This window comes from Pelagivirga sediminicola (assembly GCF_003072125.1).
In the GTDB taxonomy this organism is placed as follows: domain Bacteria; phylum Pseudomonadota; class Alphaproteobacteria; order Rhodobacterales; family Rhodobacteraceae; genus Roseovarius; species Roseovarius sediminicola.
Genome location: NZ_QCYH01000010.1, coordinates 54041 through 103458 on the forward strand (window position 1 = coordinate 54041; position 49418 = coordinate 103458).

The window sequence follows — 49418 nt, forward strand, 5'->3', positions numbered from 1 at the left end:
TCTACACATATCTGGGGGTGTCGTCCCTGCTGGATGATGACGGCGCGCTCAGCTTTTTCGCCGCCGCCTCTTATTCGATTGCCGTGTCGGTCGGGATTTTCGTCTTTTGGTCGTATCTGATGCGGCTTTTGCCGTCGGTGCGCACGATGGCGTCGCGCATCGGGCTGCTGGTGTCGATGGGTATCGGATCGCTGGCGATCATCGCCATGTCGTCATGGTTGAACGCCGCCGCGTTGGCCGGGTCTGCGGCGGTGGAGCAGCATCTGGCCAAGACGGTGCAGGAGTATCAGGCGTCGCTGGAGCAGGCCAACCTGATCGCCGTGTCGGCGCAGGGGCTGGAGCGGGACGTCGCCCGCGTGCGCCAGTCCTTCGAGGATCTGGGCGCGCAGGAGGCCGATGGCGGGCTGTCGGGCCTTGCGGGCCGGGGCGCGGTGTTTCGCGTGCTCAGCCAGAAATCGGACGAGCTGCGCGGGCTGGAGGCGCAGATCGCGACGCAGCAGCCGCTGGTCGATGCGGCATTTGCCGAGGGCAACGCGACCCTGTCGCGGATGCGCGCGCTGACGGTGGAGCCGGGCCCGGTCGAGCCGCGCTCGGTCCAGTTCTCCGAGGAGGCGGTGCGCCTTGCCGGGCTGATCGCGCAGTTGCGCCAGCTGTCGGTTGCCCCGCTGGTGTCGCGCGCGGCGCAGGATCTCGCTGCGTCGGTGGTGCTGCCGGAGCTGGACGGGCGCTCTGATGCCGCGCGCGGCGATCAGCAAAGCACGATCACGTCGGTGCTGGAGGTGCTGGGCCAGCGCGCCACGACGCTGCGCAGCGCGGCCGAGGCGGTGGTGGCAATGCCGCCGCCGAGCGACACGACCTATACGCCGATCTCGACCGCCGATGCGGTGATCCGCTACGCGGGCAATTTCGCGCCGTCATGGGCGGGGGCGATTGCGATTGACCTGCTGCCTGCCGTGCTGGTCTTCATCCTGATGGTCACGCAGGCCGCCATAAGGTCCGGCCGCGAGGGCGTGGGCATCGAGCAGACGCTGACCCTGTCCGAGCTGCGCGCGGCGATGATGGTGCTGCACGAGATGGACGAGGTCCGCCATCCAGCGGGCGCAGGTGCGGAGGCGCAGGAGCCGCCCAGCTCAGGCCCCGCGGCATGAGTGATGCGCCCAAGGGATGGGACGCGCGCCGCGTGCTCTATGCGGTGCTGGGCCTGCAACTGGTCATGGCGGGGCTGCTGGCGGGCTCGGACGTGCTGGGGGCGCTGCCGCGTCTGGTCTGGCCCTCGAAACTGCCGGGGATGGAGGCGCCCGTCGCGCCGGGCGATCAGACCCGCCGTTACGCGCCGCGCGACACGCCGCTGCCACCCCGTGCGCCGGGCGCGCCCGAGCGGCCCTATCGCAACAGTGGCGACATGCCCGCGCGGCTGGAGTTTCTGCGGACGGGCGACACCCTGCACCTGACGGGCGAGATTGCGCCGGGTGATGACGTGCGCTTTGCCAAGCAGCTGGAGGCCGAGGAGGGCCTTGCGCGGGCGGCGATCAACAGCCCCGGCGGATCCGTGCGCGACGCGCTGACGATCGGGCGCGCGCTGCGCGAGGCGGGATTGCAGACGCAGATCGAGGCGGGGGATATCTGCTTTTCCGCCTGTCCGTATATTCTGGCGGCGGGCGTGACGCGCCGCGTGGGCGAAGGGGCGCAGGTGGGGGTGCATCAGCATTACTTTGGCAAGAACACCGTGCTGCCCGCGTTTCTGGCGGTGTCCGACATTCAGCGCGGTCAGGGCGAGGTGATGGAATATCTGGACGATATGGGCGTCGATCTGCGGCTGATGCGGCCGGCCCTCGCAACGCCGCCCGAGGAAATCTACGTATTGCTGGAAGAAGAAATGCGCGAGTGGGGTCTTGTCACCGAAGAGCCCGGCAGCGAGGGCGGGGACGGCTGAACGCGCCGGAGCCTCCGGCGGGAGTATTTCGCGCCAGGATGAAGGCGCGCGCCGCGCGTCAGCGGGTCAGGCTGCGCATGCCGCGATCGAGGCCGTCCAGCGTCATCGGAACCATGCGGCCCTCGAATATCTGGTGGATCATCTGGGTGGACTGGGTGTAGGGCCACTGCGCTTCGGGCACCGGGTTGATCCACAGGTTCGACGGCCATTTGGCGCGGGCGCGCTGCAGCCATGTCTGGCCCGGCTCCTCGTTCCAGTGCTCGTTCGCGCCGCCGACATAGGCGATCTCGTAGGGGGACATGGCCGCGTCGCCCACGAAGATGCAGCGATAATCGGGCCCGTATGTGTTCAGGATGTCCCAGGTCGGGGTCTTTTCGCTCCACCGGCGGCGGTTGTCGCGCCAGACGCCCTCGTAAAGGCAATTGTGGAAATAGAAGTGCTCAAGATGGCTGAATTCGGCCCGGGCCGCCGAGAAAAGCTCTTCCACCAGCTTGATATGCGGGTCCATCGAGCCGCCGACATCCAGAAACAGCAGCACCTTGGCGGCATTGCGCCGCTCGGCCTGCGTCTGGACGTCAAGATAGCCCTTTTGCGCGGTGGCGCGGATCGTGCCGGGCAGGTCCAGTTCCTCTGCGGCGCCGTCGCGCGCCCATTGGCGCAGGCGGCGCAGCGCCATCTTGATGTTGCGCGTGCCCAGCTCGACATCGCCGGCCAGATTTGCGAAATCGCGGCGATCCCAGACCTTGACCGCGCGGCGGTGGCGCGATTCGTGCTGACCGATGCGGATGCCTTCGGGATTGTAGCCATAGGCGCCGAAGGGCGAGGTGCCGGCCGTGCCGATCCATTTGTTGCCGCCCTGGTGGCGCCCCTTTTGCTCCTCAAGGCGCTTTTTCAGCGTCTCCATCAGCTTGTCGAAGCCGCCGAGCGCCGCGATCTCGGCCCGCTCTTCGGCGCTCAGATGCTTTTCGGCCATCTTGCGCAGCCAGTCTTCGGGCAACTCGACCGCGTTCATCACGTCGGCGTGCGTGATCGCATCGAGCCCGTCGAAGGCGGCGGCAAAGGCGCGGTCGAACCGGTCGATCAGCCGCTCGTCCTTCACCATCGCGGCGCGGGCGAGGAAATAGAAGCCTTCGGTGTCATAGGTGACAAGGTTCGCGCCGACCGCTTCGAGAAATGTCAGGTATTCGCGCAGGGAGACGGGCAGGCCCGCGTCGCGCAGATGCTGAAAGAAGGGCAGGAACATCGCGCCGTCAGAGCGCCGCGCGCGTTATGAAGATCGTGACAAACAGCCCGACCAGCGCGAGGATCAACGCAAAGACGGCGGCATATTGTGCGATGTCGGCGGCGCTGCCCTTGCGGCGGCGTGCGACGAGCGCGCCGGTCAGGGCGCCGATCACGGCCGCGATGATGATGATCATAGACTACCCGTTTCTTCCCTTGAGCGGGCTGAGCGCCGAAACCTCGCGCAGTTTTGCGCGCACGGCCCAATCCGCGCCGTATCCGTATCGCGCCCAGCCGAGGCTGTCCATACGCACGGTGCGCGCTTCGGCGACGCGGCCCGACAGCTCCAGCGCCTCGGCGCGCATCATCAGAAGCTGCGCCAGAAGGGCGGCGTTCTCGTGCCGCTCGGCGACGGGGATCTGCGGGTCAAGCAGGGCCAGCGCCTCGGCGCCGCGCCCCTGGTTGATGGCATAGGCGGCCAGCTGCGCGCTGGAATGGGCGCGGTGCAGCACGGTCGCGGCGCTGCGCCGGTAATAGGCATCGGCGGCGGCGAAATGGGTCTGCGCCAGCGCGGGATCGGTGCTTTGCACGATGCGCCCCATGGCATAGTGGCTGAACGCGCGCCGGTGGTCGGTCCAGCCGATCGTCTTGGCGATCGACAGCGCCTTTTCGGCCGCAAGGCGCCGCTGCGCGTTGCCTGTACCCGGCCCGAGCGCGCTCTGGATCGCGCGGATCCAGGCGCGGGGCGTGTCCGGGACGGGCTGCGGCGCGATCCGCTCGCCCGCGGGGTTGAGGCGCGCAATCAGCGTCGGCAGACGGGCGGCAACGGCGCGGCGCGACATGCCTGAGTGCAATTCGGGGGCGTAGTAGGCGCGCAGGATCAGCATGTCAAAACCGGTCAACACGGTATGCACGTTGTCGTCGTTGAAGACCGAATCGGGCAGGCGATAGAGATCGTTGAGCGGGCCGAGCGCCTGGGCCAGTTCCTCGTGCAGGCAGTCGCGCACCTCTTGCGGGCTGGTGTCGTTGGGGATGAAGACGGCGGCCTTCCTGCGTGTCTGCAGCCCGCTCCATGCGGTGAGGCGGCTGCGCTTGGCACTGCGATATTCGCTGAGCCGCGAGATGTTGGGGACCACGAAGCAGGCGGCCTGCGGTAGCTCGCGGCGGATATCGGCGCGGCTGACGGTCTCGATGGTGATGTTGGCGGGCCCGCTCACCTGCCGGATATCGATGCCGGCCTCGCTGCGCAGGCGATGCAGGAGGCGGCTGAGGTCGGATTGCAGCGTGGGCGGCGGCGCGCCCGTGACCTGAACGGTGATCGGCGTCTCGAACCGGGTCAGGACTGGCAGCTCGCGGCCCGATTCCAGTTTCATCGACAGGTCCATGAAATCGCGGACGATCTCGGCATTGGCGCGCTGCGGCGCGGTGGGCCGGGGGACCGGGAATGTGCGGGCAGCGGGCATCGTGCCCAGTTCCGGCATCGCCGCGCGCGAGGTCACGTCGCCCGGCGATCCGGGCATGCAGGCGCCCAGCATCAGGCAGATGGGCAGGATCAATCGGCGCATGGGGCCCCCGAGGATCGGAACGGACATGACGGGCCGCCAGCGCAAGGGGCGAGCTGTCTATAATCCGTGCCACGGGCGGCAGGGTCAGAGGAAGGATTGCGCCTCATATAGGTCCGTGTAAGGAGCATTTGGGGCCAAACCGGGGCATTTTTTCAGATCCTTTCCCTCCTGCGGGCGTCTGGCGTGATGGCGTTCATCGCCCGCGCCGCGCCATGAAGGCCAGCCGCTCGAACAGATGCACGTCCTGCTCGTTCTTCAGCAAGGCGCCGTGCAGCCGGGGCAGGGCGTTCGCGCCGTCCTGTTTCAGATCCTCCGCCGTCAGATCCTCGGCCAGAAGTAGCTTGAGCCAGTCCAGCACTTCGGATGTGGAGGGCTTTTTCTTCAGGCCCTGTTGATCGCGGATCTCATAGAACTGCGTCAGCGCGGTGGTCAGCAGCGCATCCTTGATGCCGGGATGGTGCACCTCGACGATGCGGCGCATCGTGTCCATGTCGGGAAAGCGGATATAGTGAAAAAAGCAGCGCCGCAGGAACGCGTCGGGCAGCTCTTTTTCGTTGTTGGAGGTGATGATGACGATGGGGCGATGCACCGCGCGGATCGTCTCGCCCGTCTCGTAGACGTGGAATTCCATGCGGTCCAGCTCTTGCAGCAGGTCGTTGGGAAACTCGATGTCGGCCTTGTCGATCTCGTCGATCAGAAGAACAACGCGCTTGTCCGCCGTGAAGGCCTGCCACAGCTTGCCGGGGCGGATGTAGTTGGCGATGTCATGCACGCGCGCATCGCCCAGCTGGCTGTCGCGCAGGCGGCTGACGGCGTCGTATTCATACAGCCCCTGCTGCGCGCGGGTGGTGGATTTCACGCTCCATTCGATCATCGGCACGCCAAGCGCGGCGGCCACCTGGCGCGCCAGTTCGGTCTTGCCCGTGCCGGGCTCGCCCTTGACCAGAAGAGGGCGCTCCAGCGCGACAGCCGCATTTACCGCGACAGTCAGATCGCGCGGCGCGACATAACTGTCGGTGCCTTCGAATTTCATAGGGGTTTCAGTCCTTTTTACGGCAAACTTGATCCATGTTAAAGCGCGGGACACAACACATCAATGGACTGTATTTGTGTAGTGACATTGCCGCAGGCTTGCAGTAAACGCAGCCCGAGAGGGGAGCCAGATGACACAGCATCCTGACGCCTTGGACCTTGATAAAAAAGAGGATCAACGCTTGAAAGCCGAAGTTTTCCTGCCCGACGATTACCAGCCCGTCGAAGATGAACCCTTCATGAATGAACGCCAGCAGGAGTATTTCCGCCGCAAGTTGATGGACTGGCGCGAAGATCTGCTGGCCGGAAGCCGCGACACGATCGAGTCGCTTCAGGACGGCACCCGCGCCATTCCCGACGTCGCCGACCGCGCCAGCGAGGAAACCGACCGCGCGCTGGAGCTGCGCACGCGCGATCGCCAGCGCAAGCTGGTCGCCAAGATCGATCAGGCGCTGCGCCGCCTCAAGGAGGGCGAGTTCGGCTATTGCCAGATGACCGGCGACCCGATCAGCCTGAAACGGCTGGATGCGCGGCCCATCGCCACCATGACGCTGGAGGCGCAGGAGCGTCACGAGCGCCGCGAGAAGGTGCACCGCGACGATTGATCGCGCGCCGATATTTTGATTTTCGCACGCCGGGGCTTTCGCTCCGGCGTTTTTCGTAGGATCACCGCGGATATGGATCTGAGCACGCTCAACATCGCCGTTATCGGCGCCGGTATCGGGGGCCTTGCCGCCGCGCGCGCCTGTGCGCTGCGCGGCGCGCGCGTCACCCTGCACGAGCAGGCGGGCGAGGTGACCGAAGTGGGCGCCGGTCTGCAGATCAGCCCCAATGGCTTTGCCGTTCTGCGGGGCCTCGGCCTTGGGGCGGCGGTGGAAGCCGCGGGGATCAGGGCGGATGTCGTCGCGTTGCACGATTATCGCCGCGGCCCGGTGGTGCGGCTGGATCTGACCCGGCTGGAGAGCCGTGATTACTGGTTCCTGCACCGCGCGGACCTGATTGCGCTTCTGCATGACGGCGCGGTCGCGGCCGGCGCAGAGATTCGCCTGAATGCGCGCATCACCGATCCTGCCGCGCTCGACGCCGATCTGGTGATCGGCGCTGACGGGCTGCATTCGGTGCTGCGCGCGCAGCTGAACGGCACGCTCGCGCCGTTTTTCACCCGCCAGGTGGCGTGGCGCGCCGTGGTGCCGCATGACGGCAGCCGCGCAGCGGAGGCGCGCGTTCACATGGCGCCGCAGCGCCACCTGGTCAGCTATCCCTTGCGCGGCGGCGGTTGGCTGAACCTTGTCGCGGTCGAGGAGCGCGCGAACTGGTCCGAGGAAAGCTGGAGCGCCGAAGGCGATCCGGATGATCTGCGCGCGCGCTTCGCCGATTTCGGCGATGCGGCGCAGAACATGCTGAAACGCGTCACCAAGGTGGGCAAATGGGGGCTGTTCCGGCATCCCGTGGCGCCGGTCTGGGCCGAAGGACGTTTCGCGCTGCTGGGGGATGCGGCCCATCCCACATTGCCCTTCATGGCGCAGGGCGCGTCGCTGGCGCTGGAGGATGCCTGGGTGCTGGCCGATGCACTGGCGGCCGCCCCCGATATGGCCGCCGCGCTGGCCGCTTATCCGGCGCGGCGCGCGGGCCGGGCCGCGCGCGTCGTCGATGCCGCCAGCGCGAACGCGTGGAAATATCACCTTGGGTTCAAGCCCTTGCGCCTTGCCGCGCATACCGCCTTGCGGCTGGGCGGGGCGGTTGCGCCGACGCGGATGATGCGGCAGTTCGACTGGATCTACGGCCATGACGTGACCGGCGGCGAGACGCTCTGATGTTCACTTTTTCTTCAGTGGCTTGCCGTAAAGCTCCATCTTGTGACCTTTCAGACGATAGCCCAAACGCGCCGCGATCTTTTCCTGCAGGCGCTCGATCTCGGGATCGAAAAACTCCATCACCTCGCCGGTGTCGAGGTCGATCAGGTGATCGTGATGATCGCGCTGGGCATCCTCATAACGGGCGCGGCCGTCGCCGAATTCCACCTTGTCCAGAATACCCGATTCCTCGAACAGCTTGACGGTGCGATAGACCGTCGCGATGGAGATCTTCGGATCGCGCGCCGAGGCCCGCGCATAGAGCTCGTCGACATCCGGATGATCGTCGGATTCCTCCAGAACCGAGGCGATCACGCGCCTCTGGCCCGTCATGCGCAACCCGCGCGCCTCGCAGCGGTCGGTGATGGTATCGGTCATCGGTCTGTCCATCGTAGCTATCGCCCGATGAATAGCGCGCCGGGCCGGAAAACTCCACCATCCATGCGCGGGCTATCGCGCTGCGCTGCGAAATGCCTGTTCCAGATCGGCGATCAGGTCATCGGGATGCTCCAGCCCGACCGACAGCCGGATCAGCCCCTCGCTGACGCCCGCAAGCGCGCGTGCCTGCGCAGGCACGCCCGAATGGGTGGTCGAGGCGGGATGGCAGACCAGCGATTCGGTTCCGCCCAGCGACACCGCCAGTTTGAAGATCGAAAGCCCGTTGAGGATGCGGAACGCCAGCGCGCGGTCGTCTTCCACCACGAAACTGAAGGTCGATCCCGGCCCGGTGCTTTGGGCGTCATGGACGGCGCGCGCGGGGCCTGTCGCATGTTCGGGATGCATCACGTGGCAGGCGATGATGTCATTGCCCGCCAGCCATTCGGCCACGGCGCGCCCCGATGCGGCCGCGCGTTCCATCCGCAGGCTCAGCGTCTCCATCGAGCGCGAGATCATCCATGCCGAATGCGGATCCAGCTGAAATCCGAAGGCCGAGCGCGTGGCGCGCACCGGCTTCAGCGCGGCCTTGGATCCGGTGATGCCGCCGGCCACCAGATCGGAATGACCGCCGACATATTTGGTCAGCGAATAGACGCAGATGTCCGTGCCATGCTCCAGCGGGTTCTGGAAAACCGGCCCAAGCATGGTGTTGTCACACACGATAATGGGCCGCTCGGCGCCGTTCGCCCGGGCCCAGTCCTCGGCCGCCTTGCGCACCATGGCCAGATCGATCACGGCATTGGTCGGGTTGGCAGGGGTTTCGATATAGATCATCCGCACCGGGCCCTTGCCGGCCGCGGCGCCGAGCGCTGCGGCCAGATCATCCGCCGACAGCCCGTCGGTAAAGGGGGCAGGGTGCAGATCCCACTCGGCCAGCACCTTGGCAAAAAGCGTTTCGGTCCCGCCGTAAAGCGGCGTGTAATGCACATAGGCATCACCGGGGCGCAGGTAGCTGAGCGCGACGGCGCTGATCGCGGCCATGCCAGAGGCGGTGACCAGCGCCGTCTCGGCCCGGTCATAGAGCGCGAGCCGGTCCTCGACGATTTCGACATTGGGGTTGTTGAAACGGCTGTAGACCAGACCGCCCGCGCCCATGCCCTCGGGGGCGGGCGTGCGGCCTGCGACCACATCGAAGAACTCGGCGCCCTGCTCGGCGGTCTCGAAGGCGAAGGTCGAGGTCAAGAAGACAGGCGGCTTGACCGATCCTTCGCTCAGCGCCGGATCGAAGCCGTAGGCCGTCATCTGGGTGGTGCGGTCCAGCTGGCGGTTTCCCAGATGCGTGCGGCGGAAATTACGTGTGCCCATGGCGGCCTCCGAATGGTGCGGGTTGCGCCCACCTTATCGAAGGACATGGCGAAGGACAGGGATATCTGGGCCGCAAAGCTTGACTTGGGGGCGCGGACCCGCCATATCGGCCTCAACCGACATTTCCTGCCGCGTGAGCAGCCGGGCCGCACAGATGCCGCCCCTTCAGATAACGAAATGTCGCTGAATGATCCCAAAATCACGCGTGGGGCCAGTCGCCGGATCGGCGCATCGGGCAATTCCGTCCATGCGTCAGGGCCTTGGCGAAACCACGAAGCGGGCCCGTTGCGGCCCGCAAGCGGCATGGGGATCACACACACCCCCCCGTGTCCGAAAGGACAAGAATTTGAATTTGTTTGAAGAAATGGGCCTGCCTGCCGTTCTCGTACGCAAGCTGGGCCAGATGGGGATCACCGATCCCACCCCGATCCAGAGCCATGCGATTCCGCATGCGCTGAACGGGCATGACGTGATGGGCCTTGCGCAGACCGGCACCGGCAAGACCGCTGCCTTCGGCCTGCCGCTGATCGCGGAGATGATGGAGGCCGACGACCGGCCCCTGCCCAAAGCCGCGACCAGCCTGATCCTCGCGCCGACGCGCGAGCTGGCAAACCAGATCCGCGACACGCTGCTGCCGCTGGTCAAGGACACGCCGATGAAGATCAACGTCGTCGTCGGCGGCGCCTCGATCGGCCCGCAGATCAAGCGGCTGGAGAAGGGCACGCATATCCTGGTGGCAACGCCGGGCCGCCTGCTGGACCTGATCGACCGGCGCGCGCTGCGCCTCGACGCCACGCGGTTTCTGGTGCTGGACGAGGCCGACCAGATGCTGGACATGGGTTTCATCCATGCGCTGCGCAAGATCGCCGCGCTTCTGGCCAAGGAACGCCAGACGATGCTGTTCTCGGCCACCATGCCCAAACAGATGGAAGAGATCGCCGGCAGCTACCTGGTCAACCCCAAGCGCGTGCAGGTCAGCCCTCCGGGCAAGGCTGCCGACAAGGTCAGCCAGGCGGTGCATTTCATCGCCAAGGCGGAAAAGCCGAACCTTTTGATCGAGCTTCTGGGCGCGCACAAAGGCGAGCTGGCGCTTGTTTTCGGGCGCACCAAACACGGCTCGGACAAGCTGGCGCGCAAGCTGGAAAGCGCCGGGTTCAAGGTGGCCGCGATCCATGGCAACAAGAGCCAGGGCCAGCGCGAGCGCGCGCTCAAGGCGTTCCGCGATGGCGAGGTGAAGGTTCTGGTTGCCACCGACGTGGCAGCGCGCGGCCTCGATATTCCGGATGTGAAGCATGTCTATAACTTCGATCTGCCGAACGTGCCGGAGAACTATATTCACCGCATCGGGCGCACGGCGCGTGCGGGCAAGGATGGCGCGGCCATCGCCTTTTGCGCCCCCGATGAGATGGGCGAGTTGAAGGACATTCAAAAGGTCATGGGCCTGTCGATCCCCATCGCCTCCGGCCGCGCGTGGGAAGAGTTGCCCGACCCCAAGGCCAAGTCGAACGGTGGCGGCGGACGTGGCCGCGGCCGCCCCGGCGGGCCGGGCGGAGGCGCCTCGGCGGGCAAGGGGCCCCGTCGCCGCCGTGGCGGCGGTGGCGGCGCGGGCCGCGGCAAGGCGGCCTGAGGCCGAGCGCAGGCTGAAATGTATCAGGATCGCCGGAGCAATCCGGCGGTCCTTTTTTGACGCGGTGATGAAAGCTACAGCAAATCAGGCTGTTGCGTCACGCGCTTGGCCAATGGCGCCACGGTCAGGCCCTGCACGATGATCGAAAAGACGACGATCATGTAGGTCGACGTCAGGATCACCGGGCTCCATTCGCTTTCCGGCAGGCTCAGCGCGAGCGCGACCGAGATCCCGCCCTTCAGCCCGCCCCAGGTCATGATGCGGATCACGCCGGGATCAAAATTGCGGAACGGTTTCATCAGCGCCACCGGGATCGCGACCGCAGCGAGCCGTCCGACAAGGGCGATGGCGATCGACGCGGCGCCCGCCAGCAGGTAGTCGGCGCTGAAGGCCACCGCGAATACCTCGAACCCGATCATCAGGAACAGCACGGCGTTCAGGATCTCGTCGATCAGCTTCCAGAAGGCATCGACATAGCGGCGCGTCTCGTCGCTCATCCCGTGTTTGGCGCCCACATCGCCGATCAGCAGCCCCGCGCACACCGCCATGATCGGCGCCGAGACATGCAGATAAACCGCCAATTCGTAGCCGCCGAAGGCCAGCCCCAGCGTCAGCAGCACCTCCAGCGAATAGTCGTCGATCAGGCGCATGACGCGGAACACCAGCCAGCCCAGAACCACGCCCAGCACGGCGCCGCCCCCCGCCTCCTGCACGAAGAGAAGGGCGGCATTCAGAACATCATTGCCCTCCTGATGCGCGCCGCCGGGAAAGGCCAGCCCGACCAGCACCAGGAACACCACGTAGCCGACCCCGTCATTGAACAGCGACTCGCCCGCGATCTTCGTCTCCAGAGATTGCGGCAGATCGGCCTGCCGAAGCACGCCCAGCACCGCCACCGGATCGGTCGGTGACACCAACGCGCCGAAGACCAGCGCGATCATCAGCGGCATGCCGGTCAGCCAGCTGAACGCCCCGCCGATGACCAGCGTGCTGAGCGCGACGCCGATGGTGGCCATCAATACCACCGGCAGCCATTCGGCCCGCAGATCCGAGATCTTCACATGCAGCGCGCCGGCAAACAGCAAAAGCCCCAGCATCCCCTCAAGAAGCGCATCGGAAAAATCGATGCCCTTGACGATGCTCCGCGTCTGATCGGCAATGCCCAGTGTCGGCAGCACGACATCCAGCCCCATCAGCGCCAGCGACGCGGCCAGCGCCACCACCATGATCCCGATGGAGGAAGGCAGGCGCAGCACAAGATAGTTGATCGCGCCGAACACCCCCGCCAGCACGATCAGAAGCGATGTGATTTGCAGAAACGTCATGGCCTCTCCTTCGCGACCTGGATGGCGCGGAGGTTCAGCAATGGGCAAGAATCGCCGCGATGGCAACGTTTCAGTCGGTGCGCCGCGCGAAATCGGCCCAGACCGGCAGGTGATCGGACGCGATGCGCGCGGGCCCGTTGGTGGCGCCGCCTCCCGTCGCGATGACCTGCAGATCGGGGCTGTGCAATATCCGGTCCAGTCGCGCCACGGGGCGCGGCGACGGATAGCTGAGCGGGGTTGCGGCCGCCGAAAGCCCGTCGCCGCCCGCATCCAGCGTGCCCCATTCGTTGAAATCCCCCGCCAGCACGGCGGGGATGTCGGGCAGTCGGCCCAGCTCGGCCCGGATATGGGCCAGCTGCGCCTGTCGGTAACGCCGGATCAGTCCAAGATGAACACCGATGACGCGCAAATCGCCGATGGGCGTGATCAGATCGGCGCGAATGGCGCCGCGCGGCTCCAGCCCCGGCAGGTCGATGCGCGCGGTCTGGGCCAGCTCCACGCTGTCGCGCATCAGCATCGCGTTGCCATGCCAGCCCAGCGAGACGTCTGCATCCCCTTCCTCGCCGAAGGGGACGATCCGCCAGCCGGCCGCGCGCACCATATCCGCGGGCAGGGCGGCGGGCCGGGGCGCCAGACGCTTGTCGGCCTCCTGCAGGATGACAAGGTCCGCATCCATCCCGTCGATCACGGCCATGATCCGCTCGGGCTTGCGCCTCAGGTCCAGCCCGACGCATTTCTGCAGGTTATATGTGGCAATTCTAAAGATGGCAGGGCCTCGCTGCGCGGCGGTTCAGGTGCCGCAGAATGTTTCGCGCACCACTTCCTGTGGCTGCGGCGGCAGGGCCAGATCCTGTGCATCCGGCTGATCCTCGAAGGGGCGCGAGAGCACGGCCATGAGGCGGTGGAACGGGGCCAGATCGCCATCGACCGCGGCCTCGATCATCTGCTCGACACGGTGGTTGCGCGGGATGAAGGCGGGATTGGCCGCATCCATGTGCGCGCGCCAATCGGGCTCAGATTCCAGCCGCGCCTGCCACCGGGCCTCCCAGGCATCGAACGCAGCGGTATCCGCAAAGGCGGCGCGCGCCTGCGGACGGGGCAAGGCGCGGAACGTATTGGTGAAATCGGCCTCCGATTGCTGCATCAGCTGCAGCAGGTCGTCGATCAGGGCGCGGTCCTCCTCGCGCGCATCCGCCAGCCCGATCTTGGCGCCGAAGACGCGCAGCCATTCGGCGTCGATCATCGCGGGCATGGCGTGCACGGCCTCGGTGAACTCAGCGATGGCGCGGTCCTCATCCTCGGCCAGGGGCACCAGCGCGCTGGCGAATTGCGCCATGTTCCACACGATGATGCGCGCCTGGTTGTCATAGGCATAGCGTCCCTGCCGGTCGATCGAGCTGAAGACGGTCTGCGGGTGCCACACATCCAGAAAGGCGCAGGGGCCATAGTCGATCGTCTCGCCCGACAGGGCCGTGTTGTCCGTGTTCATCACGCCGTGGATGAAACCCACACCCAGCCATTGCGCGACCAAGCGCGCCTGCCGCCCGATCACCTCGCGCAGCAGATCGCCGGGCGTCTGCGCGCCCGGATAATGCCGCGCGCAGGTATAGTCGAAAAGCTGCCGCAGCGCGTCCGCGTCGCGCCTTGCGGCAAAGAACTGGAACGTGCCGACGCGCAGATGGCTGGCTGCAACACGGGTCAGCACGGCACCCGGCAGCGCGCCCTGCTGGCGGTGCACCGCGTCGCCCGTGACGGCGGCGGCCAGCGCGCGCGTGGTCGGAATGCCCATCGCATGCATCGCCTCGCTCACCACGTATTCGCGCAGCACCGGACCCAGCCACGCGCGCCCGTCGCCGTTTCGGGAAAACGGCGTGGGGCCGGAGCCTTTCAGCTGAATGTCGCGCCGCAGGCCTGCGCTGTCCACGACCTCGCCCAACAGGACGGCGCGCCCGTCGCCCAGTTGCGGAGAAAAACCGCCGAACTGGTGCCCCGCATAGGCCTGCGCGATCGGCTCGGCCCCGTCTGGCAGCACGTTGCCGGCAAAAACCCCGGCCATGTCCGCATCACCTCCCAGCGTGATGCCCAGCTCATCGGCCAGCGGCCGGTTCACCGCGATCAGGGCAGGCGCGCTGACCTTCACGGGTGCCTGCACGGCGGAAAAGTCGGCGCCAAGCCGCGCATAGGAATTGTCGAAAGGAAAATGCATGCTCATGGAATGAATGTAGCCACGCGCGGCGGAAATGCCAGTGCCGCGCCCGGCCAAATGCGCCTTGCGATGACCGTGCCGTCGATCCGCGGCGCGCAGGCTTCATCTTGGGCAAAATACTCCGGGGTCCGGGGCGGCGCCCCGGCGCTCACAGCTTGCGCGACATCAGGATGTAATCCTCACGCGGTTCAAAATGCATCCGCTCGTAAAACGCCCGCAGTGCGGCGTCATCGCGCGACGTCTCCAGATGCAGCGCACGCAGACCTGCCCCGCCCAGCGCGCGGGGCAGGGCCAGCAATATCTCCGATCCGATACCGCGGCGCCGCACGCCGGGACGGATGTAGATCTCGTCAAGGATGCCGTCCAAGCCGCCGAACTCCAGCGACCAGCCAAAGCTGATGGCGGCATAGCCGATCGGCGCGCGCACCGGCCCTGCGATATAGATCGCACCATGGGGCGAGCCCTCCAGCAGCGGCCTGATGGCGGCGCGGCGCGCCGCATCGTCCTGTGCGATGCCGCGCTCGGCGTGAAAGGCGGCGACGAGCGGCAGGATACGGTCGATATCGTCCAGCTTGGCAAGGGTCAGGGCGGTCAATGTGCGGGGAACCTTTCGGAGGATGCGCGGCCGCCAGACCATGCAGCCCCGCGCCCGGCATGTCCATCCGCCCGTCTCAGCGCGCGCCCTTTTCCGCCGCCGCACGGTAATGGCGCAGCACATGCAGCCGGATCGCCGAGGCCAAGCCCAGATCGGTGCCGCGCTCGGCGTCGATCTGCGCGGCAAGCGCGTTGATCGGGGTTCCGGTGCTGCCTGCGATTGCGCGGAAGGCCGCCCAGAATTCAGGCTCCAGCGATACGGAGGTGCGATGCCCGCGCAGCGTGAGCGAGTGTTTGACCGGCCGCGCGCTCATGGCTCGCGCTTGTGATTGTCCAGCTTTTGCGCCGATTTTTGCGCCGTGCTGCGCTCAAGCGTTTTTTGCGCTTTCGTTCTGCCAAAGCGCACGGCGTTTTCATCGGCAAGCGCCTTGCCCTTGGCGCGCGCGCGCGCCTTGCGCGCGCGGTTCAGGTTGATGGGCGCATCGCTCACTTCGGTCCGACCATGTCTTCGGGGCGCACCACCCGGTCGAAGGTTTCCGCGTCGACAAAGCCGAGCGCGATCGCCTCTTCCTTCAGCGTCGTGCCGTTCTTGTGCGCAGTTTTTGCAACCTTGGTGGCGTTGTCATAGCCGATTTCGGGCGCCAGCGCCGTGACCAGCATCAGAGATTCGCGCATCAGCTTGTCGATGCGCGCCTCGTCCGCCTCCAGCCCATCGACCAGATTGTCGGTGAAGGCGCTGGCCGCGTCGCCCAGTAGCTGCATGGATTGCAGCACGTTATAGGCCATCATCGGCTTGTAGACGTTCAGCTCGAAATGGCCTTGCGATCCGGCAAAGCCGACGGCGGCATCGTTGCCCATGACATGCGCACAGACCTGCGTCAGCGCCTCGCATTGCGTCGGGTTCACCTTGCCAGGCATGATCGAGCTGCCCGGCTCGTTCTCGGGCAGGATCAGCTCGCCCAGACCGCAGCGCGGGCCGGAGCCCAGAAACCGGATGTCGTTGGCGATCTTGAAAAGGCTGCCTGCGACAACGCGCAGCGCGCCCGAGATTTCGACCATCGCGTCATGGGCGGCCAGCGCCTCGAACTTGTTGGGGGCGGTGACGAAGGGCAGGCCGGTGATTTCAGCCATGTTGGCCGCAACCATCTCGCCCCAGCCGCGCGGGGTGTTCAGGCCGGTGCCGACGGCGGTGCCCCCCTGCGCCAGCTCATATACCCGCTCCAGCGCATCCTTGATCCGCTCGATCCCCATGGCGACCTGGTGGGTATAGCCGGAAAATTCCTGCCCCAGCGTCAGGGGCGTGGCGTCCTGCGTATGGGTGCGGCCGATCTTGATGATGTGGTCCCACTCTTGCGATTTTTTCTCCAGCGCGTCGTGCAGTTTCTCAAGGCCGGGCAGGGTGACGCCATGGGCGCTCATCGCCGCGGCGATATGCATGGCGGTGGGGAAGGTATCGTTCGAGGATTGGCCCATGTTGACGTGATCGTTGGGATGCACGGGATCCTTGGACCCGATGGTGCCGCCCATGATCTCGATCGCGCGGTTGGCGATGACCTCGTTCGCGTTCATGTTGGACTGCGTGCCCGATCCGGTCTGCCAGACCACCAGCGGGAAATTGTCGTCCAGCTCGCCCGTGATCACCTCGGTCGCGGCCTGGGTGATGGCATCGGCGCGCGCCTCGTCCAGCTTGCCCAGCTCTTGATTGGCCTGCGCGCAGGCTTTCTTGATCACGCCGAGCGCGCGGATGATGGCGATGGGCTGGCGCTCCCAGCCGATGGGAAAGTTGATGATGCTGCGCTGGGTCTGGGCGCCCCAATACTTGTCCGACGGCACCTCAAGGGGGCCAAAGCTGTCGGTTTCGGTGCGGGTGGTGATCTCGGTGCGGCTCATGCGGGGGCTCCTTAATGCGGTTCGAGTTTAAGTTGGATCACAACTTGAATTCGAAACGCGCGCATCATTCAGTTGTCGTGGGCGTTTCGACATATTGTCGTGGTGGGGCAATATGTCGAAACGCTTTGGTCAGGTTCGCGCCTGTCTTACCGGCTCGCGCAGGAAATTCAATGCGGCGCGCGGGCGCGCCCGCTCAGTGTTTGCGAAAACTGTCCAGGCTGACGACATCCGCGTCGGGTTTGGGAAGATCTTCCTCCTCGGTCTCGCCGTCGTCCTCCTGCCCGGAGGTCTGTTTTTCAAAGCGCAGGCCGAATTCCACCGACGGGTCCACGAAGGTCTGGATCGCGTCGTAGGGCACAAACAGGTTTTCCGGCGCGTCGCCGAAATTCAGCGTGATGCCGAAACCCTCGTCGCCGACCTCCAGATTGTCATACCAATGCTGCATCACGACGGTCATCTCGCTGGGATAGCGCTGCTTGAGCCAATCGGCCAGCGCCGCCTCGGGGTGGTTGGTGTCAAAGGTGATGAAGAAGTGATGCGCGCCCGGCAGGCCGTTCATCTGAACGTCCTCCAGCACTTGCTGGATCAGGCCGCGCATGGCCTGGTGCATCAGGTTGCCGTAGTCGATAGTCCGAGCCATTCCGCGCCCTTCATTTTGTCCCCAAATCACAATACGGGATTCGAGGGAAAGTAAAAGACCCCTGGGCGGCGTCCTGCCGTCCATTTGGGCAGGCGCAATCCATGGCGAAATGTGGGGGGAATGTTAAGTGCAGGCTTCTGTTGCCAGGTGCCTGCGGACCCCGCCTTACGCGGCAAAGCGCAAGGACTTAGTTTTCGATTCCTCGAACTGCTTACGCAGCCAGAGCAACCGGAGCACGATTGTCATTTGCAATTGTACTTTTCGGGCCGATACGGTGGCACCCCGCCGAGACAAAGCATAACCCCTTTAGACGTTCGTCGATCCTGTTTCGACCCCGATCCGCCCCCAAATGAAGGGTAATTGGTGGAGTCGCCGGGTACCGCCCCCGGGTCCGATCCGCTTATTACGAGCGCGTTTATGTCCATAGTCCCCGAAGGGACAAGTTGAATATAGGCGGGCGCCGCGCGTTTGCAAAGGGCCTTGGCGGATGATTTTTGCACGCCGCGCGTTTGCCGGATTTTCGCCGGGCCGGGGCAGTCCTGCGGAAATGGCTGGACAGCGCGGCCCGCTGGTCTACGTCCATTGCTCGACCGAAGCAGTGCCAAGGATTGACGCCATGACCCCGACCAAGCCCCACCCGACATCGCCCGTGCGAAACCCCAGCCGCCGCAGCCTCTTGCTCGGGGCGGCCGCTACCGGCATGGCCGCCGGTCTGCCGCTGGGCCTGCCGCGTGCGGCGCATGCCGCGCCCAAGCGGGGCGGCACGTTCCGCGTCGGGGTGCATGACGGCAGCTCGACCGACACGTGGGATCCGGCGACGACCGAGAGCATCCTAATGATCCACGCCAACCACGTCGCGCGGGCCTACCTGACCGAGATCACCAACACCAACGAGTTGGGGCCCGACCTCGCCACGTCGTGGGAGGCAACCAGGGACGACGCGACGGAGTGGCGCTTCGAACTGGCCACCAATGCGCATTTTCATGACGGGCGCAAGGTGACGGCCGCGGACGTGGTCGCCTCGATGAACTATCACCGCGGCGAAAGCTCCCCCTCGGCGGCCAAGTCCTTGATGGAGGGGATGACGGACATCACCGCCGACGGCGATCACGCCGTGATCTTCAGCCTTGATCGCGGCAATGCCGATCTGCCCTACATGATGGCCGACTACCATTTTGCCATCCAGCCTGCCACGCCCGAGGGCGGCATCGAGTGGAAGGACGGCATGGGCTGCGGCCCCTACAAGCCGACGGAATTCCAGCCCGGCATCCGCGTCGATTTCGTGCGCCATGATGGCTGGCACCGCGCCGATAGCGGCGCATGGTTCGACGCCGTGAAAATGACCGTGCTGAACGATCCCAACGCGCGCCAAGCCGCCATCGTCACCGGCGATGTCGACGCGGTCACCGATGTCGATCTGAAAACGGCCGGACGCCTTGCGCAGGCGCCCGGCGTGATCCTCGACGATGTGCCGTCGGGCACGCATATCACCATGCCGATGATGTGCGATGTCGCGCCCTTCGACGACGTCAACGTCCGTCTTGCCTTCAAGCACGCCATCGGGCGGCAGGAGATCGTGGACAAGATCCTCTTTGGATACGGCACGGTGGGCAACGATCAGCCGATCGCGTCGAGCATGCCCTATTTCGCCGATCTGCCCCAGCGCACGCAGGATCTGGACAAGGCGCGCTATCACCTCAAGAAGGCGGGCCATGACAACCTGTCGGTCGAGCTGTCGGTCAATGACGTGATCCTGCCCGGCGCCGTCAACATGTGCAGCCTTTTCGCCGAGCAGGCCCGCCCCGCCGGTCTTGACATCAAGGTCAAGCAGGAGCCGGTCGATGCCTACTGGTCGTCGGTCTGGCTGAAAAAGCCGTTCTGCGTCGTATCCTGGACCGCACGCCCGACGCCCGACATCATGTTCAGCCAGGCCTACAAGGCCGGCGCGGATTGGAACGAGAGCCATTGGGAGAACGAGCGCTTCAACGAGCTGCTGCTCAAGGCCAAGTCCGAAACCAACGACGAGCTGCGCGCCGAGATGTATGCTGAAATGCAGCTGCTCTGCCGCGACGATGGCGGCACGATCGTGCCCTTCTTCCGCAACCGCACTTCGGCGCGGCGCGACAACGTGATGCACGAGGACAGCATCGCCGCGGTGTGGGAGCTGGACGGCGCGCGAGGCTATCATCGCTGGTGGTTTGCCTGATACGGATCCGGCTGGCCGAGGGCTCATCACGGAGGCAGCATGCTGCGCGCAATTCTGAAGACCGGCCTCCTGCGCCGGATCGAGGTGGTGACCCTGGCGGCGGTGCTGAGCGTGGCGGGAGCCCTCTGGGCCTTCGTCGCGCTCGCCTCCGAAGTGATGGAAGGCGATCTGCGCGCGTTTGACGAGGCGGTCTTGCTGGCCTTGCGCACGCCGGGAAATCCGGCGGACCCCATCGGCGGTCCGCAGATCGAGGTCGCGATGCGCGACATCACCGCGCTGGGAGGCGTGACGGTGCTGAGCATCGTGACGTTCGCCGTCATGGTGTTTCTCGTCCTGCAGCGCCGCCGCGCCTCGGCGCTGTTTCTGGCGGTGGCGATCCTTGGCGGGGTCGCGCTGTCGCATCTGGCCAAGGCGGGGTTTTCGCGTCCGCGCCCCGATCTTGTGCCGCATGGCGTGGACGTGGTTACCGCCTCCTTTCCCTCGGGCCATTCGATGATGGCTGCCGTGACCTATCTGACGCTGGCCGTCATGCTGGCGCGGACCGAGGGGACGTTGCGCATGCGCGCCTTTTACCTGGCGTTTGCGGTGCTGCTGACGATGCTGGTCGGCTTCAGCCGCTTGTTTCTGGGCGTTCATTGGCCCAGTGACGTGTTGGCGGGATGGACGCTCGGCGCGGCATGGGCTTTGGGCGTGTGGCTGGTGGCGCGTTATCTGGGCCGTCGCGGCCAGATCGAGCCGGATCGCGCCGACCCGGCCTGACAGGCCTGCGAGCGGTCCTGTGGCATCTGAACGCCCGCGATCTGGCCGAAACCGGGCGCGCGAGGCACAGTTGCTGCGCGATCGGCGCCCGCGCCCTTGCTCAACCTGCGCGATCACGTCACCATGCAAAAAATTGCCGGGGCTGTGCGCCGATGACGGGCAGGCGGCGGGCGAGGATCGGCAGATTTACACGCAGGAAAGACCACTCACGGCATGACGCAGCGCAACCGCCAGATCGAGGGAGCCACGCCCGATGCGCCCGTGCACGGCGCCCGCGTGTCCGGCGGTGTCCTGTCGCTGTCCGGCCGGCTCCTGATCGAGAATATCGCCGGGCTCAGCCGCGAGACGGGCGAGGCGCGCGCCATCGACCTGTCCGAGGTCAGCCATATGGACACCGCGGGCGCATGGTATGTGGTGGACTTGCAAAGGCGCATGGCCGACGGCGATGACGCGGCAGATGTGACGATCCGCGGCGCCGACGAGGCGCAGCAGCAACTGCTGGAGACGGTGCGCCGCAACATGCCCGCAGGCGATGCGGCCACGATCCCGCGCCGCACGCTGGCCGACCGGGTCGAGGCGCTGGGCCGCAAGACCGTGGCGACCGGGCGCGCCGCGGTGGAGTTGACCGAATTTCTGGGGCAGGTGATGGCCGCGCTCGGCCGCGTCGTGATCCATCCAAGCCGCCTGCGCCTGACATCATTGGTGCATCACATGCAGGAGGTCGGCTGGAACGCGATCCCCATCGTGGCGTTGATGTCCTTCCTGATCGGCGTGGTTCTGGCCTTTCAGGGCTCGGTCCAGCTGCGCCAGTTCGGGGCGGAGGTGTTCGTGGTCGATCTGATCGCCATCGCCGTGCTGCGCGAGCTGGGGATCCTTTTGACATCCATCGTCGTCGCGGGGCGGTCGGGGTCGGCCTATACCGCTGCCATCGGATCGATGAAGATGCGCGAGGAAGTGGATGCGATGCGCACGCTTGGCCTTGATCCGATCGACATCCTCGTGGTGCCGCGGGTTCTGGCGCTGATCCTGATGCTGCCGGTGCTGGGGCTGATTTCGGACGTTGCCGGCCTTGTGGGCGGCGCGATGATGTCCTGGATCGAGCTGGGCGTGTCGCCTGCCGTGTTCCAGTCGCGGCTGGTCAGCAACACGGATGTCTGGCACTTTCTGGTCGGGATGATCAAGGCGCCGTTCTTTGCGCTGATCATCGGCATCATCGGCAGCTATGAGGGGCTGAAGGTGGGCGGCAACGCGGAATCGCTGGGCCGGCTGACCTCGACCTCGGTCGTGCTGTCGATCTTCATGGTGATCGTGGCCGACGCGCTGTTTTCGGTCGTCTTTGCGCTGATAGGGATATGATGCAGGATCACGGCCAGGAAAACGACGCGCCGATCATCAAGGTGCGGGGGCTGCGCAAGGCCTTCGGCAGCCATGTGGTGCATGACGGCCTCGATCTGGACGTGCGCCGGGGCGAGATCATCGGCATCGTCGGCGGATCGGGCACGGGCAAATCGGTGCTGCTGCAGCAGATCGTGGGCCTTCTGACACCCGATGCGGGCACGATCGAGGTGTTCGGCGAAAGCGTGCAGGCCAAGACGGCGGACGAATATCGGGCGCTGCGTCGCCGCTGGGGCGTGATGTTTCAGGACGGCGCGCTCTTCTCGTCGCTGACCGTTCGCCAGAATGTCGAGGCGCCGATGCGCGAGCAGCTGGACCTGCCCGACGAGTTGCGCGAGACGCTGGCCGGGATCAAGGTGCGCATGGTCGGGCTGGAGGACGTGGCCCAGACCAAGTTCCCCTCCGAGCTTTCGGGCGGGATGCGCAAGCGTGCCGGTTTTGCCCGCGCCATCGCGCTCGACCCCGAGATCGTCTTTCTGGACGAGCCGACGGCGGGGCTCGATCCGATCGGGGCGGCGGCGTTTGACACGCTCATCCGCCAGTTGCAGGCGGCGCTGGGGCTGACGGTGTTTCTGGTCACGCATGATCTGGATTCGCTCCACGCGATCTGCGACCGTATCGCCGTGCTGGCCGAAAAGAAGGTTCTGGCCGTCGGCACGATGGCCGAGTTGATGAAGGTGGACCATCCGTGGGTCCATGAATATTTCCACGGCCCCCGCGCCCGCGCGGCTTTGGAGACCAAGGATACGGGCAAGGCTGAAAAGGTGGTGTGATGGAAACCCGTGCGAATTATATCCTGATCGGCGCGTTCACGCTGCTTGGCATTTTCGGCAGCCTCGGCTTTGCGGTCTGGCTGTCCAGTGTGCAGCTGGACCGCCAGTATTCCTATTACGGCATCCTTTTCGATGACGTCTCGGGCCTCGATTCCTCCGGGGACGTGGTGTTCAACGGCATCGACGTGGGCCGCGTGATCGAGCTTCACATTCACGAGCCCGACCCCTCCAAGGTCTATGTCGGGATCGAGGTGGACGCGACCACGCCGGTGCGCGAGAACACCGTCGCGCAGCTCAGCTCGTCGGGGGTGACGGGCGTGGCCTATATCTCGCTGTCCAGCAGCGGGGGCGATGCGGCGCCGCTGACCTCTGAGAACGGCGAGCCGCCGATCATCCCCTCGCGCCGCTCGACCGTGCAGCAGTTGGTCGAGGACGCGCCGGACCTGATTGCCGAGGCCACGAACCTGCTCAAGCGGTTTCAGGAGATCGCGGGACCGGAAAATCAGGCCTATGTCGAGAATATCCTCAGCAATCTCAGCACCGCCTCGGGCGGGCTGGAGCAGGCACTGACCGATTTTTCGGACATCACCAGGACGGTATCGGAGGCAACGACGCAGATATCGGGCTTCAGCGAGCGGCTGGAGACGCTGGGCGCGGCCGCCGAAACCACGCTTGGCAATGCGGATGCGGCGCTGAATTCGGCCACGGGGGCGTTCGATACGGCCAATGACACCATTGGCAAATCCAGCGCCGCCATCGACAGTGCCGGCGCCGCCTTTGCCGAGGCCGAGCGGCTGATGCGCGAGCAGGTGCCCGGCATCGTGGCGCAGATCGGCGATATGGTCGACACGCTCAACGCTGCCGTCCGCGACATATCGGACCGCTCGGTCAGCACGCTGGACGGCTTTGACGGCACCGCCGAGCTGGTGAACGCGCGTCTGGCCGAGCTGGAGACGATGCTGGCCGATGCCAGCGAGGCGTTCAGCGCCGTCACCGAGGCATCGACCAGCGTCACCACGCTGGTGGATGGCGACGGCACGCTGATGGTGGCGGACGCGCGCGACGTGCTGGCCAGCGCCAAAAGCGCCATGACCGGGATCGAGCGCATCATCGACGAGGACGTGCCGGCCGTGACCCGCGACATCCGCCGCGCCGTCTCGACCGCGTCGGATGCGGTGGACAAGGCGGCGGGCGATCTGGCCGGGTTCACGGACCGGCTGGACCCGCTGGCAGGCGACACGCGCAAGGCGGTCAATGCGGCGACGGACCTTTTCACGCGCGCCACCGCGACGCTGGACGGCATCGACGGATCGCTGATCGCGGCGGACCGCACGCTGGGCGCGGCCGAGCGGGCCTTCGACAGCGCCGATGACGCGATCTCGACCGATCTGGGGCCGGTGCTGGCGGATATCCGCGCGGCGACGGACCGGATCGGCGGCGCGGCCAGCCAGGTGTCGGACGACCTGCCGCAAGTCACCGCCGATCTGCGGGCGCTGATCGCGCGCGCCGACGGGGTGGTCGCGCAGGCCGGGGGGATCATCGGCGACGCCGCCCCCGGCATCCGCAACTTCACCGGCACCGGCCTGAACGAGCTTGGCCGGCTCAGCGCCGAGGCGCGCACCCTCGTGCAATCGCTGGAACAGCTGGTGCGCCGCATCGGCAAGGATCCGGCGCGTTTCCTTCTGGAAGGGCGCGTGCCCGAATATCGGAGATAACCCATGCAAGATTTTCACCTGACCCGCCGTTTCGCGATGTTTGGCGCCGTGGCCGCCCTTGGCGGGTGCAGCGCGCTGTCATCGCTCAATGAGGCGGCAACGCCCATCGACACCTATGATCTGACGCCTGCACCCGGCACGGGCGGCACGGGCGGCGCGGGCCGCACGCTCTTGGTGGCGCGCCCCACCGCGCCGGCCGGCATCGCCAGCGACCGCATCATGGTCAAGCAGGGCGCCGCCGCCATCAGCTATCTGCCCGATGCGCGCTGGGCCGACGAGCTGCCCGAGGTGGTCCGCTCGCTTTTGGTGCGCAGCATCGCGGGCACCGGGCGGATGGGCTATGTCGGCCCCAGCGAGGGCGGCCCGGTCCCGGATCTTGCGCTTTTGACGCGGATCGACCGGTTCGAGCTGCAGGTCGCGGCCGGGACCGTGACGGCGCGTGTGGATATCAGCCTGTCGCTGCTGCGCGACGCGGATCAGCGCGTGCTGAAAACCCGCGCCTTCGGCAGCTCGGCCATTGCCGCAAGCGATCTGCCGGTCGATGTCGTGGCCGCGTTTCAGGCGATTCTCGACACGCTCCTGCCGGAGATGGCCAGCTGGGCGGCGCGCTGACGACGGGGGAGCGTCACATCACGGGCGGCGTACGGAATTGCCCCCGGTGATGATCTGCCTGATCAGGCTTGCCGCGTCCGTGTGAACCTGCGGGGCCGCGCCGCTTTGCGACATCGCCTCATGCGCGGCGGCCGCATCTTCCAGAATGCCCATGATCTCGATCTCGGGCAGGATCTTTCTGTCGTTCAGGGCCAGCAGCAACGCCTCGCAGATAGAGAGCGCTCCGGCACCCGACACGTCATTCGAATACGGCATGAGGTCCTTTCAGGTCGGCCCTTTGTCGCATGAGGCGGAAACAGGCCGACAACAACTAATTAAGCGATATTGCCACAGATATGTTAAGGTTGGTTAACGCATGTTAGCGCTACATGAGATCGACCCGCTAGGCTTTGAGTTGGTTTTTCGAAGCCCAACACCCGATTGACCGGTGAAGGAATAGCCTGCGCGTGATAGATGTACAAAACCCTTTACTTAGTAAATTAAGCGCTTTTGCAACGCTCACCAATTCGGAACGGGCCAGTCTGGGGCGCTTTGACCGGCCCCGGCGGTGTTTCGAGATCGGCACCGACCTGATGCGTGAGGGCGAGAAAAATTCCACCGCCTACATTCTTCTCGATGGCTGGGTGCTCTCGTACAAATTGCTGCGCAGTGGCGAGCGGCAGATCGTGGATTTTCAGGTTCCCGGCGATTTCCTGGGGCTTCGCAGCCTGCTGCTGCGCACCGCCGATCACAGTATCGAGCCGGTCACGCCAATCATTGCCGTCGAGATAGGCATGACCGATCTGCTTCGCATCTTTCGCGAGTCGCCGCGCCTTGCCGCCGCGATGCTCTGGGCGCTGTCGACCGATGGGGCCGTCGTCGTCGAGCGGCTGGTCAGTCTGGGCCGCCGCGATGCCATCGAACGGGTCGCGCATTTCTTTCTTGAACTCGGTGCGCGCCTCAAGGTTGTCGGACTGGCGACTGGCGACGGGTATGCCTGCCCGCTGTCGCAATATCACCTCGCCGACGCCCTGGGGCTGAGCGCCGTTCACATCAACCGGGTGCTGCGCCAGCTGCGCGAGGAGGAGCTGATGACCTTTCGGGCCGGCAAGGTGACGTTCGACAATTTCGACAAGCTGGTTCAGATCGCCCAGTTCGATACCGCCTACATGGATCATGGCGGCGCGGCGCGGGAATGACCCGCCGCTCGCATGCCGCGCTATCACAGGTTAGGGCGCGATATCGCCGGGCACCGTAATTTCTAGTATAGTTTTTAGTATCCGCTTGCGCGGACCGGCCCCGATGGCCGGTAGGCAAGCCAAGAGCAGCGCGATTTCATCGACCATCTCTGCGCCGAATACAGCGCCAAGTTTCCCACCTCCAAGAGGCGCGCGCAGGAGGGGCGCCGCGCCGATCTTTGACGAGATCGTCACCGGCTTTCGCGTGGCGCCGGGCGGGATGCAGCAGGTCTGGGGGATCAAGACCGATCCGGCCCTGTCCGAGCGCAAGAGCTACCTCGGCTGGTGCGATCCCGCCCCGACGCTGGCCGCCCTCAAGGACGCCGGAATCGATGCAGTGACGCTGGCCAACAACCACATGCTGGATTGCGGCACGGCCGGACTGACCGAAACGCAGACCATGCTGCACGGGGCCGGCATCGCCAGTTTCGGCGCGGGCGAGGACGAAACCGCGGCGGCGCGGCCCTTCATCCACCGCTTTGCCATGAACGGCGCCGAGCGCACGCTTGTCGTCTTTGGCGGGTTCGAGCGGCGCGCGCGGTATGACCACGAATACAACTGGTATGCCGGCCCCCGTATCGCCGGGATCGGCAAGCTGGACGCGGACCGCATTGCCGCCCAGATCGCCAGCCTGCGCGACACGCTGCCCAATCCCACCTTCGTCGTCTTTCCCCATTGGGGCGTCGATTACGCGGGCGTCACCCAGAAACAGCGCGACATGGCCGCCGCGCTGGCGGCTGCCGGGGCGGATCTGATCATCGGGCATGGTGCGCATATCGTGCAAGACGCCGAGATGATCGACGGCTGCGCGGTACTTTACAATATCGGCAATTTCGTGTGGAACACGCCGGGCCGTTTCTCCAGCCGTGCCGTGCCGCCCTACGGGCTTGCCGTGGCGCTGGAATTCACATCCGCCAGCGAGGCGGGCGCAACCTTGCGGCTCTACCCGATCGTGACGGACAACAGCGTGACGGAATTCCGCAACCGCCCGGTCACGTCAGGCGAATTCGAGCACGCGCAGGATCACCTGGAGTTCGGCCCATCCGGCCTGTTTTCCCCGGGCCGCGATGCCGCCGGGTTCCACCTGGAACTGGTCGTGCCCTCCGAGCGCGATGACAGCGCGGCGCATATACCGCATGACCTCGCCGCGGCGCCGGAAGAGCCGCAGACGGCCGAGCTGCGGGAAAGCTGAGGCAATGTCGCGGGCGATGCGGAAGGATGAAAGATAGGCAGACAGTTTTGGGCGCTTGTGCTGCACTCGGTGTCGCGCTCGCCCAATTGCCAAGCCATTGATTTAGAGTTGTATGGCGGAGAGACAGTCCGCCACTTAGTCAGTGAGTAGTTTCAATATATTAATAAAGTCAAATACTTGTAAGTTATCGCTCATTTGAGTGTGTGGCAAGATGTGTGGCGGCTAATTGCCGAGTAGTATAGGCTGCGGCAGTCTGATCTAAACAACTGTGTCATCGGCTTAGCGAAGGTAACATTAAACGGCGACGCGTAAATGGAGTGCGCGTTTTAGCAGTTCTTGACTGCAATACGGACCTAAACCTCTGCGACCTGTCGGTCGAAGTTGCTCCCTGTGAAGCGCTGTCCCAAGAGTGGAATGCAGTGCATTTTCGTTTTGGCACGGCTCCGGCGGTGGTATCGGCTCCCGTTTCGCCAGATCGTCGGTCGAGGTATCTGGATGCCCGCAGGGACTCGTTGATTGCGGTGGCCGCGCTGTGATTGGCTTCCAGAGTTTGGCACTCTTTCGGGGCGGGACGATCGCCCAAGGACCCCGGTCAGAAGCCTGATATCGATCAGGTTGGTACGTCGCACATCGATTTCACCATCGCCATGGACTATACCATGCATAACCATATCGGAGAAATCACCGACGAGGGTGAGTTGATCGGTGAAGTCGCCGAAAGCTGGGAGGCGTCGCCGGATGTCAAGCAGTGGGTCTTCAGGATCCGCGAAGGCATGGAATTCCACGATGGCCGGCCCGTGCGCCCCGAGGACGTCATCGCTTCGATCGACTATCACCGCCGCGCAGGCAGCGCATCGGTTGGCGGGCGCCGATGATCCCGAAGAATTCATGTCGATGGAACATATCCGCCCGACATTGACACGGATATTCCCCGAAGTTGGTGACGATCTGGTCAGCAATCGCCGACGCCCGATCCTTCATTTCCTCGAAGATACGTCGCCCGGCCGTCATGACACGCTGATCGCGGCTTGCGACAGCCACAGATACGCCCTGCTGGGATGTATCGGCTATCACGACAACTGCACCGACAATTTCCACGCCGCCCGCGTCTGATCGGCGTGCGGGCGCCGGTCTGCCCCGGTCCGCTGAACCTTTGGATGAACATTCCGGTCGATCCGCAGGGCAATACGCAATGGGGTGAGCCGCTCAGCAAACCCGGAGACCGGGTGACGTTCCGCGCCTGTCTGGATTGCATTGTCGTGCTGTCCGCCTGCCCGCAGGACATCCTGCCCGTGAACGGCCGGGAATGCGTACCGACCTCGCTGGAATACGTGCTGAACGCGCACTGACGGTTGACGCCCGGGCGTCACACCCGAAACAACCAACCTGCGGTCGTAGGTAGAAAGCGCAATATCAGCAGTTTGACCATTGTCCCGCCGCTAATGCGGATTTACCTTTTCTGCACCACTGCGGTTCGCAAGAAGCCCACTTTTTTATTTTTCTATTTGAGTGGACTGTCGCCCCCATGGTCTATCCGGCTGAGACCAGCACCGGCGGTGCGACAACTCATGCGGCAGTGGCGACCGAATGCGCCGTGATCTACCCCGCGCTCGCCTGTCTGGCCAGTCAGATCGTTGGCCGACCAGATCGGCGATCCTGCGGTGCGCAGGTGGGGCATCATTGGCGGCAGCCTCGCCAACAACGATCCGCGCGCCTGCTACCCCGCTGCCACCATCGTGACCGACCGGCGCGAAATCCAAGAAGATGCGTAGTTCCAAGGCATGTTCATCACGGCGCTGGACGAAGGCGAAATTATCACCGAAGTCCGGCTGCCCGTGCAGGAACGGGCAAGCTACCAGAAATTCGCGCAGCCCGCATCGCGCTTTGCTTTGGTCGGGATTTTCGTTGCGCAGCACACGGCGGGCGTCCGGGTAGCCGTGACGGGCGCGTCGGATAACGACGTATTCCGCTGGACCGAAGCAGAGGAATTGAAAGAGCAGGGCAGGCAGTTCAATCTCTGCCTGCCCTTTTACCACCTTAATCACTTAGGGTGTGATGTGATCAGCTACGAGGGCCTCGTCATTACCTTCACATGCGGCGATTACCGCCCCCACGTCCGGATCGGCAGCTGTCGCGTCGGATGAAGCGGTATCGGCTGCGTCCGAAGAAGCTTCATCGGCCTCGGTCGAAGCATCTGTGTCGGTTTCCGCCGAAAGATCCGTTCCGGTATCTGTATCGGCCGTACCTGCGCCCGTATCTGCCGACAGGTCCGTCTCGGTATCGGCTGTGACCTCTGTGTCAGTCGTTGCGCTTGCGTCCGCGCTGGCCAGACTATCCAGAGCGGCGCGTTGCTCATCCGCGCTCATGGCCACGAAATCGGCACAGGTCAATGTAGCGGCGTCTACGTCGGTCGCGGCGAAAGCTCCCGCTCCCAGTGAGCCGACAAGGCCTGCAATGCTGAGCGTATATGCAAGATGTTTCATGATATCCTCCAGGTTTTTGGTGACACATTTTCGCAGCGGTAAAACGACTTGGCGTACCGAAGGTTCCTTTCCACGTGCGGTCACAGAAGAAGGCGGCGAGTTCTTGCTCAGGAGCCAAATTTAGGCGATTGTATATTTTACAAACCCAACTGAGACTCCTATATTGGAGTCAACAAGTTGGAGGTTTTCACCATGTCCGTTCTTTCCGCCCCCTACATGCACGACGAAGCAGCCGCCTTTGCCCATGTCGAAGCGATGCTTTGGGCTGATGGTCCGGTCTGCCCGCACTGCGGCGTGGTCGATAGTGCCTACAAGCTGGAAGGCGTTCGCACGAAGGCCAGCAAGAAGAACCCCGAAGGCAAGGAGCGCCACGGCCTGTGGAAGTGCCGCGAGTGCCGCAAGCAGTTCACCGTGCGCAAACGCACCATTTTTGAGGAAAGCCACTTGCCGCTGCACCTGTGGCTGCAAGCAATTCATTTGATGGTGTCCAGTAAGAAGGGCATCAGCAGTCACCAGCTACACCGCGTTCTGGGCATCACCTACAAATCTGCGTGGTTCCTGACCCACCGTATCCGCGAATGTATGCGGGACGGTGCGCTAGCTGGCTTCGGTGGCGACGGTGGTGTCGTGGAAGTTGACGAGACTTTCATTGGCAAAGAGCCGGCGTGACCAAGGCAAAGAACGCCCGTGGCGGCTCTCACAAGATGAAGGTGCTTACGCTGGTGGACCGCGACACGAAGCGCGCCAAGAGCATCGTTGTGGACGACATCAAGAAGTCTACGCTTATTCCGATCCTGCAAGAGAACATCGCCCGCGAAGCCTATGTCATGACGGACGAAGCCCGCCAGTATCAGGGCATTGGCGCGGGCAAAGTGTTCGACGCCCACGGCTGGACCAATCACAGCGCAGGCGAATATGTGAACCTTGAGGATCGGGAGATGCACACCAACACCGTCGAGGGCTTCTACAGCATCTTCAAGCGGGGCATGAAGGGCGTGTATCAGCATTGTGGCAAGCAACATCTGCACCGTTACGCGGCTGAGTTTGACTTCCGCTACAACAACCGCGTGGCGAACGGGGTTGATGATGCCGAACGCGGTCAGATCGCTCTGCGCAGCGTTGCTGGCAAACGCCTGACTTACGTGAACTAAACTAAGGCTGATTCACGCGGTTGCGTTTGCGTCAGCAAACGCTTCACCGCAGATGAGAAGTGACTACATTAGAAGTGTGGTGGCGAAAAACCTTGCACGGTTCTGGTGCGCCAGATGCGTCTACTACGAAAAGAGGGAGCGGCTAAGCCACTCCCTCCACAGTTTAATAGGTCAGAGTTCGATACGGAACGCTTTCTTACCGTACCACTTGGCCCATATGCGGCGACCGTCTTTTGTCGTGATGTAGGGGCGATAGACGACTTTTTTGTCGTCGGTCGAGTTGTCCATGGGAAATCCTTTCCTGCTGGACGTGAACCACTCCCTCAGATTGCTTTCCACGGCGATGTTCTGGGGGGGTGGCCTTCTCAGCGAGAAATCAGAATGATCTATCGCTCGAAGTTCTTAGCGGGGTTATACCCGGCATTTCGGTGAATTTTTTCAGCCTATAGGCGCTGCCATCATAGGTGACAATACCGTCAGTTTTGAGCCGTGACAGAAGGCTGGACACAGACCCGCGCTCAAGATCAATTCCCTTCTCCTTTGCCAAATCGACAGCAGTAGCAGCATTGAGGCCGCTGCGACCGACTTCATCAAGAAGGTCAAGAACCGTGGTTTTCACGCTACCCTTGGCCGCTCGCACCTGCTTAGGGGCTGGGGTCTCATCAAGCATATCAAGGAGCAAAGACTCCTGGGCTTTCAGCTTTTCAATCTCACGCCTGACCCCATCAAGCCGCGCTCGAATGTCGTTCATAGTGGGCGCTCTTGGCATAGCGTCCTCCTTTTGTGGTGACCTCGGTGGGACTTGAACCCACACACCTTGCAGGGTTTCCGTTTTAAAGACGGCTGCGTCTACCATTCCGCCAGGGGGCCTATGTTGTGCGGCGCAGGTCCGCCTGCGCAATATCGTGTGGTATCAGGGGTCTATGAGTCAACGACAATTTGCGTTAACGAAGTGACCTTTCGCCAACATACTGATTATACAATATTTTTCATCTGCGTTAAAAATACAAGCAAACGGTATTGCAGGCATGGTCCGAGCGCATCCGAATCACTATTATCACCGTATGAGCAAAGAAAAATCCCAACTAGACCGATTCAAGGAAGCCGCCCGCCAGCTAGAGGCGGACGACGACGAGAAGCGGTTTGAGAAGAAGCTCAAGAAGCTTGTGAAACAGAAGCCGGACGAGAAGAAGCCGTCCGACGACTGACCCGGCCTGTCACGCTGGCCGATCATGCAACGCGAGCAATGGGTTTGTCAAATATACAATCACCCAAATTTAGGATTCAGTTGGCCAGAGCGCGAGCAAGGCGTCTGATCCGGAGCGCCCGATTAAGCTCGCCCCCGAAGATCAGGAGGAGCGCTGCCAAATACATGAAGTAAAGGGCGGCGATAATCCCCGCCATGCCGGCGTAATAGCTGGCATAGGTGCCAAAGCTACCGACGTAAAACGCGAAGGCGGTGGCGAGGAATGTCCATGCGACTGCGGTAAAGACGACTCCCGGCCAGATGTTGGAAAATCTGGTGCGGCGGGCGGGCAGCAATACATGTGCCGCAAAGAGTGCAACCACAAAGATGGTCGCCGAAGCAGGAAAGCGAATTAACCTGACCGTAACCGACGCGGGATCGAAGCCGGGTATGAGTGCGTGCATCCACGATCCGGCCCGCGGCGCGAGAACCAGAAGATAGCCCACGATCACCAAAGCCAAGCTGGCGAGGATGACCATAGCGATCTGCAATCCGTAGAGGACAACCACTGATCGGGTTTCGTGGAGTCCGTAGGCGCGGTTCAACCCGACACGTACACCGTCCACGCCCCCGACCGCGAACCAGATTGTCAGCAGGATACCGATGCTGAGAACGCCGCCGCGCGGCACCGTCATAACTTTCTCGACTTCTGAAACCAGCGGTTCGATCAGCGGGGACGGTATGATGGCGATCAGAAAATCTACGAGATGGTCGGCCATGGCCCGGTCTCCGATAAAGGCCGTCATCGCGCTCGTGAAAATCAGGAACGGAAAGAGCGCCAGCAGAGCTCGGAAGGCGACGTTGCCCGCAAGGCCGAATGCATCGTCGTTCCAAAGCCTCAGCATTGCTTCCTGGAGGACCGCCCGCACGACGCGCCACCCCTTGCCATAGAACAGGACTTCCGGGTTCTCGCTGAGAACCCCGTGGGTCATGACGATCTCGCGCCCCGAATGCTGACTCGACTTGGCGTTCATGGTCCGACCCCGCTCCGATGCGAAACCCTCGCCCGCCGCGGAGCAGGGGTTGAGAGATGATATCTTTGTCGAGCGGGCGGCACCACCAAGAAGCCTCTAGCCAGCGAGCGTCAACAGAAGCCGCAGTGCGGGAGAACCGTCCGAGGCAACTTGGGAAAAGGATGCGAAAGAGCATAATTGCGAACCCGGATGAGCTTTCTTGGAAAGGATGATCTGCTGATTCACAAACCTGATCTGCCCTCCGCAAACTGGACCGTTTGAAGCTGGAGTTTTTCACTACGATTTCCCGGCTGGGAGAGGAGTGGAATCACATGAAGGCATCGAAGTTTTCGGACGCGCAGAAGGTGTTCATAATCAAGCAAGGCGAAGAAGGCACGTCGGTTGCCGAGATCTGCCGGAAGACAGGGATTCGGCAGGTGACCTACTTCAACTAGAAGAAAAAGTATGCAGGCCTGCGGCCGCACGAGACGAAGCAGCTGAAGCAGCTCGAAGATGAGAGCAGTCGGCTGAAGAAGATCGTGGCCGACCTGACGCTTGATCGTGAACTGTTACAGGATGTCATCCGCCGAAAGATCTGAGGCTTGGATCGACGGGGCCACGGTGAAACAGGTGCCGCAGCGCCATGAGGTGACCCGAGAGCAGATTTATGCGTGGCGGCATGACCTCAAGAAGAAGGGCCTGTGGTCTCCCGATGCTGGGGCGCTCTTTTTTCCTTTCGACATGCCAGCTGCCGTCGGAGTGCCGGTGGCGCAGGCAGGATAGGCCATCGACAGAGGCTGCTGGTGCGCCCGCTTTGCGTCTTCGTCCACGTGCCTCGGATGCGACCCCGTGCGAACGCCGCGAATTGGACCCCGGTGCCTGCTGGCCGGACTGTGGCGGCGATCTGCGTGTGGTGGGTGAAGATGTGAGCGAACTGCTCGATATGATCGCCGCCCAGATGAAGGTAATCCAGATCGCCCGGATCAAGAAATCGTGCCGCCGCTGCGAGAAAATGGTGCAGGAACCAGCCCCCAGCCGCCCGATTCCGGGCAGCATGGCAGGCCCGAACCTGCTTGCGCATGTGCTGGTCTCGAAGTTTGACGATCATTTGCCTCTCTATCGTCAGCAGGAGATCTTCGCCCGCATGGGGGCAGACATTCCCGAAAGTACGCTTGTTGGCTGGTGCGGGCGGGCCATGAAGACGCTGCAGCCGCTGATCACACGGATCGAGGCGGACATCATGACCAGCGACCTGCTGCATGCGGACGATACACCCATCCGGGTGCAGGATCGCAGCATGCGCGACAAAGGTCTTGGCAAAGGGGTCAGGCAAGGCCGGATCTGGGCCTATGTGCGTGACCAGCGACCCTGGGCGGGGGCATCGCCTCCGGGTGCTGTTTACCGCTTTGCGCCAGACTGGAAAGAAGAGCACGTTCTTGGCCACCAGGCCGATGCGCGCGGCATCCTGCAAGCGGATGGATACAAAGGGTATGCCAAGCTCTATGCGTCTGAATCCGGTGGCAAACCGCGCTTGCGCGAGGCGGCCTGTTGGGCCCACCTGCGGCGCGACTTCCATGACTTCTGGACCTCGACCAAATCCGAGATCGCCCGCGAGGCGCTCGACCGGATTGGCAAGTTCTACGACATCGAGCGCGATATCAACGGCCAGCCCGCCGACGTCCGCTATGCGGCGCGTCAAAAGCTCAGCCTGCCCAAGGTCGAGGCTTTCTTTGCCTGGTCCGAGCAACAGCTTCTGCGCATCCCGGGCAAGAGCGATCTGGCCAAGGCCTTCCGCTACGGTCTTGGGCGGCAGGAGGCCTTCAGCCTGTTCCTGAGCGACGGTCGTGTGGCCATCGACAACAATCCAGCTGAACGTGCCCTGCGCCCGATTGGAATAGGACGGAAAAACTGGCTCTTCGCCGGTGCCGATACCGGCGCGGAAACCCTCGCACGTGCGATGACAGTTATTGAAACCGCAAAGCTGAACGGTCTCGACCCACTGGCCTATCTGGCTGACATCCTCGACCGCATCCACGATCACAAGATCAACAGACTGGATGAATTGCTGCCGTGGAACTGGGTGCCGCTGGCCACGGCAATGGAAAATCAAGCCGCATAAGCTGCGGTATCAATGGCATGGTTACTGGCGTATCGAGCATTCTGGAAGTTCTTGCAGGTTTAAACAGGCGCTGCGACAGGCCGCCCTCTCAGAGCCCGTCACCTATTTCTCGGCGTAGCTCAGTAGGATAAGGGATTTGTCGCACACCAATTAAATATATGTCTTGCGACCTTGAAGCAATAATCCTTGACTTCTCCAAATATCCTCATGATCTTCGTAACTAAATTTTGATCTCGTGAGGGACCCATGCTTGTTGAAACTCAAACTCCCGAGTCCGTCTCGCTTATCACTGCCGGTAACGAGTATTTGGTCAGGTTCACGGACGTTGGGTCGGTAACCATCGAGACGAATACCTCGGATATCACTGGAGCAGCGCGCGATGGTGACGATCTGATAATCCAGCTGCGAAACGGTGATGTCGTGCGCATCGCGGATTATTATTCCGCGCCAGACGATCTGACAATCTATTTCGAGGATAGCGACGGCGCACTTTGGGAACTGACGGATCTCACCGGTACAGATCAACTGACAATGACGGTTTCGCCCGTCGGATCAGATGAGATTGGTGTTGCTGGTCTCGCCGCGTTTGGTTTGGCTGCTGGAGGTGGTTTGCTGGCGGCTGCTGATGATGACAGTGACGCCGACGCGGATGCAGATGCGGACGCCGACGCTGACGCAGATGCAGATGCAGATGCGGACGCTGATGCAGATGCAGACGCCGACGCTGACGCCGATGCAGACGCCGATGCTGATGCTGATGCGGACGCCGATGCCGACGCTGATGCGGACGCCGATGCCGACGCTGATGCGGACGCCGATGCTGATGCGGACGCTGATGCTGATGCGGATGCCGACGCGGATGCGGACGCCGACGCCGATGCTGATGCTGATGCAGATGCGGACGCCGATGCTGATGCCGACGCGGATGCCGACGCCGACGCCGATGCTGATGCTGACGCGGATGCCGACGCCGATGCTGATGCTGATGCGGACGCCGATGCAGATGCGGACGCCGATGCAGATGCGGACGCCGACGCGGATGCGGACGCCGACGCCGATGCGGACGCGGATGCGGACGCCGACGCTGATGCGGATGCTGACGCTGATGCCGATGCAGATGCGGACGCCGACGCCGATGCTGATGCTGATGCGGACGCCGATGCTGATGCTGATGCGGACGCCGATGCTGATGCGGACGCCGATGCTGATGCGGACGCCGATGCAGATGCGGACGCCGATGCAGACGCGGACGCCGACGCTGATGCGGACGCCGATGCCGACGCTGATGCGGATGCCGACGCGGATGCCGATGCCGACGCGATCGACGACGACGTCACACTCGACCTTGAGGTCGAGCCGACCATGGAAGTTCAGGATCTGCAGCAGGCTGGGGTCAACACCCTGCTGGGCGCTGAGGTTCTGAGCGGCACTGTGTCCCTGACTCTGCTTGAAGCCAATAGTGCCCTAAGCTTTGACGTGGCAAAGAACACAACGCAGCAAGTCAGTGTCGACGGTGATGGTAATGCTCTGCTCTCGCTTCCTCTGGTGGCGGAAGGGAATTTCGACCTGCTGGTTTACAGGGTCGAAGATGGCGAAACCACCGGGACGCTGGTGCAGACGGTGGAAGACTTCCTCGTCTACGATCCAGGTCTCGGCCCCCTGTTTGCGAGTTGGGAGGCCGATAATGTCGCGTTGAATGGGTTCGAGGGCGGCGGTGAATATTTCGTCGTCATCGGTGGCCAAGATGGTGGGCTACTGGATGTCACACTCTTGGCGGATTTGGATATTGAGACAACATCGGATGTCGTCACATACTATAGCAATGTAGGCGCGACCGCTCCGATAACCGGTAATGTCCTTGCCAATGACGTCGACGCTGGCGGCGCGGAGGTGACAAGTGTCAACGGAACGGCAATCGAAGCTGGGGGGACGGTCATCGCCGGGACCTATGGCGCGTTGACGATCAATCCTGACGGCACCTACAGCTATGATGTGAACGACACCTTCACCGGTGCGAACGGGGACCAAGACACCTTCGACTACACCATCGCTGCGCCGGGCGGGTCTTCCGACACCGCGACATTGACGGTGACGTTGAACTATGACGGTCCTCCGGAGCCAATTACAGGAAGGCCTTTCGCGGCGAATAAAGCCGAAACAGACGCTGGAGCGAGCGAAGATGCCGATGGCTCGGATCTGGTAAGCTTCGGGTTCTTGGACAAGGGGATTGACCAGGATGTCACTTCCGAGTTCGATGCAGGTGTTAGCGGCGATTTCGCCGGACTCTTGCCCGAAGCAGCACCCGAGACTCTTTCCGCGTATGTTTCGGAAGACGAGCATGATGATAGCGTGATGCCTTCTCCGGACCCCGTCCGTGAGAGTGGAATCACGGATATGATTGGCTCGGAAGCAGCGAGCCATTCGCTTGACGATTTGGAAGACGGAGAGCTCGGCAATTCGTTGGTTTGACCGGGTGGAGCCTAAGGTTCCGCTCAGCCGGAATACGCATCGGGTCGCAGGTATTGCCTGCGGCCTTTGCGCATTTTTGATTGTCGGCTGTTCTTCGGACCCGCCGTCGGAAATTCAGCAAATCAGACCCACGCTTCAGGAAGGCTCCGACTTCGCATCAAACGACCTCGCGCGCGTCCCTGTCGGCTCAAGTGGGGTCACACCATTGGTTCTTGGTACCTTGCGCACCCGCGCAGATATCGCTGAGGCCGCCCAAAAGGTGGAAGCCGGAATTGTAGGTATCGACGAGGCGCGTGCCGGATATTACCCCCAGCTTTCAGCAGGGGTGATTTCCGGTCTTGCCGGAAACACAGAGAATGGCTCACGCCTTCAGGTGACTGCGTCTCAACTTCTTTACGATTTCGGAGGGACCGCCCGCGCAGTATCGCGCGAAGTACTCGCGTCGCAGGGGAAGTATATGCGCTTTCTCGAAGTCGTGGATGAGGAACTCGCCGAAACTGTGAAAACCTACTGGACTATGCGGCGGTATGTTGAACAGCAGGCAATTGCAGATAAGCAACTGCAGACCATGCAGCAGTTGGAGAAGCTGAGCCAATCCCGCTCCAACGAAGGAGTGAACTCCACCACCGACCTTCTGGAAGCGCAACGCCGGGTTCAATCCGCTGAAACAATCTTGCTGCAGGCGCAGCTCGAAATGGCAAACGCCAATCGCCGTCTGTCGAGGTTTTCAGGTGTCAGCGGTGGCATTGCTGACGATGCCCTGGGAACAATCAATCTGACGTGTGAGGGCGAGAAATTTAACGATGCACTGTCACCTCGGGTTCAGCTGGCCGCGTTGCAGAAAGCGATAGCTGAAATTGATCTCAAGGATGCCGAAAACGCCCTCTTCCCGTCTGTTTCACTGGAAGCTGTTGCCGACCGGGATATCGTCGGTTCCGGTGCCAGCGGTGTCGGGGTGAACCTGAAGGTGGACAGTGCATTATTCAGCGGCGGGGCCCATCGTTCCCGGAAGGTGATCGCGGTAAAGACGGCGAAGGCAGCCGACGCTGCCCTTGAGGCAGCCCGTCAAGATATTACTCTCGAACACGACAACGCAATCGCCGATATAAAGGGTCAGCGCGTCCTCATCGCTTCTTTGGAAAAACAGGCGGACATGCTGGACGAAACCCGGGAGCTTTACCGTCGTCAGTTTGTCGAATTGGGAAACCGGACTATCGAAGACGTCCTCGATATCGAAGATGAATATTTCCGTTCATTGCGGGACCTAGCTGAGACCCGTATTAATCTCGCGGTCAGGCAAGTCGATTGTGTCAAAAGTTCTGGTCGGCTACGCGCCCGGCTCGGATTGGATGGCAAGTTCCTTCATGGTCTTGCGCTGAGCCCATGACCGAAGACGCAATCATCGTGTCGCAAGATGTTCCGGGTAAGACGGTTTCTGTCACAGACAGCGGTATCATCCCGGCCCTGCGTCACATCGCGCGCGGTTTTCAGTTGAGCTTTTCGGAGCAGGCTGTCCGGGCGGCTATGGATTGGCAAGCACAGGCCGACGCGGTCGAGCAGCTTCATGAGATTGCAGGTCGACTGGGGCTCGAACTCCATGCTGTCAGAGCAGAGGCGCAGAAGATCGACCCGCTTCATCTGCCGGTTCTGGTTCTCCAGCCTGGTGCTGATGTGTTAGTGGTGGAGAGCATCTCTCACGCTGATATTGCCACTTTCTGGCGGTTCTCGGGGAGTCTGAGCGACAGGAACGAACGCCCTCTGGCTGAACTGATAAAGAAAAGCAGCGGCGTCTGGTTCGTGCGAGCGAGGCGCAGCCTGCCGGATGTCCGGATCGATGCTTATATCGCGCCGGTCCGCAAGAATTGGCTGCGACGCGTGCTCTTTCCTTCGCTCCGGCCCTATTTCACCGTTATCGTTGCTTCCTTTCTCACCAATGTTCTGGCCTTGGCGGGAATCCTGTTTTCGATGCAGGTCTATGACCGGGTCATCCCCGCGCAATCCCACCATACCCTGGCCGTGTTATTCACCGGCGTTGCCATAGCTTTTCTCTTCGAGTTTTTCCTGAAGCAATCGCGCTCCGTGTTGCTCGACATCCTGGGCCGGAACGCTGGTCTGAGGCTTTCCGAGCAGGTTTTCGGACGCGCCCTGCGCATTCGCAACGACCACCGGCCCAAATCAACCGGTAGCTTCATTGCCCAGCTTCGGGATATCGACACCATGCGCGAGGTCCTGACTTCGACATCGGTCGGCGTTCTGATGGACCTGCCATTCTTCTTCCTCTTCTGTTGGCTATTCTGGATGATTGCCGGTTGGCTGGTCCTGATCCCGGTCGCCGCTCTGGCCGCCATCATATTGCCAGGGCTGATCATGCAACCGAAACTGCGCAGTTCAGCCCGACAGGCACAGCGCGAAGCGGCTCTGCGCAATGCTATTCTGGTGGAAACGATCCAGGGGATCGATGATATCAAGGCGTTGCAAGCCGAAGAGCGGTTCGAAAATATCTGGCGTGAAACTTCAGCGGCGACTGGTGAGGCCCAGTCTCAGGAAAGACGTCTAGTCGCAGGTCTCACTGCGTGGACGCAAATCGTGCAGCAAAGTGTCTATGCGGTGACCGTCGCGATAGGGGCCCCACTGGTCATGATCGGAGAGATTACAACCGGTACGCTTGTCGGCGCGTCAATTCTAGGGTCGCGTATGATTGCCCCCATGAGTCAGATTTCGGGGGTGCTTTCACGACTTCAGCAGGCGCGTGTCGGAGCACAGGGGCTGACTAAAATCATGAAGTCACCTGTGGATCATCCTCCAGATGAAGCCCGCGTCACCCTGTCCCGGATCACCGGCCAGTATAGCTTTGAAAACGCTGAGTTCAGCCATCGCAGTGATCCCCCACCCGCACTGACAGTGGCGCATATTCAGATCGGAGCCGGGGAACGTATCGGAGTGATCGGCCGCAACGGGGCTGGGAAGTCCACTCTATTACAGGCAATGGCCGGCCAATTGATGCCCTCAACTGGGCAACTGCGGCTGGACGGCATGTCTATAGATACAATCGACCCGGCCGATCTTCGCCGCGACATCGCCTATCTTTCCCAGAATTCGAACCTGTTTTTCGGGACGCTGCGCGATAATCTGCTGCTGGGAAAACCTTCCGCTACAGATGATGAATTGCTCACCGCGTTGTCACTTGCAGGGGGGGAGACCTTTCTAAGCCGTTTTTCCAAAGGCTGGAACTACCAGATTATGGAAGGGGGTCTTGGCCTGTCCGGCGGCCAGAAGCAAACGATCCTGTTGGCCCGCCTCGTACTCCGGAACCCTTCTGTCCTTCTGTTGGATGAGCCAACTTCTGCAATGGATGATACGACCGAACGACATTTCATTGAGAAACTCAGCATCGCATCGGGAGGGAGGACGCTTGTCGTGGCGACGCACCGTCATCGGATTCTCCAATTGGTGGATCGGCTTGTGGTACTGGACAGAGGTCGGATCGTTCTAGACGGTCCGCGCGACCAGATTCTGGCACAAATGCGGGGAGAGACAAAATGACCTCGTTCTCTTCTGTGACATTGCCTCAGATTGCCGATGAGCAACAGGCTCGAACCCAATCCCGGATAATCTGGCTCACCATGTTGTTTTTTGCGGCAGCCCTGAGCTGGGCTTGGGCTGCAAGACTCGACGAGGTGACCACTGCCGAAGGACAGGTGATTCCGATCCGACAGGAACAGGTTGTCCAGTCTCTCGAAGGTGGTTTGCTGCGCGAACTGAACGTACGATCTGACGAGATTGTCGAGGCCGGTGAGGTGCTTGCCCGGCTTGATCCCACGGGTACGGAGGCGAATGTCGATGAGACCGAAGCCCAGCTTCTGGCGCGACGGGCGCGGATCGCCCGCTTAACTGCCGAGATCACCGATAAGGCGTTACATTTTCCCAAAGCGCTGTTGCCCCAGGAAGAGCTGATTGCAACGGAAAAGGCGCTCTATGATGCGCGTCGTGACAGCCTGTCGAAGACACTTTCGCTGATCCGGGACTCGCGGGACCTTCTGGAAGAAGAACTCGATGCCATGACCAGACTTTCTTCATTGGGAGCCTCATCGCGAATGGATGCTGTGAGGCTCCAGCGCCAGATTGTCGAGCTGAATATGAAAGAGACCGAAATACGGCATGACTACTACGTCAACGCCAACGAGGAACTTGCCAAGACCAAGGCCGAGGCCGAGGCCCTGGCTGCAGAGTTGCGTGGTGGGAAGGATCGTCTCGAACGGTTGACCTTACGCTCGCCAGTGCGCGGCATTGTAAAGGATATCGCTGTGACCACAGTGGGAGGGGTCGTTGCCCCGAACGGGGAATTGATGACGATCGTACCGCTCGATGAGGAACTCCTGGTGGAGGCCCGAGTGAAACCTCGGGATATTGCCTTCATTCGTCCGGCGATGCGTGCCACGGTTAAGGTGACCGCTTATGATTACGCAATCTACGGGACCCTGGAAGGCGAAGTCAGGTCGATTTCTCCGGATTCAATCCAAGACGAAGCCGATCCACAAAAGCGTTATTATCGCGTCTTCGTGCGGAGCGATACTTTTGAGTTGGCACACAAGGCTGGACGAAAATTTGCCATCACGCCGGGCATGGTGGCCACAGTCGATATCCATACCGGGTCCAAGACGGTGTTGCAGTATCTTGTCAAACCTTTCAACCGGGCAGCCGAAGCCCTGCGCGAACGCTAACCTCCATGAAAGATACCCCCATCTCCCGAATTCTGGATGAACTTGTCGCACGGATCACTCCCCTGCCTGAGCCCTATCCGCGTTACGTCGTTTTCCTTTCCTCGACCGAGGGGAACAGCCGCGCCCAGGTTCGGACGATTACGGCCGCCAATCTGATCGACCTGCGTGAAAAGCTGACGGAAAAAGAGTCGGTTCGCTTTCTTACGGCCCGACATGTTCGGATGGATTGGGCGACGGGGGTGCGCGCGCTTTCTTTTGGCGCCTACAAGGAAGCGTTGCAGAAGGTGAAGCGGAACTATAGCCGCAAAGGGTTATCACTCGACGCCAGTTTCCGGCAGGCGGTGACCGAAGGAGAATTGAACGGCAGTGCTTTGCTCTACAAAGGCTCCCGAGTTCCACACTGCGAAATCAACACGAACAATTTTGAGGTTTACTGGAAGCGCCGCTTTGGCAGAACATTCCGAATTCCGCGAGATTCCGCCGAGGTTCACCTGTTCCGCTCGGAGGGACTGTTTCAGGATCGCGACAGCGGTGTTCTTCATGCACTCATGCCGTCGGGCCTCGATGGCGGACGGCGTGTTTTCGACGTCAATCAACCCGAAAATATCGATTTCCTTATACGCGAAAGCGCCACTTATCTGGCAGGACAGGTCAAGGAAGATGGGATGTTCCATTATGGCTGGCACCCCAGCTTTGATCGCCCGATCAATCACTACAACACGTTACGCCACGCCAGCAGCACCTATGCGCTCTGTGAAGCCTATGGGGTACTGCACAAAGACGATATGCGCGCAACCATCGAACGATCTCTGAAGCAGATCTCGAAAAGGCTGGTCAAACACAGCATTGGACCGGCCGGGACGGCAGCTTATCTTATGGACGCGGGCATGGAGGTCAAACTCGGCGGAAACGCTGTTGCGATCCTGGCGCTCTGCAAGTTTTACGAGACGACAGGAGAAATGCCCTGGCTAGACCTGGCGCGCCGTTTGGGCAACGGTATCCTGTCGATGCAACGTGAGGACGGCGGATTTTATCATATTCTAGATGCCGAAACTCTGACGCCAAAAGAAGAGTTCCGCACCGTCTATTATGACGGGGAGGCGGCGTTTGGACTCATGCGCCTTTATGGGGCAACTGGCGAAGAGTGTTGGCTCGATGCGGCCCGGCGCGCCGTCGATCATTTCATTTCTGAGGATTACTGGCAATACCACGACCACTGGTTGGCCTATTGCGTCAATGAACTCTCCGTTCATGTCACCGAGGAACGTTATATTCGCTTCGGTATCCGCAACATCGGGGATTATCTCGACTTCATTCGAAACCGCATCACTACCTTTCCCACGCTGTTGGAGCTGTGCTGCGCCACGCGTCTTCTGGTGCAGCGATCGCTGGGTGATCCTGCGCTGACCCCGGTCATCGACACGTTTGACCTCTCTGCTTTCAAAGAGGCTATGGAAACCCGCGCCCAATATCTGACGAACGGGTTCTTTTTCCCCGAAGTCGCGATGCACTTTAGGAACCCGGCGCGGGTCACCGGGAGCTTCTTCATCCGCCATCACGGCTTTCGTGTGCGCATCGATGATGTCGAACATTACCTTTCCGGGTTGATCGCTTACCGTTCCTATCTCGCCGAACGAGAATGGTTTTCCGAACTTTGCGAACAACAACGACGTCGTCTGAGCAGTGACGTGAAACACATGCGTTGGACGTCAACAGACGTTGCTGACCTTCTTGAGGGTGCAAAGTGGCTGCGCCCACCGCCCTCTCAAGTAGAGGTGAGTGGTGCTTCCATCTATGCTCCCAGTTTTCGTGCAGATGATATCGCTTTTATCAGGGGCTCGGGAGAGAGATTTGGAATCACTCCGCAACAGCTTGAAGAAAACGCAATAGTCCCACGCATCGCGATTGTGGGCACAGACAGCGCGGCTCCGATAAAAGCAGATTCCGTTTTGCAAGTGCCTGATATGCGTACGGCCCTATTGGCCTTGGCAAGGGATGCGCGCAAATCCCTTGCAGGTCCGATGATCGGTGTAACCGGAAGTGCCGGAAAAACGACGATAACGGGGATGATTGCACATTGCTTTGAAGGTACCGCCAAGGTCCACAGCACTCGTCTCAGCGCTAACATGGTGCGAGGGATTGCCTGGAATCTCTGTTGTGCGCCCACCGATACAGAATACTGCGTTCTGGAAATGGCCATAGGCCAGATGGAGGAAAACACTCGCTTGGCGCGGCCGGACATCGCGCTCTTTACCAATATCAGCCCGGCGCATCTAATCCACCACAAGAACACTGCCACAATCGCGCGAAAGAAGGCACGTATCTTTGCCGGAATGCCGGAAAACGGTGTTGCCGTTCTGAATCGTGATATGAGCGAGTTTGAAATTATTGCGTCGGCAGCAGAAAGAAAAGGACTTCGAATCGTCACCTATGGATGGAGTGATACCGCCGATATCTATCCCGTCTCCGTCGATGGATCGGCTGGCACTGCCACCTTGGAAGTTTTTGGCCAACGCCACGTTGCACCGATCGTTGGAACGGGAAACTATGCCGTATATAATACGATGGCGACCGTAGCTGTGTTGTACATTCTGAACTGGCGGATCGGGCCTACCATCGGACGGCTCGCGACCTATGTTAGACCCCGTGGCCGTGGTCAGGTCATTGAGGTGACAACCCCGGATGGGTTGGCCAAGGTGATCGATCATTCCTACAATGCCAATCCGGCTTCCATGCGTGCTGCACTCAGCGAATTTTTCGCTACTCCCTGCAAGGGTAAACGCATTGTCGTTCTTGGCGACATGGCCGAGCTCGGCGACGATAGCCGGTCCGCCCATAGCGAGCTACTAAAGTTTCTCGGAAAACAACCGATGGAGTTCGTCTACCTTATCGGGAGTGAGTTCGCTGCGTGCCAGTCTGATATTCAAGACGATGCCCGGTTCCGGTTTATCAGCCTCGAAAACCTCGATGAGGTGTTTCGCCGACAGATCACCGCAGAAGATCTCCTTTTAGTCAAGGGATCCAACAGCACAGGCCTCTTCCAATATCTTGATAGATTTAGATCGTATGTCGGCTCTGGGTAAGCGGTGCCTGAGCCTCACTTCGGATCCGGAAACGTCTGCGGATGCTGTCAAAACGATTTGGGATTGCGCAGAATCTGTCTCCACATAGGTTCCGGCACTCGGCTGCGACGCTACTGATCGAGGGAGGCATCGACAGTAAGCGCGCCATTGATACCGCAGCTGACCTGCCCCCCGGAAGTTCCCTCAGTCTGATGTAGAGTCTGCCCAACCTGAAGGAGCAGACGACAGAGGATGGTGGCTGTGTCCCAAAGCTTGGTGTAAGGTAATCAGGCCATTGATACCGCAGCTTATGCGGCTTGACTGTCCGTCACGGATGCCAATGGTGCCCAATTCCACGGCAGCAATTCATCCAGCCTGTTGATCTTGTGATCGTGGATGCGGTCGAAGATGTCAGCCAGATAGGCAAGCGGGTCGAGACCGTTCAGCTTGGCGGTTTCAATGACGGTCATCGCACGTGCGAGGGTTTCTGCACCGGTATCCGCCCCTGCAAATAACCAATTTTTTCTGCCGATCCCAATCGGGCGCAGAGCGCGCTCGGCGGGGTTGTTGTCGATGGCCACGCGGCCGTCAGACAGAAACAGGCTGAAGGCGTCCTGCCGGGCGATTCCATAGCGGAAGGCCTTGGCCAGATCGCTTTTGCCTGGAATGCGCAGGAGCTGCTGTTCGGACCAGGCAAAGAAGGCCTCGACCTTTGGTCGGCTCAGCTTTTGCCGCGCCGCATAGCGGACGTCAGCGGGCTGACCGTTGATGTCGCGCTCGACATCGTAGAACTTGCCGATCCGGTCGAGAGCCTCACGGGCGATCTCGGACTTGGTCGAGGTCCAGAAGTCATGGAAGTCGCGTCGTAGGTGGGCCCAACAGGCCGCCTCGCGCAAGCGCGATTTGCCATCGGGTTCAGGCGCATAGAGCTTGGCATAGCCCTTGTAGCCATCGGCCTGGAGGATGCCGCGCGCATCGGACAGGTGGTCAAGAACGTGCTCTTCCTTCCAGTCTGGCGCAAAGCGATAGACAGCGCCCGGTGGCGATGATCCCGCCCAAGGGCGTTGATCGCGCACATAGGCCCAGATACGGCCTTGTTTGACCCCTTTGCCAAGCCCCTTGTCGCGCAAAGAGCGATCCAGCACCCGGATCGGTGTATCATCCGCATGCAGCAGGTCGCTGCCCATAATATCGGCCTCAATCCGCTCTATCAGCGGCGACAGGGTCTTCATGGCGCGACCACACCAGCCCACCAGCGTAGTCTCGGGAATGTCCGCGCCCATGCGGGCGAAGATCTCGTGCTGGCGATACAAAGGAAGGTGGTCGTCAAACTTCGAGACCAGCACATGCGCCAGCAGGTTCGGCCCCGCCATACTGCCCGGAATCGGGCGGCTGGGGGCTGGTTCCTGCACCATTTTCTCGCAGCGGCGGCAGGATTTCTTGATCCGGGCAATCTGGATCACCTTCATCTGTGCGGCGATCATGTCCAGCAACTCGCTGACATCCTCGCCTACCACGCGCAGGTCGCCGCCGCAGTCAGGGCAGCAGGCACCAGGATCAAGCTCACGGCGCTCGCGGCGAGTTTCATCCGAGACACGCGGCCGACGGCGCAAAGCGGGCGCATCGGCAGTGTCTGGTGACGGCTCATCACGCCCTTCGTCGATGGGCGCATCATCTTCCTCGGCCACCGCAACCAGCAGGTCTTCGAGCGCCAGTTCCAGCTGCTCGATCTCGCGCTCGATTTTCTCCGAGGATTTGCCAAAAGCCAGTTTCTGTAACTTGGCGATCCGCAGGCGCAGGGCCTGCACCAACTGGTCATGAACCCGCAGCGTGGCCGATATCTTGGCGTTCTCCGCCGAGATCCGCGCGTTCTCGGCCTGCAATACCGCGATCATCGCGCGCAATTCAGCGGGATCATCAGGCAGATTTTCAGCAGGCTTTGACATGCGGCTGATTACCAAAAATCAGGCCGAAGCACCATATAAATAACGTAAATCCCGGCGCAAAATCACCCCACCCTCGCAGGCGGAGCTCCCCAATCCGGACGCCGCCAGTCGATACCCTCCCAGAGCATCGCAAGCTGCGCCGAGGTCAGCCGCATCGCCCCATCCTGGGCATTTGGCCAAGGGAAACGGCCCCGCTCAAGCACCTTGTAATAGAGGCAAAACCCTTGCCCATCCCAGAACAGAAGCTTGATCCGATCACCCCGACGGCCTCGAAACGCAAACACCGCCCCACTGGTAGGCTTTTGTCGCAACACGTCCTGGGTCAGCGCCGCCAGCCCTGCGATCCCCTTGCGCATATCCGTGACACCGCAGGCCAGATACACACGCACACCGGTGCCCGGGCCGATCATGCAGCGTCAACCACACGGATCAGCGCCGACAGCGCAGCAGGATCAATCGTGCTTTCAAAATGCAAACTACGCCCCCCACGCAGGCGCAATTCAACAGCAACTGGAGGCGGCAGCTCAGCGACCGGTGCCTGCGCCACCGGCACTCCTGCAGTCACGGGCATGTCCAGCGGCAAGAAAAGCGCCCCGGCATCGGGCGACCACAAGCCTTTCTTCTTCAGCTCATGCCGCCACGCGTAAATTTGTTGTCGCTTAATCTCATGGCGCTGCGCAACCTGCGTCACACTCGCCCCGGCAATCCCAACCGACGCGACAATCTCAAGCTTTTCGTCGTCATGCCAAAAGCGTCGCCGCTCCGCCCCAAGAATTTCGCCACGCATCCCAGACCCCGTATAAGAGACGTCGCTAATGACGTCTTTAACGACGTCTCTTAGATCATCGCACGAGCATCAGGCAGGCGGTGCCAATGGCGCGGTTACGGTGTAAGAGGCCGCGCGCGGAGCCCCCGGCGTAGCGCAGCGCGCGGCCGGTGGTGACGCTGGCGGCCACCGTCGATCTTCGGCAAAGGTTTGGGTTGCAACACTCGAAACCAAAGACGGAGATGACGATGACCGATGAGAGAATGACACTGCTTGAACTGGTTGAACAGCAGGCCGATGGCGATCTTGTGCGTGAGATGCTGGCCTTCGCCGCCGACCGGATCATGGAGGCGGAGGTCGAGACGCGGACGGGCGCGGCCGCTGGATCGACAACCGCATGATCGAGCGCCTCTGGCGGTCGCTGAAATACGAATGCGTCTACCTGAACGCCTTCGAAACCGGCTCGGAGGCCCGCAACGGGATCGGTGCCTGGATCACCTACTACAACGAAAAACGCCCGCATTCATCACATGGGCTGCTGACGCCGGCCGAGGCCTATGATACCCGGAACCAATACCTGACTGCCGCCGCCTGACATGAAACCCATGCCAGAGCTTAGCTCGGCGGAAAACTGGTCGAAAAAGCAGGACCACCTCTGGTGGCGTCCTGATCAAATCCGGGCCTTTCCGAAGGTCGGCGCTCTTACACCATTCGGTGGGACACTATCACATCCCGCCAGCCGAGGCAGAAGAGAACTTCTATGCACAGCGCGACGTGCTCGATATGGTCGCGTGAAATGAAGCTATAGGTCTCCGACAAATCCGGGACGATTCAGGGCAGGTCACCATCAGTGCCTTCTCGGCGGTTCTGCGCGGTTCCAGGAAGTCCGGGAAGTAGCTGTCCTTGCGCAGCTTCGGGATATTCAGCGTAAGCCTTCGGCGAAGGCCGTGGGCGCGCCGTATTGATCAGAGGGGTTTGGGTGCGGCTTTTGGTTTACGCGGCTT

General features: G+C 62.2%; 43 protein-coding genes, 1 other RNA gene and 7 pseudogenes (1 of these 51 cut by a window edge). 29 read left to right on the forward strand and 22 right to left on the reverse strand.

The genetic code is table 11. The features are described from left to right. A protein-coding gene (locus DC366_RS15055) for a hypothetical protein (protein WP_243405151.1) crosses the window boundary here: on the forward strand, positions 1-1148 show its 3' portion. It extends 151 nt beyond the left edge of the window; 1148 of the gene's 1299 nt are visible here — the last part of the coding sequence; its start codon lies beyond the left edge, outside the window; its stop codon occupies positions 1146-1148. Then, the gene (locus DC366_RS15060; RefSeq protein ID WP_108693053.1) at positions 1145-1933 is read left to right on the forward strand and encodes a COG3904 family protein; all 789 of its coding nucleotides are present in this window, start codon (positions 1145-1147) and stop codon (positions 1931-1933) included. The genes DC366_RS15055 and DC366_RS15060 overlap by 4 nt, the downstream gene beginning before the upstream one ends. A gap of 58 nt (positions 1934-1991) precedes the next feature. Here the strand turns inward: DC366_RS15060 and DC366_RS15065 are convergent, their stop codons facing one another. From DC366_RS15065 to DC366_RS15075, 4 genes are all read right to left on the reverse strand, one after another. After that, positions 1992-3176: a vWA domain-containing protein gene (locus DC366_RS15065; protein WP_108693054.1), complete on the reverse strand. Its 1185-nt coding sequence runs from the start codon at positions 3174-3176 to the stop codon at positions 1992-1994. Positions 3177-3183: 7 nt separating this feature from the next. Beyond that, on the reverse strand, positions 3184-3351 hold the full coding sequence (locus tag DC366_RS19950; protein ID WP_165802927.1) for a hypothetical protein: 168 nt from the start codon (positions 3349-3351) through the stop codon (positions 3184-3186). Between the two features lie 3 nt (positions 3352-3354). Then, positions 3355-4719, reverse strand: a complete 1365-nt coding sequence (locus tag DC366_RS15070; RefSeq protein ID WP_108693097.1) for a DUF2927 domain-containing protein — start codon at positions 4717-4719, stop codon at positions 3355-3357. Between the two features lie 193 nt (positions 4720-4912). Continuing rightward, a complete protein-coding gene (locus DC366_RS15075) occupies positions 4913-5752 on the reverse strand; it encodes an AAA family ATPase (RefSeq protein WP_108693055.1) in 840 nt (279 codons plus the stop codon). 130 nt (positions 5753-5882) lie between these two features. Between DC366_RS15075 and dksA the strand changes: the two genes are divergently transcribed. Next, on the forward strand, positions 5883-6356 hold the full coding sequence (gene dksA / locus DC366_RS15080; protein ID WP_108693056.1) for an RNA polymerase-binding protein DksA: 474 nt from the start codon (positions 5883-5885) through the stop codon (positions 6354-6356). Positions 6357-6428: 72 nt separating this feature from the next. Further along, the gene (locus tag DC366_RS15085; RefSeq protein ID WP_108693057.1) at positions 6429-7565 is read left to right on the forward strand and encodes an FAD-dependent monooxygenase; all 1137 of its coding nucleotides are present in this window, start codon (positions 6429-6431) and stop codon (positions 7563-7565) included. Positions 7566-7568: 3 nt separating this feature from the next. On the opposite strand, the gene DC366_RS15090 is transcribed toward DC366_RS15085, so the two are convergent. Together DC366_RS15090 and DC366_RS15095 are read right to left on the reverse strand one after the other, a co-directional pair. After that, entirely contained in the window at positions 7569-7982 is a 414-nt protein-coding gene (locus DC366_RS15090; RefSeq protein ID WP_108693058.1) for a Fur family transcriptional regulator, read from the reverse strand. Positions 7983-8054: 72 nt separating this feature from the next. After that, positions 8055-9347: a cystathionine gamma-synthase family protein gene (locus DC366_RS15095; protein WP_108693059.1), complete on the reverse strand. Its 1293-nt coding sequence runs from the start codon at positions 9345-9347 to the stop codon at positions 8055-8057. 346 nt (positions 9348-9693) lie between these two features. On the opposite strand from DC366_RS15095, the gene DC366_RS15100 reads away from it, so the two are divergent. After that, positions 9694-10974 (forward strand): DEAD/DEAH box helicase, encoded by a 1281-nt coding sequence (locus tag DC366_RS15100; protein WP_243405152.1) that lies wholly within the window; start codon positions 9694-9696, stop codon positions 10972-10974. A 74-nt stretch (positions 10975-11048) separates the two neighbouring features. Here DC366_RS15100 and DC366_RS15105 read toward each other — a convergent pair whose 3' ends face one another. The 9 genes from DC366_RS15105 to ssrA form a co-directional block, all read right to left on the reverse strand. Further along, positions 11049-12299: a cation:proton antiporter gene (locus DC366_RS15105; protein WP_108693061.1), complete on the reverse strand. Its 1251-nt coding sequence runs from the start codon at positions 12297-12299 to the stop codon at positions 11049-11051. Positions 12300-12369: 70 nt separating this feature from the next. After that, complete coding sequence (locus tag DC366_RS15110) at positions 12370-13065, reverse strand: endonuclease/exonuclease/phosphatase family protein (RefSeq protein ID WP_108693062.1); 696 nt, start codon at positions 13063-13065, stop codon at positions 12370-12372. Positions 13066-13089: 24 nt separating this feature from the next. After that, positions 13090-14511: a protein adenylyltransferase SelO gene (locus tag DC366_RS15115; protein WP_108693063.1), complete on the reverse strand. Its 1422-nt coding sequence runs from the start codon at positions 14509-14511 to the stop codon at positions 13090-13092. Positions 14512-14653: 142 nt separating this feature from the next. Further along, complete coding sequence (locus DC366_RS15120; protein WP_243405154.1) at positions 14654-15100, reverse strand: GNAT family N-acetyltransferase; 447 nt, start codon at positions 15098-15100, stop codon at positions 14654-14656. Between the two features lie 76 nt (positions 15101-15176). Beyond that, entirely contained in the window at positions 15177-15413 is a 237-nt protein-coding gene (locus tag DC366_RS15125) for a ribbon-helix-helix domain-containing protein (protein WP_108693065.1), read from the reverse strand. Further along, positions 15410-15589 carry a DUF4169 family protein gene (locus DC366_RS15130; protein ID WP_108693066.1) on the reverse strand — a complete coding sequence of 60 codons (180 nt, stop codon included), beginning with the start codon at positions 15587-15589 and terminating at the stop codon, positions 15410-15412. The genes DC366_RS15125 and DC366_RS15130 overlap by 4 nt, the downstream gene beginning before the upstream one ends. Continuing rightward, complete coding sequence (gene fumC, locus DC366_RS15135; RefSeq protein ID WP_108693067.1) at positions 15586-16989, reverse strand: class II fumarate hydratase; 1404 nt, start codon at positions 16987-16989, stop codon at positions 15586-15588. Before fumC ends, DC366_RS15130 begins: the two co-directional genes overlap by 4 nt. 193 nt (positions 16990-17182) lie before the next feature. Continuing rightward, positions 17183-17629, reverse strand: coding sequence for an SspB family protein (locus DC366_RS15140; protein WP_108693068.1), 447 nt, complete (start codon positions 17627-17629; stop codon positions 17183-17185). A gap of 126 nt (positions 17630-17755) precedes the next feature. Further along, positions 17756-18108: a transfer-messenger RNA gene (ssrA, locus tag DC366_RS15145) on the reverse strand. A gap of 8 nt (positions 18109-18116) precedes the next feature. Here ssrA and DC366_RS15150 point away from each other — a divergent pair. The 6 genes from DC366_RS15150 to DC366_RS15175 all read left to right on the forward strand — a co-directional run bounded on the left by DC366_RS15150 (position 18117) and on the right by DC366_RS15175 (position 25089). After that, positions 18117-19835, forward strand: coding sequence for an ABC transporter substrate-binding protein (locus DC366_RS15150; protein ID WP_243405155.1), 1719 nt, complete (start codon positions 18117-18119; stop codon positions 19833-19835). Positions 19836-19874: 39 nt separating this feature from the next. Further along, complete coding sequence (locus DC366_RS15155) at positions 19875-20594, forward strand: phosphatase PAP2 family protein (protein ID WP_108693070.1); 720 nt, start codon at positions 19875-19877, stop codon at positions 20592-20594. Between the two features lie 213 nt (positions 20595-20807). Beyond that, complete coding sequence (locus DC366_RS15160; RefSeq protein ID WP_108693071.1) at positions 20808-21950, forward strand: ABC transporter permease; 1143 nt, start codon at positions 20808-20810, stop codon at positions 21948-21950. Continuing rightward, positions 21947-22762, forward strand: coding sequence for an ABC transporter ATP-binding protein (locus DC366_RS15165; RefSeq protein WP_243405156.1), 816 nt, complete (start codon positions 21947-21949; stop codon positions 22760-22762). The genes DC366_RS15160 and DC366_RS15165 overlap by 4 nt, the downstream gene beginning before the upstream one ends. Then, positions 22762-24477 carry an MCE family protein gene (locus DC366_RS15170; protein ID WP_108693072.1) on the forward strand — a complete coding sequence of 572 codons (1716 nt, stop codon included), beginning with the start codon at positions 22762-22764 and terminating at the stop codon, positions 24475-24477. Before DC366_RS15165 ends, DC366_RS15170 begins: the two co-directional genes overlap by 1 nt. A 3-nt stretch (positions 24478-24480) precedes the next feature. Then, positions 24481-25089, forward strand: a complete 609-nt coding sequence (locus DC366_RS15175; protein WP_108693073.1) for an ABC-type transport auxiliary lipoprotein family protein — start codon at positions 24481-24483, stop codon at positions 25087-25089. Positions 25090-25107: 18 nt separating this feature from the next. On the opposite strand, the gene DC366_RS15180 is transcribed toward DC366_RS15175, so the two are convergent. Beyond that, the gene (locus DC366_RS15180) at positions 25108-25344 is read right to left on the reverse strand and encodes a hypothetical protein (protein WP_108693074.1); all 237 of its coding nucleotides are present in this window, start codon (positions 25342-25344) and stop codon (positions 25108-25110) included. Positions 25345-25535: 191 nt separating this feature from the next. Here DC366_RS15180 and DC366_RS15185 point away from each other — a divergent pair, with 191 nt between their 5' ends. Both DC366_RS15185 and DC366_RS15190 read left to right on the forward strand, forming a co-directional pair. Beyond that, entirely contained in the window at positions 25536-26267 is a 732-nt protein-coding gene (locus DC366_RS15185; protein ID WP_108693075.1) for a Crp/Fnr family transcriptional regulator, read from the forward strand. Positions 26268-26370: 103 nt separating this feature from the next. Next, positions 26371-27498 carry a CapA family protein gene (locus tag DC366_RS15190; protein ID WP_108693076.1) on the forward strand — a complete coding sequence of 376 codons (1128 nt, stop codon included), beginning with the start codon at positions 26371-26373 and terminating at the stop codon, positions 27496-27498. Between the two features lie 356 nt (positions 27499-27854). Here DC366_RS15190 and DC366_RS20320 read toward each other — a convergent pair. Then, a pseudogene (locus DC366_RS20320) lies at positions 27855-28095 on the reverse strand (IS5/IS1182 family transposase); the annotation flags it as partial. Positions 28096-28157: 62 nt separating this feature from the next. Here DC366_RS20320 and DC366_RS20080 point away from each other — a divergent pair. From DC366_RS20080 to DC366_RS15210, 5 genes and pseudogenes are all read left to right on the forward strand, one after another. Next, a complete protein-coding gene (locus DC366_RS20080) occupies positions 28158-28373 on the forward strand; it encodes an ABC transporter substrate-binding protein (protein ID WP_207768733.1) in 216 nt (71 codons plus the stop codon). Between the two features lie 19 nt (positions 28374-28392). After that, positions 28393-28611 carry a DUF1989 domain-containing protein gene (locus DC366_RS20510; RefSeq protein WP_341476700.1) on the forward strand — a complete coding sequence of 73 codons (219 nt, stop codon included), beginning with the start codon at positions 28393-28395 and terminating at the stop codon, positions 28609-28611. A 44-nt stretch (positions 28612-28655) separates the two neighbouring features. After that, entirely contained in the window at positions 28656-28847 is a 192-nt protein-coding gene (locus DC366_RS20515; protein WP_341476701.1) for a hypothetical protein, read from the forward strand. Between the two features lie 203 nt (positions 28848-29050). Then, a pseudogene (locus DC366_RS15205) lies at positions 29051-29483 on the forward strand (FAD binding domain-containing protein); the annotation flags it as partial. Between the two features lie 690 nt (positions 29484-30173). Then, positions 30174-31132, forward strand: a pseudogene (locus DC366_RS15210) (IS1595 family transposase). Positions 31133-31508: 376 nt separating this feature from the next. On the opposite strand, the gene DC366_RS15215 reads toward DC366_RS15210, so the two are convergent. Continuing rightward, complete coding sequence (locus DC366_RS15215) at positions 31509-31883, reverse strand: hypothetical protein (RefSeq protein ID WP_108693078.1); 375 nt, start codon at positions 31881-31883, stop codon at positions 31509-31511. A 313-nt stretch (positions 31884-32196) separates the two neighbouring features. Here DC366_RS15215 and DC366_RS19955 point away from each other — a divergent pair, with 313 nt between their 5' ends. Continuing rightward, positions 32197-32340, forward strand: a complete 144-nt coding sequence (locus tag DC366_RS19955; protein ID WP_165802928.1) for a hypothetical protein — start codon at positions 32197-32199, stop codon at positions 32338-32340. Positions 32341-32416: 76 nt separating this feature from the next. Here the strand turns inward: DC366_RS19955 and DC366_RS15220 are convergent, their stop codons facing one another. Further along, positions 32417-33352: a YihY/virulence factor BrkB family protein gene (locus tag DC366_RS15220; protein ID WP_108693079.1), complete on the reverse strand. Its 936-nt coding sequence runs from the start codon at positions 33350-33352 to the stop codon at positions 32417-32419. Between the two features lie 311 nt (positions 33353-33663). Here DC366_RS15220 and DC366_RS15225 point away from each other — a divergent pair. From DC366_RS15225 to DC366_RS15265, 8 genes and pseudogenes are all read left to right on the forward strand, one after another. Beyond that, positions 33664-33924 (forward strand): annotated as a pseudogene (locus tag DC366_RS15225) (transposase); the annotation flags it as partial. A 191-nt stretch (positions 33925-34115) separates the two neighbouring features. Beyond that, positions 34116-35450, forward strand: a pseudogene (gene tnpC / locus DC366_RS15235) (IS66 family transposase); the annotation flags it as partial. A 246-nt stretch (positions 35451-35696) separates the two neighbouring features. Further along, positions 35697-37919 carry a cadherin-like domain-containing protein gene (locus tag DC366_RS19960; RefSeq protein ID WP_165802929.1) on the forward strand — a complete coding sequence of 741 codons (2223 nt, stop codon included), beginning with the start codon at positions 35697-35699 and terminating at the stop codon, positions 37917-37919. Continuing rightward, positions 37876-39306 (forward strand): TolC family protein, encoded by a 1431-nt coding sequence (locus DC366_RS15245; RefSeq protein WP_165802930.1) that lies wholly within the window; start codon positions 37876-37878, stop codon positions 39304-39306. The genes DC366_RS19960 and DC366_RS15245 overlap by 44 nt, the downstream gene beginning before the upstream one ends. Beyond that, positions 39303-41462 carry a type I secretion system permease/ATPase gene (locus DC366_RS15250; protein ID WP_108693081.1) on the forward strand — a complete coding sequence of 720 codons (2160 nt, stop codon included), beginning with the start codon at positions 39303-39305 and terminating at the stop codon, positions 41460-41462. The genes DC366_RS15245 and DC366_RS15250 overlap by 4 nt, the downstream gene beginning before the upstream one ends. Next, positions 41459-42640 (forward strand): beta-barrel domain-containing protein, encoded by a 1182-nt coding sequence (locus DC366_RS15255; RefSeq protein ID WP_108693082.1) that lies wholly within the window; start codon positions 41459-41461, stop codon positions 42638-42640. Before DC366_RS15250 ends, DC366_RS15255 begins: the two co-directional genes overlap by 4 nt. Before the next feature lie 5 nt (positions 42641-42645). Next, the gene (locus DC366_RS15260) at positions 42646-45723 is read left to right on the forward strand and encodes a Mur ligase family protein (RefSeq protein WP_108693083.1); all 3078 of its coding nucleotides are present in this window, start codon (positions 42646-42648) and stop codon (positions 45721-45723) included. A 35-nt stretch (positions 45724-45758) separates the two neighbouring features. Then, positions 45759-45920, forward strand: a complete 162-nt coding sequence (locus DC366_RS15265) for a hypothetical protein (protein WP_279305764.1) — start codon at positions 45759-45761, stop codon at positions 45918-45920. A gap of 90 nt (positions 45921-46010) precedes the next feature. Here DC366_RS15265 and tnpC (DC366_RS15270) read toward each other — a convergent pair whose 3' ends face one another. From tnpC (DC366_RS15270) to tnpA, 3 genes are all read right to left on the reverse strand, one after another. Continuing rightward, a complete protein-coding gene (gene tnpC / locus DC366_RS15270; RefSeq protein WP_108693085.1) occupies positions 46011-47648 on the reverse strand; it encodes an IS66 family transposase in 1638 nt (545 codons plus the stop codon). 62 nt (positions 47649-47710) lie between these two features. Beyond that, entirely contained in the window at positions 47711-48058 is a 348-nt protein-coding gene (gene tnpB, locus DC366_RS15275) for an IS66 family insertion sequence element accessory protein TnpB (RefSeq protein ID WP_108693086.1), read from the reverse strand. Continuing rightward, positions 48055-48435 (reverse strand): IS66-like element accessory protein TnpA, encoded by a 381-nt coding sequence (gene tnpA / locus DC366_RS15280; RefSeq protein WP_108693087.1) that lies wholly within the window; start codon positions 48433-48435, stop codon positions 48055-48057. The genes tnpB and tnpA overlap by 4 nt, the downstream gene beginning before the upstream one ends. Before the next feature lie 227 nt (positions 48436-48662). Between tnpA and DC366_RS15285 the strand changes: the two are divergent. Continuing rightward, positions 48663-48809 (forward strand): annotated as a pseudogene (locus DC366_RS15285) (IS256 family transposase); the annotation flags it as partial. Then, positions 48782-49009: pseudogene (locus DC366_RS15290) on the forward strand (integrase core domain-containing protein); the annotation flags it as partial. The pseudogenes DC366_RS15285 and DC366_RS15290, both read left to right, overlap by 28 nt. Positions 49010-49418 lie beyond the last annotated feature (409 nt).

Bases quoted from the DNA above. Each gene is read 5' to 3' on its own strand.
- DC366_RS15255 (WP_108693082.1), top strand. From the start codon at position 41,459: ATGACCTCGTTCTCTTCTGTGACATTGCCTCAGATTGCCGATGAGCAA.
- DC366_RS15075 (WP_108693055.1), bottom strand. From the start codon at position 5,752: ATGAAATTCGAAGGCACCGACAGTTATGTCGCGCCGCGCGATCTGACT.
- DC366_RS15090 (WP_108693058.1), bottom strand. From the start codon at position 7,982: ATGACCGATACCATCACCGACCGCTGCGAGGCGCGCGGGTTGCGCATG.
- DC366_RS15175 (WP_108693073.1), top strand. From the start codon at position 24,481: ATGCAAGATTTTCACCTGACCCGCCGTTTCGCGATGTTTGGCGCCGTG.
- fumC (WP_108693067.1), bottom strand. From the start codon at position 16,989: ATGAGCCGCACCGAGATCACCACCCGCACCGAAACCGACAGCTTTGGC.
- DC366_RS15250 (WP_108693081.1), top strand. From the start codon at position 39,303: ATGACCGAAGACGCAATCATCGTGTCGCAAGATGTTCCGGGTAAGACG.
- DC366_RS15150 (WP_243405155.1), top strand. From the start codon at position 18,117: ATGATTTTTGCACGCCGCGCGTTTGCCGGATTTTCGCCGGGCCGGGGC.
- tnpA (WP_108693087.1), bottom strand. From the start codon at position 48,435: ATGCGTGGCGAAATTCTTGGGGCGGAGCGGCGACGCTTTTGGCATGAC.
- DC366_RS15095 (WP_108693059.1), bottom strand. From the start codon at position 9,347: ATGGGCACACGTAATTTCCGCCGCACGCATCTGGGAAACCGCCAGCTG.
- DC366_RS15085 (WP_108693057.1), top strand. From the start codon at position 6,429: ATGGATCTGAGCACGCTCAACATCGCCGTTATCGGCGCCGGTATCGGG.
- DC366_RS20080 (WP_207768733.1), top strand. From the start codon at position 28,158: ATGCATAACCATATCGGAGAAATCACCGACGAGGGTGAGTTGATCGGT.
- DC366_RS15180 (WP_108693074.1), bottom strand. From the start codon at position 25,344: ATGCCGTATTCGAATGACGTGTCGGGTGCCGGAGCGCTCTCTATCTGC.
- DC366_RS15155 (WP_108693070.1), top strand. From the start codon at position 19,875: ATGCTGCGCGCAATTCTGAAGACCGGCCTCCTGCGCCGGATCGAGGTG.
- DC366_RS15105 (WP_108693061.1), bottom strand. From the start codon at position 12,299: ATGACGTTTCTGCAAATCACATCGCTTCTGATCGTGCTGGCGGGGGTG.
- DC366_RS15060 (WP_108693053.1), top strand. From the start codon at position 1,145: ATGAGTGATGCGCCCAAGGGATGGGACGCGCGCCGCGTGCTCTATGCG.
- DC366_RS15165 (WP_243405156.1), top strand. From the start codon at position 21,947: ATGATGCAGGATCACGGCCAGGAAAACGACGCGCCGATCATCAAGGTG.
- DC366_RS15170 (WP_108693072.1), top strand. From the start codon at position 22,762: ATGGAAACCCGTGCGAATTATATCCTGATCGGCGCGTTCACGCTGCTT.
- DC366_RS15115 (WP_108693063.1), bottom strand. From the start codon at position 14,511: ATGAGCATGCATTTTCCTTTCGACAATTCCTATGCGCGGCTTGGCGCC.
- DC366_RS19960 (WP_165802929.1), top strand. From the start codon at position 35,697: ATGCTTGTTGAAACTCAAACTCCCGAGTCCGTCTCGCTTATCACTGCC.
- DC366_RS15215 (WP_108693078.1), bottom strand. From the start codon at position 31,883: ATGAACGACATTCGAGCGCGGCTTGATGGGGTCAGGCGTGAGATTGAA.
- tnpC (WP_108693085.1), bottom strand. From the start codon at position 47,648: ATGTCAAAGCCTGCTGAAAATCTGCCTGATGATCCCGCTGAATTGCGC.
- DC366_RS15070 (WP_108693097.1), bottom strand. From the start codon at position 4,719: ATGCGCCGATTGATCCTGCCCATCTGCCTGATGCTGGGCGCCTGCATG.
- DC366_RS15160 (WP_108693071.1), top strand. From the start codon at position 20,808: ATGACGCAGCGCAACCGCCAGATCGAGGGAGCCACGCCCGATGCGCCC.
- DC366_RS15190 (WP_108693076.1), top strand. From the start codon at position 26,371: ATGGCCGGTAGGCAAGCCAAGAGCAGCGCGATTTCATCGACCATCTCT.
- dksA (WP_108693056.1), top strand. From the start codon at position 5,883: ATGACACAGCATCCTGACGCCTTGGACCTTGATAAAAAAGAGGATCAA.
- DC366_RS15220 (WP_108693079.1), bottom strand. From the start codon at position 33,352: ATGAACGCCAAGTCGAGTCAGCATTCGGGGCGCGAGATCGTCATGACC.
- DC366_RS15140 (WP_108693068.1), bottom strand. From the start codon at position 17,629: ATGGCTCGGACTATCGACTACGGCAACCTGATGCACCAGGCCATGCGC.
- DC366_RS15260 (WP_108693083.1), top strand. From the start codon at position 42,646: ATGAAAGATACCCCCATCTCCCGAATTCTGGATGAACTTGTCGCACGG.
- tnpB (WP_108693086.1), bottom strand. From the start codon at position 48,058: ATGATCGGCCCGGGCACCGGTGTGCGTGTGTATCTGGCCTGCGGTGTC.
- DC366_RS15065 (WP_108693054.1), bottom strand. From the start codon at position 3,176: ATGTTCCTGCCCTTCTTTCAGCATCTGCGCGACGCGGGCCTGCCCGTC.
- DC366_RS19950 (WP_165802927.1), bottom strand. From the start codon at position 3,351: ATGATCATCATCATCGCGGCCGTGATCGGCGCCCTGACCGGCGCGCTC.
- DC366_RS19955 (WP_165802928.1), top strand. From the start codon at position 32,197: ATGAGCAAAGAAAAATCCCAACTAGACCGATTCAAGGAAGCCGCCCGC.
- DC366_RS20515 (WP_341476701.1), top strand. From the start codon at position 28,656: ATGAACATTCCGGTCGATCCGCAGGGCAATACGCAATGGGGTGAGCCG.
- DC366_RS20510 (WP_341476700.1), top strand. From the start codon at position 28,393: ATGGAACATATCCGCCCGACATTGACACGGATATTCCCCGAAGTTGGT.
- DC366_RS15125 (WP_108693065.1), bottom strand. From the start codon at position 15,413: ATGAGCGCGCGGCCGGTCAAACACTCGCTCACGCTGCGCGGGCATCGC.